The organism is Bradyrhizobium sp. CCBAU 53415, assembly GCF_028128735.1.
Lineage (GTDB): Bacteria > Pseudomonadota > Alphaproteobacteria > Rhizobiales > Xanthobacteraceae > Bradyrhizobium.
Window position 1 is genome coordinate 455,001 of the sequence record NZ_LBJF01000026.1, and the last position, 55,710, is coordinate 510,710.

The 55,710-nt window shown below is 65.3% G+C and carries 51 protein-coding genes, 1 rRNA gene, 1 pseudogene and 1 riboswitch (2 of these 54 running past the window's edge); of the genes and pseudogenes, 25 read left to right on the top strand and 28 right to left on the bottom strand.

The genetic code is table 11. The features are described 5' to 3' along the window. Positions 1 to 1,488: ribosomal RNA gene (locus XH87_RS26240) — 16S ribosomal RNA — on the bottom strand; it reaches 1 nt to the left of the window's first position. Positions 1,489 to 1,498: 10 nt separating this feature from the next. Here XH87_RS26240 and XH87_RS26245 point away from each other — a divergent pair. From XH87_RS26245 to XH87_RS26260, 4 genes are all read left to right on the top strand, one after another. After that, on the top strand, positions 1,499 to 1,792 hold the full coding sequence (locus XH87_RS26245) for a hypothetical protein (RefSeq protein WP_157460990.1): 294 nt from the start codon (positions 1,499 to 1,501) through the stop codon (positions 1,790 to 1,792). 692 nt (positions 1,793 to 2,484) lie between these two features. Continuing rightward, entirely contained in the window at positions 2,485 to 4,548 is a 2,064-nt protein-coding gene (locus tag XH87_RS26250) for a M23 family metallopeptidase (RefSeq protein WP_271589463.1), read from the top strand. 171 nt (positions 4,549 to 4,719) lie between these two features. Then, entirely contained in the window at positions 4,720 to 6,339 is a 1,620-nt protein-coding gene (locus XH87_RS26255; RefSeq protein WP_271589464.1) for a hypothetical protein, read from the top strand. An 86-nt stretch (positions 6,340 to 6,425) separates the two neighbouring features. Next, positions 6,426 to 6,692, top strand: coding sequence for a hypothetical protein (locus XH87_RS26260; RefSeq protein WP_035707193.1), 267 nt, complete (start codon positions 6,426 to 6,428; stop codon positions 6,690 to 6,692). A gap of 139 nt (positions 6,693 to 6,831) precedes the next feature. Here XH87_RS26260 and clpB read toward each other — a convergent pair whose 3' ends face one another. After that, positions 6,832 to 9,471, bottom strand: a complete 2,640-nt coding sequence (clpB, locus tag XH87_RS26265) for an ATP-dependent chaperone ClpB (protein ID WP_158669590.1) — start codon at positions 9,469 to 9,471, stop codon at positions 6,832 to 6,834. Between the two features lie 240 nt (positions 9,472 to 9,711). Here clpB and XH87_RS26270 point away from each other — a divergent pair, with 240 nt between their 5' ends. Further along, a complete protein-coding gene (locus XH87_RS26270) occupies positions 9,712 to 10,500 on the top strand; it encodes an MOSC domain-containing protein (protein ID WP_271589465.1) in 789 nt (262 codons plus the stop codon). Positions 10,501 to 10,651: 151 nt separating this feature from the next. Here the strand turns inward: XH87_RS26270 and XH87_RS26275 are convergent, their stop codons facing one another. Next, the gene (locus tag XH87_RS26275) at positions 10,652 to 11,302 is read right to left on the bottom strand and encodes a TIGR02594 family protein (protein WP_271589466.1); all 651 of its coding nucleotides are present in this window, start codon (positions 11,300 to 11,302) and stop codon (positions 10,652 to 10,654) included. A gap of 214 nt (positions 11,303 to 11,516) precedes the next feature. On the opposite strand from XH87_RS26275, the gene XH87_RS26280 reads away from it, so the two are divergent. Then, the gene (locus XH87_RS26280) at positions 11,517 to 12,380 is read left to right on the top strand and encodes an alpha/beta fold hydrolase (RefSeq protein ID WP_271589467.1); all 864 of its coding nucleotides are present in this window, start codon (positions 11,517 to 11,519) and stop codon (positions 12,378 to 12,380) included. 101 nt (positions 12,381 to 12,481) lie between these two features. On the opposite strand, the gene metW is transcribed toward XH87_RS26280, so the two are convergent. Both metW and metX read right to left on the bottom strand, forming a co-directional pair. Beyond that, positions 12,482 to 13,144, bottom strand: coding sequence for a methionine biosynthesis protein MetW (gene metW, locus XH87_RS26285; RefSeq protein ID WP_035707206.1), 663 nt, complete (start codon positions 13,142 to 13,144; stop codon positions 12,482 to 12,484). 2 nt (positions 13,145 to 13,146) lie between these two features. Then, complete coding sequence (gene metX, locus XH87_RS26290) at positions 13,147 to 14,349, bottom strand: homoserine O-acetyltransferase MetX (protein ID WP_271589468.1); 1,203 nt, start codon at positions 14,347 to 14,349, stop codon at positions 13,147 to 13,149. A gap of 94 nt (positions 14,350 to 14,443) precedes the next feature. Then, a riboswitch (SAM riboswitch) is annotated at positions 14,444 to 14,523 on the bottom strand. Positions 14,524 to 14,677: 154 nt separating this feature from the next. On the opposite strand from metX, the gene XH87_RS26295 reads away from it, so the two are divergent. The 3 genes from XH87_RS26295 to XH87_RS26305 are packed head-to-tail and all read left to right on the top strand — an operon-like array spanning position 14,678 to position 17,592. Next, the gene (locus tag XH87_RS26295) at positions 14,678 to 15,526 is read left to right on the top strand and encodes a chorismate mutase (protein ID WP_271589469.1); all 849 of its coding nucleotides are present in this window, start codon (positions 14,678 to 14,680) and stop codon (positions 15,524 to 15,526) included. A 36-nt stretch (positions 15,527 to 15,562) separates the two neighbouring features. Further along, the gene (gene hisC / locus XH87_RS26300; protein ID WP_035707232.1) at positions 15,563 to 16,660 is read left to right on the top strand and encodes a histidinol-phosphate transaminase; all 1,098 of its coding nucleotides are present in this window, start codon (positions 15,563 to 15,565) and stop codon (positions 16,658 to 16,660) included. After that, positions 16,657 to 17,592: a prephenate/arogenate dehydrogenase family protein gene (locus XH87_RS26305; RefSeq protein WP_271589470.1), complete on the top strand. Its 936-nt coding sequence runs from the start codon at positions 16,657 to 16,659 to the stop codon at positions 17,590 to 17,592. Before hisC ends, XH87_RS26305 begins: the two co-directional genes overlap by 4 nt. An 86-nt stretch (positions 17,593 to 17,678) precedes the next feature. On the opposite strand, the gene XH87_RS26310 is transcribed toward XH87_RS26305, so the two are convergent. Further along, entirely contained in the window at positions 17,679 to 18,863 is a 1,185-nt protein-coding gene (locus XH87_RS26310; RefSeq protein ID WP_271589471.1) for a DUF2125 domain-containing protein, read from the bottom strand. A gap of 110 nt (positions 18,864 to 18,973) precedes the next feature. Between XH87_RS26310 and XH87_RS26315 the strand changes: the two genes are divergently transcribed. Next, positions 18,974 to 19,585, top strand: coding sequence for a gamma-glutamylcyclotransferase (locus tag XH87_RS26315; RefSeq protein WP_035707234.1), 612 nt, complete (start codon positions 18,974 to 18,976; stop codon positions 19,583 to 19,585). Here the strand turns inward: XH87_RS26315 and XH87_RS26320 are convergent. The 4 genes from XH87_RS26320 to ftsE form a co-directional block, all read right to left on the bottom strand. Then, complete coding sequence (locus XH87_RS26320; RefSeq protein WP_271589472.1) at positions 19,582 to 20,355, bottom strand: lysophospholipid acyltransferase family protein; 774 nt, start codon at positions 20,353 to 20,355, stop codon at positions 19,582 to 19,584. The genes XH87_RS26315 and XH87_RS26320 overlap by 4 nt on opposite strands. 22 nt (positions 20,356 to 20,377) lie before the next feature. Then, positions 20,378 to 21,082 (bottom strand): YdcF family protein, encoded by a 705-nt coding sequence (locus XH87_RS26325; protein ID WP_035707223.1) that lies wholly within the window; start codon positions 21,080 to 21,082, stop codon positions 20,378 to 20,380. Positions 21,083 to 21,202: 120 nt separating this feature from the next. Further along, entirely contained in the window at positions 21,203 to 22,171 is a 969-nt protein-coding gene (locus XH87_RS26330; RefSeq protein ID WP_271589473.1) for a cell division protein FtsX, read from the bottom strand. After that, positions 22,164 to 22,823, bottom strand: coding sequence for a cell division ATP-binding protein FtsE (gene ftsE, locus XH87_RS26335; RefSeq protein WP_158669248.1), 660 nt, complete (start codon positions 22,821 to 22,823; stop codon positions 22,164 to 22,166). The genes XH87_RS26330 and ftsE overlap by 8 nt, the downstream gene beginning before the upstream one ends. Before the next feature lie 194 nt (positions 22,824 to 23,017). Here ftsE and XH87_RS26340 point away from each other — a divergent pair, with 194 nt between their 5' ends. Beyond that, a complete protein-coding gene (locus tag XH87_RS26340) occupies positions 23,018 to 23,896 on the top strand; it encodes an MJ0042-type zinc finger domain-containing protein (RefSeq protein ID WP_271589474.1) in 879 nt (292 codons plus the stop codon). Positions 23,897 to 23,928: 32 nt separating this feature from the next. Continuing rightward, on the top strand, positions 23,929 to 24,303 hold the full coding sequence (locus XH87_RS26345) for a response regulator (protein WP_035707240.1): 375 nt from the start codon (positions 23,929 to 23,931) through the stop codon (positions 24,301 to 24,303). 453 nt (positions 24,304 to 24,756) lie between these two features. Here the strand turns inward: XH87_RS26345 and XH87_RS26350 are convergent, their stop codons facing one another. Then, on the bottom strand, positions 24,757 to 27,423 hold the full coding sequence (locus tag XH87_RS26350; protein ID WP_271589475.1) for a TIGR02302 family protein: 2,667 nt from the start codon (positions 27,421 to 27,423) through the stop codon (positions 24,757 to 24,759). A gap of 169 nt (positions 27,424 to 27,592) precedes the next feature. Between XH87_RS26350 and XH87_RS26355 the strand changes: the two genes are divergently transcribed. After that, positions 27,593 to 27,976 carry a carboxymuconolactone decarboxylase family protein gene (locus XH87_RS26355; RefSeq protein WP_035711533.1) on the top strand — a complete coding sequence of 128 codons (384 nt, stop codon included), beginning with the start codon at positions 27,593 to 27,595 and terminating at the stop codon, positions 27,974 to 27,976. A gap of 145 nt (positions 27,977 to 28,121) precedes the next feature. Next, positions 28,122 to 29,021 (top strand): NAD(P)-dependent oxidoreductase, encoded by a 900-nt coding sequence (locus XH87_RS26360; RefSeq protein ID WP_271589476.1) that lies wholly within the window; start codon positions 28,122 to 28,124, stop codon positions 29,019 to 29,021. Between the two features lie 204 nt (positions 29,022 to 29,225). Here the strand turns inward: XH87_RS26360 and lysA are convergent, their stop codons facing one another. From lysA to argH, 3 genes are all read right to left on the bottom strand, one after another. Next, positions 29,226 to 30,491 (bottom strand): diaminopimelate decarboxylase, encoded by a 1,266-nt coding sequence (lysA, locus tag XH87_RS26365; protein WP_271589477.1) that lies wholly within the window; start codon positions 30,489 to 30,491, stop codon positions 29,226 to 29,228. 23 nt (positions 30,492 to 30,514) lie between these two features. Then, positions 30,515 to 30,814, bottom strand: a complete 300-nt coding sequence (gene lptM / locus XH87_RS26370) for an LPS translocon maturation chaperone LptM (protein WP_035711540.1) — start codon at positions 30,812 to 30,814, stop codon at positions 30,515 to 30,517. A 93-nt stretch (positions 30,815 to 30,907) separates the two neighbouring features. After that, positions 30,908 to 32,305: an argininosuccinate lyase gene (argH, locus tag XH87_RS26375; protein WP_271589478.1), complete on the bottom strand. Its 1,398-nt coding sequence runs from the start codon at positions 32,303 to 32,305 to the stop codon at positions 30,908 to 30,910. 104 nt (positions 32,306 to 32,409) lie between these two features. Between argH and tlpA the strand changes: the two genes are divergently transcribed. Continuing rightward, a complete protein-coding gene (gene tlpA, locus XH87_RS26380; RefSeq protein WP_035711555.1) occupies positions 32,410 to 33,075 on the top strand; it encodes a thiol:disulfide interchange protein TlpA in 666 nt (221 codons plus the stop codon). Positions 33,076 to 33,081: 6 nt separating this feature from the next. Here tlpA and XH87_RS26385 read toward each other — a convergent pair whose 3' ends face one another. The 6 genes from XH87_RS26385 to XH87_RS26410 form a co-directional block, all read right to left on the bottom strand. Further along, on the bottom strand, positions 33,082 to 33,276 hold the full coding sequence (locus XH87_RS26385) for a putative motility protein (RefSeq protein WP_027562813.1): 195 nt from the start codon (positions 33,274 to 33,276) through the stop codon (positions 33,082 to 33,084). A 171-nt stretch (positions 33,277 to 33,447) separates the two neighbouring features. Then, a complete protein-coding gene (locus XH87_RS26390; RefSeq protein WP_158670448.1) occupies positions 33,448 to 34,329 on the bottom strand; it encodes a 3-hydroxybutyryl-CoA dehydrogenase in 882 nt (293 codons plus the stop codon). Between the two features lie 195 nt (positions 34,330 to 34,524). Beyond that, a complete protein-coding gene (locus tag XH87_RS26395) occupies positions 34,525 to 35,469 on the bottom strand; it encodes an electron transfer flavoprotein subunit alpha/FixB family protein (protein WP_271589479.1) in 945 nt (314 codons plus the stop codon). Continuing rightward, on the bottom strand, positions 35,469 to 36,218 hold the full coding sequence (locus XH87_RS26400) for an electron transfer flavoprotein subunit beta/FixA family protein (RefSeq protein WP_271589480.1): 750 nt from the start codon (positions 36,216 to 36,218) through the stop codon (positions 35,469 to 35,471). The genes XH87_RS26395 and XH87_RS26400 overlap by 1 nt, the downstream gene beginning before the upstream one ends. Before the next feature lie 126 nt (positions 36,219 to 36,344). Next, positions 36,345 to 36,917, bottom strand: a complete 573-nt coding sequence (locus XH87_RS26405; RefSeq protein ID WP_271589481.1) for a cob(I)yrinic acid a,c-diamide adenosyltransferase — start codon at positions 36,915 to 36,917, stop codon at positions 36,345 to 36,347. 89 nt (positions 36,918 to 37,006) lie between these two features. After that, a complete protein-coding gene (locus XH87_RS26410) occupies positions 37,007 to 37,201 on the bottom strand; it encodes a twin transmembrane helix small protein (RefSeq protein ID WP_035711572.1) in 195 nt (64 codons plus the stop codon). A gap of 297 nt (positions 37,202 to 37,498) precedes the next feature. On the opposite strand from XH87_RS26410, the gene XH87_RS26415 reads away from it, so the two are divergent. Continuing rightward, entirely contained in the window at positions 37,499 to 38,392 is an 894-nt protein-coding gene (locus XH87_RS26415) for a YihY/virulence factor BrkB family protein (RefSeq protein ID WP_035711574.1), read from the top strand. On the opposite strand, the gene XH87_RS26420 is transcribed toward XH87_RS26415, so the two are convergent. After that, positions 38,319 to 39,587, bottom strand: coding sequence for an ATP-binding protein (locus XH87_RS26420; protein WP_158669097.1), 1,269 nt, complete (start codon positions 39,585 to 39,587; stop codon positions 38,319 to 38,321). The two genes, XH87_RS26415 and XH87_RS26420, sit on opposite strands and share 74 nt — an antisense overlap. 69 nt (positions 39,588 to 39,656) lie before the next feature. Further along, positions 39,657 to 40,559, bottom strand: coding sequence for a tRNA glutamyl-Q(34) synthetase GluQRS (gene gluQRS, locus XH87_RS26425; RefSeq protein ID WP_271589482.1), 903 nt, complete (start codon positions 40,557 to 40,559; stop codon positions 39,657 to 39,659). A 115-nt stretch (positions 40,560 to 40,674) separates the two neighbouring features. On the opposite strand from gluQRS, the gene XH87_RS26430 reads away from it, so the two are divergent. Beyond that, complete coding sequence (locus tag XH87_RS26430) at positions 40,675 to 41,328, top strand: DNA-3-methyladenine glycosylase family protein (protein WP_158669096.1); 654 nt, start codon at positions 40,675 to 40,677, stop codon at positions 41,326 to 41,328. A 63-nt stretch (positions 41,329 to 41,391) separates the two neighbouring features. On the opposite strand, the gene XH87_RS26435 is transcribed toward XH87_RS26430, so the two are convergent. Further along, a complete protein-coding gene (locus tag XH87_RS26435) occupies positions 41,392 to 42,279 on the bottom strand; it encodes a LysR family transcriptional regulator (RefSeq protein WP_035711590.1) in 888 nt (295 codons plus the stop codon). 178 nt (positions 42,280 to 42,457) lie between these two features. On the opposite strand from XH87_RS26435, the gene XH87_RS26440 reads away from it, so the two are divergent. The 7 genes and pseudogenes from XH87_RS26440 to XH87_RS26470 all read left to right on the top strand — a co-directional run bounded on the left by XH87_RS26440 (position 42,458) and on the right by XH87_RS26470 (position 51,165). Beyond that, complete coding sequence (locus XH87_RS26440) at positions 42,458 to 43,432, top strand: NAD(P)H-dependent flavin oxidoreductase (protein WP_271589483.1); 975 nt, start codon at positions 42,458 to 42,460, stop codon at positions 43,430 to 43,432. Between the two features lie 32 nt (positions 43,433 to 43,464). Next, positions 43,465 to 44,649, top strand: coding sequence for an ABC transporter substrate-binding protein (locus XH87_RS26445; RefSeq protein WP_271589484.1), 1,185 nt, complete (start codon positions 43,465 to 43,467; stop codon positions 44,647 to 44,649). A gap of 15 nt (positions 44,650 to 44,664) precedes the next feature. Continuing rightward, positions 44,665 to 46,185 (top strand): annotated as a pseudogene (locus tag XH87_RS26450) (acyl-CoA synthetase); the annotation flags it as partial. A 100-nt stretch (positions 46,186 to 46,285) separates the two neighbouring features. Further along, complete coding sequence (locus tag XH87_RS26455; RefSeq protein ID WP_271589486.1) at positions 46,286 to 47,371, top strand: DUF2855 family protein; 1,086 nt, start codon at positions 46,286 to 46,288, stop codon at positions 47,369 to 47,371. 157 nt (positions 47,372 to 47,528) lie between these two features. Further along, positions 47,529 to 49,304, top strand: a complete 1,776-nt coding sequence (locus XH87_RS26460; RefSeq protein WP_271589487.1) for a flavin-containing monooxygenase — start codon at positions 47,529 to 47,531, stop codon at positions 49,302 to 49,304. A 121-nt stretch (positions 49,305 to 49,425) separates the two neighbouring features. Then, positions 49,426 to 50,403, top strand: a complete 978-nt coding sequence (locus XH87_RS26465; RefSeq protein WP_271589488.1) for a peptidyl-alpha-hydroxyglycine alpha-amidating lyase family protein — start codon at positions 49,426 to 49,428, stop codon at positions 50,401 to 50,403. A gap of 204 nt (positions 50,404 to 50,607) precedes the next feature. Next, the gene (locus tag XH87_RS26470) at positions 50,608 to 51,165 is read left to right on the top strand and encodes an HNH endonuclease (RefSeq protein ID WP_035711596.1); all 558 of its coding nucleotides are present in this window, start codon (positions 50,608 to 50,610) and stop codon (positions 51,163 to 51,165) included. Between the two features lie 23 nt (positions 51,166 to 51,188). Here XH87_RS26470 and XH87_RS26475 read toward each other — a convergent pair whose 3' ends face one another. Beyond that, positions 51,189 to 52,070 (bottom strand): DMT family transporter, encoded by an 882-nt coding sequence (locus tag XH87_RS26475; RefSeq protein ID WP_271589489.1) that lies wholly within the window; start codon positions 52,068 to 52,070, stop codon positions 51,189 to 51,191. Between the two features lie 174 nt (positions 52,071 to 52,244). On the opposite strand from XH87_RS26475, the gene XH87_RS26480 reads away from it, so the two are divergent. Next, on the top strand, positions 52,245 to 52,466 hold the full coding sequence (locus XH87_RS26480; protein ID WP_035711602.1) for a dodecin: 222 nt from the start codon (positions 52,245 to 52,247) through the stop codon (positions 52,464 to 52,466). Between the two features lie 75 nt (positions 52,467 to 52,541). On the opposite strand, the gene XH87_RS26485 is transcribed toward XH87_RS26480, so the two are convergent. The 4 genes in view from XH87_RS26485 to XH87_RS26500 are tightly spaced (each overlapping or abutting the next) and all read right to left on the bottom strand, a layout consistent with a single transcriptional unit that may run on beyond the window. Next, positions 52,542 to 53,510 (bottom strand): ABC transporter ATP-binding protein, encoded by a 969-nt coding sequence (locus XH87_RS26485; protein WP_271589490.1) that lies wholly within the window; start codon positions 53,508 to 53,510, stop codon positions 52,542 to 52,544. Continuing rightward, positions 53,507 to 54,502, bottom strand: coding sequence for an ABC transporter ATP-binding protein (locus XH87_RS26490; RefSeq protein WP_271589491.1), 996 nt, complete (start codon positions 54,500 to 54,502; stop codon positions 53,507 to 53,509). Before XH87_RS26490 ends, XH87_RS26485 begins: the two co-directional genes overlap by 4 nt. Continuing rightward, positions 54,502 to 55,419, bottom strand: a complete 918-nt coding sequence (locus XH87_RS26495; protein WP_035711609.1) for an ABC transporter permease — start codon at positions 55,417 to 55,419, stop codon at positions 54,502 to 54,504. Before XH87_RS26495 ends, XH87_RS26490 begins: the two co-directional genes overlap by 1 nt. Next, a protein-coding gene (locus XH87_RS26500) for an ABC transporter permease (protein WP_035711611.1) crosses the window boundary here: on the bottom strand, positions 55,385 to 55,710 show its final stretch. It continues 634 nt past the right edge of the window; the window shows 326 of its 960 coding nt (coding positions 635-960); the start codon falls outside the window, past its right edge; its stop codon occupies positions 55,385 to 55,387. The genes XH87_RS26495 and XH87_RS26500 overlap by 35 nt, the downstream gene beginning before the upstream one ends.

Sequence of the window (55,710 nt, forward strand, 5' to 3'; positions counted from 1 at the left end):
AAGGAGGTGATCCAGCCGCAGGTTCCCCTACGGCTACCTTGTTACGACTTCACCCCAGTCGCTGACCCTACCGTGGCCGGCTGCCTCCCTTGCGGGTTAGCGCACCGTCTTCAGGTAAAACCAACTCCCATGGTGTGACGGGCGGTGTGTACAAGGCCCGGGAACGTATTCACCGTGGCGTGCTGATCCACGATTACTAGCGATTCCAACTTCATGGGCTCGAGTTGCAGAGCCCAATCCGAACTGAGACGGCTTTTTGAGATTTGCGAAGGGTCGCCCCTTAGCATCCCATTGTCACCGCCATTGTAGCACGTGTGTAGCCCAGCCCGTAAGGGCCATGAGGACTTGACGTCATCCCCACCTTCCTCGCGGCTTATCACCGGCAGTCTCCTTAGAGTGCTCAACTAAATGGTAGCAACTAAGGACGGGGGTTGCGCTCGTTGCGGGACTTAACCCAACATCTCACGACACGAGCTGACGACAGCCATGCAGCACCTGTGTTCCAGGCTCCGAAGAGAGGGTCACATCTCTGCGACCGGTCCTGGACATGTCAAGGGCTGGTAAGGTTCTGCGCGTTGCGTCGAATTAAACCACATGCTCCACCGCTTGTGCGGGCCCCCGTCAATTCCTTTGAGTTTTAATCTTGCGACCGTACTCCCCAGGCGGAATGCTTAAAGCGTTAGCTGCGCCACTAGTGAGTAAACCCACTAACGGCTGGCATTCATCGTTTACGGCGTGGACTACCAGGGTATCTAATCCTGTTTGCTCCCCACGCTTTCGTGCCTCAGCGTCAGTATCGGGCCAGTGAGCCGCCTTCGCCACTGGTGTTCTTGCGAATATCTACGAATTTCACCTCTACACTCGCAGTTCCACTCACCTCTCCCGAACTCAAGATCTTCAGTATCAAAGGCAGTTCTGGAGTTGAGCTCCAGGATTTCACCCCTGACTTAAAGACCCGCCTACGCACCCTTTACGCCCAGTGATTCCGAGCAACGCTAGCCCCCTTCGTATTACCGCGGCTGCTGGCACGAAGTTAGCCGGGGCTTATTCTTGCGGTACCGTCATTATCTTCCCGCACAAAAGAGCTTTACAACCCTAGGGCCTTCATCACTCACGCGGCATGGCTGGATCAGGGTTGCCCCCATTGTCCAATATTCCCCACTGCTGCCTCCCGTAGGAGTTTGGGCCGTGTCTCAGTCCCAATGTGGCTGATCATCCTCTCAGACCAGCTACTGATCGTCGCCTTGGTGAGCCATTACCTCACCAACTAGCTAATCAGACGCGGGCCGATCTTTCGGCGATAAATCTTTCCCCGTAAGGGCTTATCCGGTATTAGCACAAGTTTCCCTGTGTTGTTCCGAACCAAAAGGTACGTTCCCACGCGTTACTCACCCGTCTGCCGCTGACGTATTGCTACGCCCGCTCGACTTGCATGTGTTAAGCCTGCCGCCAGCGTTCGCTCTGAGCCAGGATCAAACTCTCAAGTTGGACTTGAACTTTGAACCGGCTGATCACAACGTTTGACGAGGTCCCACCATTGTCGACCGAAATCGACTTGCTGCCCGCGATTCACATCGCTGGCAACGATGGTGTTTCCTTTAAAACGTGTACCGCCGAAGTCTTTCGTCCGGTCTCGATCAGAAAAGCCGAAGCTTTTCAGAAGCGAGACCCGCAAGGACTCCGCCGTCCACGTTTCTCTTTCTTCATCTTCACTTGTCAAACAGCCCGGGACCGTGGAGGCCCCAACCTTCCGGAGTGGAAGGGTTCCGACACCCTTACCGACGATGAATGACTCCAACCGACTGGTGTCGATTGTTGTGTCACTCAACAAGGTGAGGAGCATCAGTGGCGCGTTCGCTCGCCTTGGTCAGTGACCCGGCGGCGCCGCGCTCAGTGGTTGGGGTTATAGGCCCCGCCTTCCGGGCTGTCAACGCCCATCGTCAACAAATCGTCGCACAGTGGATTGTCGTAGAAATTCACACGATTCCAGCGAGTTAGCGAGGCGCTGAATGCGCAGACGGAGGCGACCCGGCAAAAAATCTGAAAAAAAGTTTGGCCCCAGGCGGGCTCCGGAAGGGGCCCGGAGGGGCTCCGGAGACGGCCTGCGGCGCCCTCCCGGGAAGGCCCCTAGCGTCAGGCCGTTCAGGAAACTTTTTCCATACTAGGCGCCGTACTTGAGCCACATTCCCGCGGCGTTCTGGTACAGACAAGCTTGAATCGCAGGGATGCCAGTGGGGGCTGCCGGCGGTTTTCATGGGGTCAGAGGAAGGCGATCTTGCAGATGACGCAGCCTTCCCCGGACATTCGAGAGACATCGAGAGAGCTTTTTCCGCCCTTCTGTTCGTAATTTCGGCCGGCCCGTCGTGGGGCTCCCTGAGCGCGGACAACTGTGCGGCTTGCCTTTTCCCGGTAATCCCCCTTCAAGAGGGCGGCTTGGGAGTGGGTTCGGAGCGGACCTCTTGGGTCGTTGATTGGGGGACTTGAGTGAACCACAGGACGTCACGCGGCGCTTACGGGCGTGAGACCGGGATCATCGATCTCGGCCACGAGCCGCCGCTGTCCGTCGATGGGTCCGAAGCCGCCGTCATCGACCGCCGCCGCGTCTCGGTGCAATGGTTCAGCGGGACAATTCTGACCGGACTCTGCGGCGCGGCCCTGATCGGCGGCGCCGTTTTCGCATCGCTCGACGGCGAGATGACCTTCGCCAAGGTGCCGGAGCGGGTCGAAGGCGCGTTGCGCGGCGCATTCGGCGCCGCCGATCGCGTCGCCACGCTGCACAAGAGCGACCGCCTGCCGCCGCCAAGCGAATCCACGGCCTCGCGCAACGTCATGCGCGTCTCGATGGTCGCCCGCGTCGGCAACCGTGACGTGATGCGGGTGCGCCCCTTCGTCCGGATCGCCGGCAACCTGTCGATGACGACGAGCGACCTCTCGGCGAAGATCCCGCCGTTCAACGCTCAGCGCCTGCTCACCGATGTCGGCTCCGATCCGAAGACGGCGTCCGACGATCCCAACAATCCCGAGGCGGTCGAGCCCGACGCGGAAGTGTCCTTCGTCACCAAGGACCTGTCGCCGGTGCTGCCGAAGGCCAAGATTTCCGCGGTGGTGGCGCTCGACGACATCCTCATGCGGGTCCGCGATGCCGCCAATTGGCGCGGCAATGGTGGCGTGCGCTACGCCTCGCTCGCCAATGCCACCGCCGACATCTCCGGCGCGACCGGCCCCTCCGACATCAGAACCGCCTACGCTGCCGAGGCCTCGCCGTCCGACCCCTATGCCGGCTTCGAGACGCGCGTGGTGCCGGAAAACGTGACGCTGCTGCCCAAGACCAAGGAGCAGATCACCGGCGGCAATCCAAACGGCGAACGCGTCCACATGGTCAAGAAGGGCGACAGCGTCGCCTCGGTGCTGCGCGATCTCGGCGCGACCACCGACGAGATCAAGGCGATCACCGCAACGCTCGGCCCGCGCGGCCGCGACGGCGGCCTCAAGGAGGGCGAAAAGCTCCGCATCCTGATGGCGCCCGCGAACCCCGGCGCCCGCCTCCAGCCCTACCGCGTCGTCGTCGCCAACGAGACCATGGTCGAGGCGATCGCGGCGCTGTCCGACCTCGGCAAATACGTCGCGGTCGACGTCTCGAGCATGAACACCGTCGCCGATGCCGCGGCCAACGCCAGCAGCGAGGACGATGACGACGATGACGGCACTGGCGTGCGGCTCTACCAGAGCATCTACGAGACCGCGATGCGCAACAAGGTGCCGATGCCGGTCATCGAGGACATGATCAAGATCTACTCCTACGACGTCGATTTCCAGCGCAAGGTACAGCCCGGCGATTCCTTCGACGTGTTCTACGCCGGCGAAGACGAGGGCACGACGTCGATCGAAAAGCACGACGTGCTGTTCGCCTCCCTCACCGTCGGTGGCGAGACCAAGAAATACTACCGCTACCAGAGCCCCGACGACGGCGTCGTCGATTACTACGACGAGACCGGCAAGAGCGCGAAGAAGTTCCTGGTCAGAAAGCCGGTCAACAACGCCATCATGCGCTCCGGCTTCGGCGGCCGCCGCCATCCGATCCTGGGCTACGTGAAGATGCACACCGGCGTCGACTGGGCCACCGCCTACGGCACGCCGATCTTCGCCTCCGGCAACGGCGTGATCGAGAAGGCCGGACCCGAGGGCGGCTACGGCAAGTACATCCGCATCAAACATTCCAATGGCTACGAGACCGCCTACGGCCACATGTCCGCCTTCGCCAAGGGCATGGAGCCCGGCAAGAAGGTACGACAGGGCCAGGTCATCGGCTTCGTCGGCTCGTCGGGCCTGTCGACCGGCCCGCACGTCCATTACGAGATCCTGGTCAACGGCCGCTTCGTCGACCCGATGCGCGTGAAGCTGCCGCGCGGCCGTTCGCTCGAGGGCCCGCTGCTCGCAAGCTTCGAGAAGGAGCGCGATCGGCTCGAGGCCATGATGAGCGGCCGCGGCAGCGCCATCGCCCGCATGTCGGACGCCACCGGCGGCCCGCTGCAGGTCACCAACCGGTAAGTCACGAACCGGTAAGGCCCGCAACCGGCCGACATCGGCCGAACATTTTCAAACAGAATTTCAAACGCGGACGCTGCACAGCGAGGCCGCTTGACGGCGTCACAACGTCAAGTTTCGTTTGCCAAAGCCGCGTGAGGAGCGAATACTTTCCAAAAAACGGGAGGTCTCGCCATGAACAACAGGCTCGCCTGCGCAGCCCTGGCCGCTGCGCTTTTCGCCACCACGAGCGCATCGGCCGACAATTGGGAGGTCACGAAGCTCGTCGCAGGCTCGGCATTCCATGGCGTGCACGGGCTCGGCATCGACAAGGCCGGCCATCTGTTCGCCGGCAGCGTCGCCGGCGCGGCGCTCTATGAGGTCGACATCTCAGGCGGTACCGCCAAGGTTGCAATCCCGTCTCCTGTGGGCATGGCCGACGACATCGCGTTCGCGCCTGACGGCACTATGGCCTGGACCGGATTTCTGACCGGCGACCTCTATTCGCGCAAGGGCGACGGCCCGATCAGGAAGCTTGCTTCCGGCCTTCCGGGCATCAACTCGCTCGCCTTCCGCAAGGACGGCAGGCTCTACGCCACCACCGTCTTCCTCGGCGATGCGCTCTACGAGATCGACGTCGCGGGCGTCAAACCGCCGCGCCAGATCATGGAGAAGATGGGCGGCCTCAACGGCTTCGAGTTTGGTCCCGACGACAAGCTCTACGGCCCGCTCTGGTTCAAGGGCCAGGTCGCAAAGGTCGACGTCGACAAGGCCGAGCTCACCGTCGTCGCCGACGGCTTCAAGGTGCCGGCCGCGGTGAACTTCGACTCCAAGGGCAATCTCTTCGTGGTCGACACCGCGCTCGGCCAGCTCGTCCGGGTCGATCCGAAGTCGGGCGCCAAGACCATGGTCGCGCAATTGAAGCCGTCGCTGGATAATCTGGCCATCGACGACAAGGACCGCATCTACGTCTCCAACATGGCCGACAACGGCATCCAGGAGGTCGATCCGGCGACCGGCCAGGCCAGGCAGATCATCATCGGCAAGCTCGCGCTGCCCGGGGGCATCGGCGTCACCTCGGAGAACGGCAAGGACACGATCCACGTCGCCGACGTGTTCGCCTATCGCACGGTGGACGGCGCGACCGGCGAGGTCACCGAGAAGGCGCGCATGCACGCCGCCGGCACCATGCTCGAATATCCAATGAGCGCAACGGCGAGGGGCAACGACGTGGTGCTGTCCAGCTGGTTCACCGGCACCGTGCAGGTGATCGACGCCAAGACCGGCGCGACACGCGAGATGCTGCACGGCTTCAAGGCGCCGCACGATGCGATCGTGCTCGCCGACGGCAGCATCCTGGTGGCCGAGCTCGGCACCAAGTCGCTGGTCAAGGTGAGTGGCGAGCACGGCAAGGACCGCACCACGCTGATCGGCAACCTCGAGGGCCCGGTGGGACTCGTCCGTGGGGCCGGCGGCGAGGTGTATGTCGCCGAAGCCTTCGCCGGCATCGTTTCCAGGATCGACAGCAATGGCGGAAGGACCGTGATCGCCAAGGAGCTGATGATGCCCGAAGGCATCGCGCGCACCAGCGACGGCCAGCTGATCGTGGCGGAGGTCGGGGCCAAGCGGCTGATCGCGATCGCCCTCGAGAGCGGCAAGATCACCGAGATCGCCGCCAATCTCCCGATCGGCCTGACCGGCGCACCCGGCGGCCTGCCGACACATATCCCCACCGGCGTCGCGGTCGGTGCCACGGGCGCGATCTACTTCAGCTCGGATGTGGAGAACGCGATCTACAAGGTGGTGAAAAAGTAGGAGTGCTTGCACGGTCTGCCCCGCGGAACCGGCGCGCCGGTTCCCAGTTAGACGCAAACGGAAGCCGACCAGCAGGAGGATCGCCCATGACGCGCCTCTCACGCGACGATGTCGTCAAGGCCGTGGACCGCGCCGACGACGTCACCATTGCGCAGATCATCGGAACCGGCGCCACCGCCGAGGAGCTCGCCGAAGCCCAGGCCTGGCTCGCCAATGACGAGCCCATGATCAACGATTTGCGGCCGCTGGCGCAGGGACGGGTGCGCGAGCTCGTGGAGATATTGTCCGAGCTGGAAGAGGACGACGAAGAGGTTGGACCGGCCGAGCCCGGCTCCGCGTCCGCCGTCGACTAAAGCGCGATGCGATGAGGATGATGGTCATCGCGCTTAGGATATTGTTCGAGACTGCAAGCCGATCCTCTCCAAACAAAGTTCGCCCCGGAGAAGTGAAACCTCTCCGGGGCGGTTTGTTGCTTTCAGACGGCAGTGCCGCTCAGTTCAGCTTGCGCTTCGACGCCGGCGCTTCGAACTGGGTGATCTCGGCGGTCTGCGGCGCCTTGCCGTTGAAGGTCAGCACGTTGCCTTCGGACGAGATCGCGACGCTGTCGCCGTCCCTGACGTCGCCGGCGAGAATCATCTCGGCGAGCGGATCCTGGAGGTAGCGCTGGATCACCCGCTTCAGCGGCCTTGCGCCATAGGCGGGATCCCAGCCCTTGGCGGCGAGCCAGTCGCGTCCCGCGGCATCGAGCGTCAGCACGATCTTGCGATCGGTCAGCAGCTTCTGCAGCCGCGCGAACTGGATCTCGACGATCCGGCCCATCTCGCTCCGCTGCAGGCGGTGGAACAGGATGATCTCGTCGACGCGGTTGAGGAATTCGGGGCGGAAATGCGCCCGCACCATTCCCATCACCTGCTCGCGCACGGCCGAGGTGTCCTCGCCCTCCGGCTGGTTCACCAGGAATTCCGAACCGAGGTTCGAGGTCATGATGATCAGCGTGTTGCGGAAGTCGACGGTGCGGCCCTGGCCATCGGTCAGGCGGCCGTCGTCGAGCACCTGCAACAGGACGTTGAAGACGTCGGGATGCGCCTTCTCGATCTCGTCGAACAGCACGACCTGGTAGGGCCGGCGCCGCACCGCTTCGGTGAGCGCACCGCCCTCGTCATAGCCGACATAACCCGGAGGCGCGCCGATCAGCCGCGAGACCGAGTGCTTCTCCATGTACTCGGACATGTCGAGGCGGACCATCGCAGTCTCGTCGTTGAACAGGTACTCCGCGAGAGCCTTGGTCAGCTCGGTCTTGCCGACGCCGGTGGGCCCCAGGAACATGAACGAGCCGGTGGGGCGATTCGGGTCCTGCAGGCCCGCGCGCGAGCGGCGCACGGCGGTCGCGACCGCACGCACGGCCTCAGCCTGGCCGACGACGCGCTTGCCGAGCTGCTCCTCCATCTTCAGGAGCTTTTCCTTCTCGCCTTCCAGCATCTTGTCGACGGGCACGCCGGTCCAGCGCGAGACCACCTGCGCGATGTGATTGGCGGTGACCGCCTCCTCCATCATCTCGCCGGAGCCTTCACGCGCCTCGATATCCGCCAGCTGCTTCTCCAGCTCCGGGATCCGGCCATAGGCCAGCTCGCCGGCCTTCTGGAATTCGCCGCGCCGCTGCGCGTTGGCGAGCTCGACACGCAGGCCGTCGAGCTCGGCCTTGAGCTTCTGGGCATCGGAGAGCTTGTTCTTCTCCGCGCTCCAGCGCGCCGTCAGCCCAGCAGACTTCTCCTCGAGCTCGGCAAGGTCCTTCTCCAGGGTCTGAAGCCGGGTCCTGGAGCCGGGATCGCTTTCCTTCTTCAGCGCCTCCTGCTCGATCTTGAGCCGGATGATCTCGCGGTCGAGCGAATCCAGCTCTTCCGGCTTGGAATCGACCTGCATCTTCAGCCGCGCCGCGGCCTCGTCCATGAGGTCGATCGCCTTGTCGGGCAGGAAGCGGTCGGTGATATAGCGGTTGGACAGCGTCGTGGCGGCCACGAGCGCGGAATCGGTGATCCGCACGCCATGGTGCTGCTCGTACTTGTCCTTCAGGCCGCGCAGGATCGAGATGGTGTCCTCGACCGAGGGCTCGCTGACGAAGATCGGCTGGAAGCGCCGCGCCAGCGCGGCGTCCTTCTCGACGTGCTTCTGGTACTCGTCGAGCGTGGTCGCACCGATGCAGTGCAGCTCGCCGCGGGCGAGCGCCGGCTTCAGCAGGTTGGAGGCGTCCATCGCACCGTCGCCCTTGCCGGCGCCGATCAGCGTGTGCATCTCGTCGATGAACAGGATGAAGGTGCCTTCGCTCCCGGTCACTTCCTGGAGCACGGCCTTCAGCCGCTCCTCGAACTCGCCACGGTATTTTGCGCCGGCAATCAGTGCGCCGAGGTCGAGCGAGAGCAGCTTCTTGTCCTTGAGGCTCTCCGGCACGTCGCCGTTGACGATGCGCAGCGCCAACCCTTCTGCGATGGCGGTCTTGCCGACACCGGGCTCGCCGATCAGGACGGGGTTGTTCTTGGTCCGGCGCGAGAGCACCTGGATGGTGCGACGGATCTCCTCGTCGCGGCCGATGACCGGATCGAGCTTGCCGTCGCGCGCGGCCTGAGTCAGGTCGCGGGCATATTTCTTCAGCGCGTCATAGGCGTTCTCGGCGGTCGCGGAGTCGGCGGTCCGCCCCTTGCGCAGCGCCTCGATCGCCGCGTTGAGGTTTTGCGGGGTGACGCCGCCCTTGCTCAGGATCGTGCCGGCCTCGCTGCTCTTCTCCAGGGTGAGGCCGAGCAGCAGCCGCTCGACGGTGACGAAGCTGTCGCCGGCCTTCTCGCCGGCCTTTTCGGCCGCGTCGAAGGTCCGGGCGAGTTCGGGCGCCAGATAGATCTGGCCGGCGCCACCGCCGGACACCTTCGGCACCTTGCCGAGTGCATCCTCGGTCGCCTTCAGGATTGCACGCGAATTGCCGCCAGCGCGGTCGATCAGGCCGGCAGCGAGCCCCTCATTGTCATCCAAGAGGACTTTCAGGAGGTGCAGGGTGGAAAACTGCTGGTGCCCCTCGCGCATCGCGAGCGACTGCGCGGACTGGATGAAGCCCCTGGAGCGTTCGGTATACTTCTCGATATTCATCTTTTCTGTCCCTCGGCCTGCCCTTGGGGCCCTCTAAGGCACCCCAATACGGCATCTTCATTGGGTTTCCGCTTACCGCATTGACGTTTCTCAAGCGGGAACGGTCGTCTTTTGCCGACATTGCCGCCGGCCTGAGGCAGATGTGGGAAGCGGGTTGCGGATGCGAAAGAGGCGAATTCACAAATTCGTGCGCTCGTGGACGGGCTTGGCGCTGGCGGGCCGAATCCCTTAAGTAGCGGCATGACAGCCAGCCACACTGCCGAGATCACCGGCCTCTATCGCTACCCGATCAAGGGCCTGACGCCGGAACGGCTGTCGCGCGCTCCTTTGCGGGTCGGTCGGACCCTGCCAGCCGACCGCCGCTACGCCATCGAGAACGGCCCGAGCGGGTTCGACCCTGAGGCGCCCGAGTGGAAGCCGAAAATCCAGTTTCTGATGCTCGCGCGCAACGAGCGGCTGGCCGAGCTCGACAGCCGGTTCGACGACGCCACCAATCTGCTGACCATCCGCAAGGACGGCCAAATCGTCGCCAGCGGCGATCTCGAGACCACCGCCGGGCGCGCCGCCATTGAGGCCTACTTCAGCGAGAACTTTCAGCCGGAGCTCAAGGGCCCGCCCAAGGTGCTGTCCGGCCGCGACCACAGCTTCTCCGATGTCGCCCGCAAGGTCGTCTCCATCATCAATCTCGGCAGCGTCCACGCCATCGAGACCATGCTCGGCGGCGTCGCCGTGCATCCGCTGCGCTTCCGCGCCAATCTCTACGTCAAGGGCTGGCCGGCCTGGTCAGAGCTCGAGCTCGTCGGCCAGACGCTCGCGATCGGGCAGGCCCGGCTGAAGGTGATCAAGCGCATCGTCCGCTGCCCGGCCACCAATGTCGATCCGGAAACCGCCAAGCGCGATCTCGAAATCCCGCCCACGCTCTCGCGCCATCTCGGCCACATGGATTGCGGCATCTATGCCGAAATCATCGCCGACGGCGAGATCGGCGTCGGCGATGTGGTGGCGGTGGAAGAGCCGAGATTGGTGTGACGGCACTTCGGCTCGACGCACTCCGTCATTGCGAGGAGCCCGCGACAAAATTGCGAGGCAATTTTGCGCTGGCGACGGCGCAATCCAGACTATTCCCGCAGAAGGATTCTGGATTGCTTCGCTTCGCTCGCAATGCCGGCAGCGACGAACCTCAATTCGGCATCACATACGCATAGATCCGGCCGCGCGAGACCGGCGCTTCGCGGACGCGGTTGCCGTTATTGCCGGAGATCATGATCGGATTGCCCTGGGGGTCGATGCCGGTGATGATACCGACATGGCCGCCGCGGCGGCCGCGCGACATCACTGCGATTGCGCCGACCTGCGGGCCGGACACACGCGTGCCGTAACGCGCGAACGAGCTCGCCATGTCGGATCCGGTGCCGCGATGGCCGGTGTGCTCAAGCACCATGTTCATGAAGCGCGCGCACCACAGGCTGCCACGCCCGGTCGGATTGCCGCCGAGATAGCGGCGCGCCTCGGACACGAGGCCTGAGCTCGATCCGCCACTGAAGCCGCCGCTCATGCCAGCACCGCCGGCGTTGGCATTCGGATCATAGCTCGCCTGGGCATTGGCGAAGCCGCTCGCCTGCAACTGCGCCGCGCTGCGCTCGAAGCGCGAGCTGCGTGCATGATGGCGGTGGTGATGATGTCTGGCGTGGTGCACATAAGCGTGCCGCTCTGCGCTATGACGATGATGCGGCCGTGCCGAGGCCGGAGAAACCAGCGCGGCGACCGCCGCGAAGAAGAACGCCAGCGCGACAACACAACGCGACAGGCGGAACGCAAACAACTCAACCATTCTTCATCCTTCGTTACACCCCCACTTCCCGTCGGCACGTGCCGTGACCGACATCCGTCGGGCCGTAAAGCTTCCGGATGTGGCGAGAAAAAGACACCGCGTCGGCGAATAGCTGCGATGATCTTGTGTCGGTGCTGGTCCGATGCTGCCGCATTGCGGACAACAGCGTTAACTGCAATCCTGCAAAGGCGGTTTGAAGAGAGGGAAACGGTTAATGCCCCACGCCACGACCAGGGACGACGTCCGCATCTATTTCGAAGAGGCGGGTCAGGGAACGCCGATACTTTTTCTGCACGAGTTCGCGGCCGACTACACCAATTGGGAGCCGCAGATGCGCTACTTCTCGCGCGGCCATCGCTGCATCACCTATTCGGCGCGCGGCTACACGCCATCGGACGTGCCCGAGGGGGAGGTCTATACCTTCACGCATTTCTACACCGATGCGCTCGCGGTGCTCGATCATCTCGGGATCGATCGCGCCCATCTCGTGGGGCTGTCGATGGGTGCCTACTCCTCGCTTCAGATCGGACTCAACGCGCCGCAGCGCGCATTGTCGATGACGCTCGCCGGCGTCGGCTCCGGCTCGGAGATCGAAAGTCTGGACTCCTGGCGCCAGCAATGCCGCGCCAATGCCGAACAGTTCGAGACATCAGGCTCCGCCGAGGTCGCAAAGGTCACGCGCGAGGCGCCGAGCCGGATTCCCTTCCTGGTGAAAGACCCGCGCGGCCACGCCGATTTCTATGCCGCGCTGGCGCGGCACGACGCCAGGGGTTCGGCGCGCACGATGCGCGGCTTCCAGGGCGGACGTCCCTCGATCTACACGATGACGGACGCGATCGTGAAGGTGGCAACGCCCGCGCTGATCATCTGCGGCGACGAGGATGATCCCTGCATCGGGCCCAGCCTGTTCCTGAAGAAGCACCTGCCGGCCGCGGGCCTCGCGATGTTTCCGAAGTCGGGCCACGTGCTCAATCTCGAGGAGCCCGCGCTGTTCAACGAGACGGTGGAGCGCTTCGTCACGCTGGCGGATGCCGGACGCTGGCCGGTGCGCGATCCGCGGTCGCTGGTGGCGCATTAGTCTGCCTGTCATTCCGGGCGCTCGAAGAGCGAACCCGGAATCTCGAGATTCGCGCACCATAGTTCGGCACTTCGTGCCGCCCCGGAATGACGCCTACGGCGTCATTTCCCGCCGCCCCTGCTCAGCAGAAACACCGCCTGCTCGCCGAACATGTTCCACACCCACCAGGGCAGGTTCAGCGGCACCGGGCGGCCGTAGAGATCGAGCGCGACCGAGCGCTCCATCTTGACGTTGATCTCGTCGCAGAGCTGCACGAAATCCTTGATCGTGCAGAAATGGATGTTGGCGGTGTCGTACCAGGTCGCCGGCAGGTTCTCGGTGCGCGGCATGTGGCCGCCGATCAGGAGCTGGAGCCGCATCTTCCAGAACCCGAAATTCGGAAACGACACGATGGCCCGGCGGCCGATACGCAGAAGATTTTCCAGCACCACGCGCGGCTGCCGCGTCGCCTGCAGCGTCTGCGACAGGATCACGTAGTCGAAGGCGTCGTCCGGATAGTTGACGAGATCGGTGTCGGCATCGCCCTGCACCACCGCAAGCCCCTTGGCGACGCAGCGGTTGACGCCCTCGCGCGACAGCTCGATGCCGCGGCCATCTATGCCGCGGGTCTCCAGCAGCTGAAGCAGATCACCCTCGCCGCAGCCGACGTCGAGCACTTTCGAGCCCGGCTTGACCATCTCGGCCACCAGCAGATGATCGGCGCGAAACTGGCCCGACCTGCCGGTCGCCACGCCATTCAAGGGCAGCACTTCCTGGACAGACATCGCTAGCGGTCCTCGAGGGTGAGCCCGCGGGCCTTGCCTGCCGATTGCAGGAAGGCGCGGGAGATGTCGAAGAATTCGGGCACGTCCAGCAGGAAGGCGTCGTGGCCGCGATCGGTCTCGATCTCGGCGAACGACACCCGCGCGCTGGAGGCGTTCAGCGCGTGCACCAGCGCGCGCGATTCCGAGGTCGGGAACAGCCAGTCGCTGGTGAAGGAGACCACGCAGAAGCGGGTCTGGATCCCCGCAAACGCCTTCGCCAGCACGCCGCCATGGTCGGCGGCGATGTCGAAATAGTCCATCGCGCGCGTCAGATAGAGATAGGAATTGGCGTCGAAGCGCTCGACGAAGGACGAGCCCTGGTAGCGCAGATAGCTCTCGACCTGGAAGTCCGCATCGAACGAGAAGGTCGGCAGATCGCGGTCCTGCATGCGCCGGCCGAACTTGCGATGCAGCGCCGCGTCCGAGAGATAGGTGATGTGCGCCGCCATCCGCGCCACCGCGAGCCCTCGATGCGGATGGATGCCGTGATCGGCATAGCCGCCACCGCGCCAGTCGGGGTCGGCCATCACGGCCTGGCGGCCGAGCTCGTGGAAGGCGATGTTCTGCGCCGAGTGCCGCGTCGCGCAGGCGATCGCCAGCGCGGAGAATACGCGCTCGGGATAGGCCGCGGTCCATTGCAGCACCTGCATGCCGCCCATCGAGCCGCCGACGACGGCAAACAGCGCGTCGATGCCGAGCCGGTCGATCAGCATGGCCTGCGCGCGCACCATGTCGGGGATGGTGATGACAGGAAAATCCAGGCCCCAGACCTTGCCGGTGACGGGATTGATCGACGCCGGCCCGGTCGAGCCCATGCAGCCGCCGATCACGTTGGAGCAGATGATGAAGTAGTGCTTGGGATCAATGGGGCGGCCGGGGCCGACCAGCGTCTCCCACCAGCCCGGCTTGCCGGTGACGGGATGCACATTGGCGACGTGCTGGTCGCCGGTCAGCGCATGGCAGATCAGAACGGCGTTGGAACGATCGGCGTTGAGCTCGCCATAAGTCTGGTAGGCGATCTGGAACGGGGAGAGATCGACGCCGCAATCGAGCCGCAGCGGCTGCTCGGTGCCGAAATGCGCGACCTGCGAGCTCGGATGATCCACCTCGTGCGACCGTTCGTCGGCGCTGATCGCAGGACTCGGTATCGACTTGACGCTACCCATCTCTGACATCGACCTCGTTTGCGACTGGTTGCTAGACCGCGCCGCTGACATCAGGCCATGAAAAACCCGGCCTGAACGATAGGTTCGGCCGGGATCGGAAGCGTCCCCGGCCTGTTTAGCGAGTTTTTTAACGTGGCTGCAAGCCGGCCGGCTCAAATGACCACGGAACGGGCAAAAAGCTACCGTCTTGGGCGGTTTTCGTCAAGTCGCGGCCGGATCGACCAGATTCGCCTCTGTCTCATCGACCAAGAAGGCCGTCATTTCTCTTTGCTTTCGCCGCCCCGACTGCCTAATCAGGACATCCCCCTCGAAACCACCGCAGCCAGATATGTCCCAACGTCCGCCCGCGCCACCATCATTGCAGGAATTGCGCAAGGAGATCGACGCGATCGACGAGGGCATGCATCGCCTCCTGATGCAGCGCGGCGACATCATCGACCGCCTGATCCAGGTGAAGCAGACCCAGGAGGTCGGCTCGGCGTTCCGCCCGGCGCGCGAGGCCGCCATGATGCGCGACCTCGTGCAGCGCCATCGCGGCATCCTGCCACTCGATACGGTCGAGAGCATCTGGCGCGTCATCATCTCGACGTTCACCTATGTGCAGGCGCCGTTCTCCGTGCATGCCGACATCTCCGTGAGCGAGCCGGCGATGCGTGATTCCGCGCGCTTTCATTTTGGTTTTACGGTGCCTTACGTCGCGCATTTCAGCGCGCAGGCCGCAGTCGAAGCGGTGGCGAAATCCAAGGGCGACCTGGCGCTGGTCTCGGCGACCTCCAGCCGCACGCCGTGGTGGCTGGAGCTGGAAGCAAACGGCGCGCCCAAGATCATCGCGCGGCTGCCCTTCGTCGAGCGCGCCGATCATCCGGCTGCACTGCCGGTGTTCGCGATCTCGCGCGTCGCCGACAGCGCCCTGGTGACGGAGGTCGAGACCTTCAGCGTGCGCGTCTCCGGGTGGAACGCGGAGGTCGCACGCGCCCTGTCGCCGCTCGCCGAGATCGTGGCGGTGCCGGATACCGCCTTCGATGGCGCGGCGCTGCTGGTCTCGGTCACCAGCGCGACCAGCATCGACAAAATCAGGGCTGCCCTGATCGAGGCGGGGGCCTCGGTGCGCTCCACGGCCCTCGTCGGCAGCCATGCAACGCGCTATACGGTGCCCCCGACCGGGCCGAAATCGTAAATCGCGCGCCTCGCCCCGCCACTTTCGGAGTTGAAGATGTCCCGCCCCGTGCCGAATCCCGGCATTCTCGAGATTGCGCCCTACACCCCCGGCAAGAGCCCGGTGCCGGAGCCGGGCCGCAAGGTATTCAAGCTCTCGGCCAACGAGACGCCGTTCGGGCCCTCGCCCAAGGCGATCGAGGCATTCAAGCGCGTGGCGGATCATCTGGAGGACTATCCGGAAGGCACATCGCGCGTGCTGCGCGAGGCGATCGGCCGCGCCTTCGGGCTCGACCCCAACCGCATCATCTGCGGCGCCGGCTCGGACGAGATCCTCAATCTGCTCGCGCACACCTATCTCAGCCACGGCGACGAGGCGATCTCCACCACGCACGGCTTCCTGGTCTATCCGATCGCGACCATGGCGGTCGGCGCCAGGAACGTCATCGCGCAAGAGACCAACCTCACCTGCGACGTCGACGCCATCCTCAAGGCGGTGACGCCGAAGACGAAGCTGGTCTGGCTCGCAAACCCCAACAACCCGACCGGCACCTACATCCCGTTCGACGAGGTCAAGCGCCTGCGGGCCGGCCTGCCCTCGCACGTGCTGCTGGTGCTCGATGCCGCCTATTCCGACTACGTCTCGCGCAACGATTACGAGATGGGGATCGAGCTCGTCGCCACCACCGAGAACACGGTGGTGACGCACACCTTCTCCAAGATCCACGGCCTCGCCGCGCTGCGCATCGGCTGGATGTTCGGTCCCGAGCACATCATCGATGCCGTCAACCGCATCCGCGGCCCCTTCAACGTGTCGACGCCGGCGATGTACGCTGCGGTCGCCGCGATCGAGGACACCGCGCATCAGGCGATGTCGAAGCAGTTCACCGAGACCTGGCGCAACTGGCTCACCGAGGAAATCGGCAAGCTCGGGCTGAAGGTGACGCCGAGCGTCGCCAATTTCGTGCTGATCCACTTCCCGACCGAGAAGGGCAAGACCGCCGATGACGCCGACGCCTTCCTCACCAGGCGCGGCCTCGTGCTGCGCGGCCTGAAGAACTACGGCCTGCCGCATTCGCTGCGCATGACCATCGGCACCGAGGAGGCCAATCGCCTTGTGGTCGACGCCTTGCGCGACTTCATGGCCGGCAAATGAGCGCGCAGGCGCACTTCCAGCGCGTCGCGCTGATCGGCTTCGGCCTGATCGGCGGCTCGATCGCGCGCGCTGCGAAGCTCCAGGGCCTGGCCGGCGAGATCGTCACCACCGCGCGCTCGGAGAAGACGCGCGCGCGCGTCGCCGAACTCGGCATCGTCGATGAGGTGGTGGCGACCAATGCCGAAGCGGTGAAGGATGCCGATCTCGTCATCCTCTGCATTCCCGTCGGCGCCTGCGGACTGGTAGCGCAGGAGATTGCCGCGCATCTGAAGCCGGGCGCGATCATCTCCGACGTCGGCTCGGTCAAGGGCGCCGTGGTCAGGGACATGGCGCCGCATCTGCCGAAATCGGTTCATTTCGTGCCGGCGCACCCCGTGGCGGGCACCGAGCATTCGGGGCCGGATTCGGGTTTCGCCGAGCTCTTCATCAACCGCTGGTGCATCCTGACCCCGCCCGAAGGCGTCGACGCCGCGGCGACCGATCGCCTGCGCGCATTCTGGGCGGCGATGGGCGCCAAGGTCGAGGTCATGACGCCGGATCATCATGATCTCGTGCTCGCGATCACCAGCCACCTGCCGCATCTGATCGCCTACACCATCGTCGGCACCGCCGACGAGCTGGCGCAGGTGACGGAATCCGAGGTGATCAAGTTCTCCGCCGGCGGTTTCCGCGATTTCACCCGCATCGCAGCCTCCGATCCGACGATGTGGCGCGACGTGTTCCTCGCCAACAAGGAGGCCGTGCTGGAGATGCTCGGCACCTTCACCGAGGACCTCGCCAAGCTCACCCGCGCGATCCGCCGCGGCGACGGCGAGGCGCTGTTCGATCACTTCACCCGCACCCGCGCCATTCGCCGCGGCATCGTCGAGATCGGCCAGGATTCGGCGGCGCCGGATTTCGGCCGGCCCCATGCGGCGCTGAAGAAGCCGTAGCGGACAGTCCCGTAGCCTGGATGAGCGCAGCGACATCCGGGACGGTCCCCGCATATCGCTTCGCTCATGCGGGCTACGGGATCCAACTAATACAGCGGCGGGATCTGGCCGACCTTGACCGGGCCGAGCAGCACGGCGCCGTCGACGAACTTCAGCGGGAAGCTTCTCGCCTTCTTGCCCTCGAGCGTGCTCTCGGTGCCGATCGAATTGATGCCGGCGGCAACGCCCGCATTGGCGTTCTGCTTGATGACCTTGCCGAGGCCCGGAACGGCGCGGTCGAGCGCGCCGAACAGATTGTTGAGATCCTGCGACTTCACGCCCGGCGCGACGCGGTCGAGTGTTGCCTGCGGCACGCCCTCCTCCAGCATCTTCTCGATGCCGAGTGCCGGGATCACGCGCTCGAGACCCGTTACCGTCATCTGCAACTCGCCGTCGAGCCGGCCATTGGCCGAGAGACCGAGCGTGCCGGCCGCAACCGCGATCATCTCGCCCTGCTGGATCCGCGACTGCACGATCTCGATATGGCCGCCGGCGGCCTGGATCTCGCGGAAGCGCTGCGGCCAGGGTTTTGGCGTGAGGTCGGAGAGGCCGGTGACCTTCGCGCGCGTGTCCGCCTCGAACGGCTCGGCGAGCAGGGGATGAACGCCCTGGATGCTGCCCTGCGCGACATGGACCACGGTCTCGATCACGGGGTGATCGGGCAGCGATCCCTCGGCGAGGCGGCCGTGCAGCTCGATCTGCTTGGCGCGCGCGAGCGGCACCTGCACGCTGCCGTCGACACGGTTGAGGGCGGGGTCGTCGAACACGATGGAGGCGCGATCCGGCACGGCCGGCAGACCGGCCACGCTGGCGCGGCCCTTGCTCCAGTTCACCACGAAGGTATTTTGCGTGACCCCGTCGGTCAGCGTCGCTGGCGCGGAGAACTCGGCGATGACGCGCTTGGGATCATAGACCTGGGCGACGACCAGAATGTTGTCGAGCTTCGCCGTAAACGGCGTCTTGCTCGCGTTCTGCGACACCAAGGCGACGCTGGCGCCGGAACACTGGACCTCGAAGCGGAATGGGAAGCCCGCGATCGAGCGCTTGGCGCAATCATAGATGCGGCCGGCTTTCGCCTCCTGCGCCCGCCAGGCGTCTGCGGCGATTTCGGCCTGCGACGCCGCGTAGAACCAGAAACCGCTCCACGCGACCGCGAGGATCAGGACGAGAACGGGTGCGATGAAAAGGCCCCAACGGGAGCGGCGGCCTGCGGCAACGGTCATATTGGACATGCGGCGACCCTTTGATCCCGGATTTTGGCAAATGTAAGCGGGGACGGCCTGCGACGAAAGGCGGAGAATTCGCTTCGCTTCGGACCATGGTTCTGGTAGCCGTGCCCGAAATGTCCGAAATCACCGTCCCCTCCGTCTCCACTGCCAAGGGCGACCTCTGGGTGTTCGGCTACGGCTCGCTGATGTGGCGGCCGGGCTTCGACTTCGAGGAACGCGTCCCGGCGCGACTGGTCGGCGAGCATCGCGCGCTCTGCGTCTATTCCTTCGTCCATCGCGGCACGCCGGAGAAGCCCGGCCTGGTGCTCGGCCTCGATCGCGGCGGTGCCTGCCGCGGCATCGCTTTTCGCGTCGCGGAGAATAACCGTGCGGACGTCGTCGCCTACTTGCGCGCACGCGAGCAGGTCACGTCGGTCTATCGCGAGGTGATGCGCTCGGTGTGGCTGGAGAACGATGCGCGCCAGCGCGTCTCCGCCCTCGCTTATGTCGTCGACCGCGGCCATGCGCAATATGCCGGCCGGCTGTCGCTCGCCGAGCAGCACCGCCATGTCGTCCAGGGCCACGGCCAGTCCGGCGCCAACCGCGATTACGTGACCGCAACTGTGAAAGCGATCGAGGCCGAAGGCTTTCGCGACACACAGCTGCATCAGCTCGTATTGATGCTGCATGGTGATGCGCATTCGCTGCACGCCGCGGCTCCGAACGAAAACCGCGAAAGTCGCTAGCCGCCGGTCGGCGCGTAGCTCGGCGCCGAGCCGATCAATTGCTCCTGCTCCTTGCGGCCGGCTTCGACGAGGCGGCCGGTCGCGTCTTCGATCGCGGCTTGCACGCGGGAGAGAAACTCGTCCTTCGGCAGTCCCGGCGGCAACGGTTCGAGAAACTCCACCACCAGCGTGCCGGGATAGCGCATGAAGGTGCGGCGCGGCCAGAACAGGCCGGAATTGAGCGCGACGGGCAGGCACGGCACGCCACAGGACGAGTAGATCTGCGCAAAGCCGGTCTTGTAGTCGGGCGGCGCGCCGGGAGCACGGCGCGTGCCTTCCGGAAAGATCACGAGCTGGCCGCCGCTTCGTACCGCCTCGCGCGCCCGCCGCGTCATGTCCAGCAGCGCCTTCACACCGGCATTGCGGTCGATTGCGATCATCCCGGTCTTGACCAGGAACTGGCCGAACACCGGGATCTGCATGAGCTGGCGCTTGAGGATGAAGATCGGCCGGTTGAAGAAGCCCGGCAGCACGAACGTCTCCCAGAACGACTGGTGCTTTGCCACGATCAGCAGCGGTCCTTCCGGGATCTTCTCGACGCCGCGGAATTCCACCTTGATGTTGCAGACGACGCGCATCAGGAACAGCGTTGCCCTGGCCCACCATTCCGCCACCGTCAGCATGGCGCGCGGCGGCAATGCGAAGGTCGGCAGCGCCACGATCGCCAGACAGACCAGCACGGCGTAGAACAGCACGTTGAACACGAGCGAGCGCAGAAAAATTGGGAACATCGACGGTCCGATCAATTGCCGGTCAATTGGCCTGGGCGGTGGCGGGCCGCTTCGGCTGTTGACCTGCAGGCTGCTCCGACACTTCGGGCCAAAGGTCAATCCCGAAATCCTCCAGCCGCACCCTGAGCTCGGCCGCGATGTACTTGACATATTCCGACAGGAGTAGCCGCAGCGTCGAGCCCGAGGTCCACCACGGCTCCTCGCGCCATTTGTCGCCGACCACCGCGAACGGGATCAGCGTCGTCCGTGGCATCGCATGCGAGAATTCCACCAGCGCGCGCGGCATGTGGTAGTTGGAGGTGACCACGATGAGCGAGCTGAACCGCCGTCCCTCGGCCCAGCGTCGCGCCTCCGCCGCGTTGCCGCGGGTCGAGAGCGCGGTGCGGTCGAGGTCGACGCAACAGGTCATGAAGGACTGGTTCTCCGGCAAGGTCCGGGAGATGTCGCTCGCCCTCGAGGTCGGATGCACGCCGGAGATCAGGAGCCGCCTGCCATAGCCGGCAGCGAGCAACTCCATCGCGTCCGACACCCGCGAGGAACCGCCGGTCAGCACCACGATTCCGTCCGCCCTGCGGTCGGGCACCATTTCGGCGCCGCGCAATTGCGACAGGAAGGCTACGAAGCCCGCCGCCGCGCCGACGAAGGCAAGCGCGATCGTCGACACGATTGTCGCGCGCAGCCAGCCGTGCGGCAGTTTCGGCGATCGATCGTCGGTCGGCGAGGTCATGCGATGTCAGTGATCCGTTCCCTGAAGCGATTTTAAGACGTTTTGAGGCGAAGTGGAGTCCTGCGAATGGCTGCTCGGTCACCTTCTCCCCCTTGTAACGGGAGAAGGGAGGAAAAGAACTCAATCAACGTCATTCAATGTCGCGAACAGCGTCTGGCGTGAGGCCACCGCGGTGATGCCGCCGATCAGCACGGCCTGGACCGCGAGCACGATGTAGCCGGATGGCCGCAGCGAGAAGGTGCCGAGCAGCGCGGCGAACTGGTCGCCGACGGGCGTGCCGGAAAACCAGCCTGCGATCGACTCGGAGAAGCCGAACACCAGCATGGCGGCGCCGCCGCCGATCACGCCGCCCTCCAGGCCTAGCCTGAGGAAATGACGCAGGAAGTGATTGGCGATGTAGCGATCGCCGGCGCCGACGAAATGCAGGACCTCGACGATCGGACGGTTCGCCGCCATGGCGCCGCGGGTCGCGAACGAAACCGAGATGATGGTTGCGATGATGACGAGCGCGAGAATGCCGAGGCCTGCCAGCACGATCGCGTTCGTCATCGAGCGCATGCGCTCGATCCAGGCGCGGTGATCGTCCACGCTGGCGCCCGGCGCGACCTGCGTCACCCGCGCGCGCAAGGCGCCGAGATCGAGCGGCGTGCCCGGCTGCACGCGCGCGATGATCATGCGCGGCACCGGCAAATCGTCCATCGACAGGCCGGTGCCGAGCCAGGGCTCGAGCAGCTTGCCGCTCTCCTCCTTGCTGAACGGCTTGACCTCGACGATGCCGTCCTGCGTGCGCATCGCCTCCGTCACCGCTGCGGTGTCGCGCTCGAGATCACGGCCGGCCTGCGGACGAACCTGGATGGTGATTTCGCTCGCGACATCCGACTGCCATTCGGCGGCGGAGGCACTCACCAACAGCACCGTGCCCGTGGCCATCGAGGCGAGGAAGCTCATGATGGCGACGACGGCGACCAGCGCTCTGCCGTGGATCGAGGCGCGCGGCACGATCGGCGACATGTTGCGCGCCTTGGCCGGAAGCTGCGGACGCTCCTGTCCGAGGTCGACCAGCACGCCGCGCTCGTCGGTCCTACTCATAGACGTGCAGCCGTCCCTGGTGCAGCACCAGCCGCCGTGCTTCGTACTGGTCCATCAGGCCGATGTCGTGGGTGGCGATGATGACGGCGGTGCCTGATTTGTTGAGCTCGATGAAGAGCCGCAGCAGGCGGCGACCGAGCGTCGGGTCGACGCTGCCGGTCGGCTCGTCCGCGAGCAGCAGCTGCGGCCGCGAGATCACGGCGCGCGCGATCGCAGCGCGCTGCTTCTCTCCGCCCGACAGGATCGGCGGCAGCGCGTCCATGCGGTCACCGAGCCCGACCCAGCGCAGGAGGTCGATCACCTCCTTGCGGTAGCTCGACTCGTTGCGGCCCATGACGCGGAACGGCAGCGCGACGTTCTCATAGGTCGTCATGTGGTCGAGCAACCGGAAATCCTGGAGGACGATGCCGATTCGCTTGCGCAGGTCCGCGATCTCGTCCTTGCCGAGCTGCGAAATGTCGTGGCCGAACAGATTGACGAGGCCCCGCGTCGGCCGATGCGACAGAAACAGCAGGCGCAGCAGGGAGGTCTTGCCGGCGCCGGACGGTCCGGTGAGAAACTGGAAGGAATGCGCCGGGATCTGGAAGCTGAGATCGCGCAGGATCTCCGGCCCCAGGCCGTAACGCAATCCGACATTTTCGAACCGAACCAAGCTCAGCTCCGTTCGAGAGGGGGCGCGGGTCGCACTGCGGCGCTCCGCCATGCGCGATCAATGGGTTTTGCCGCCGTTATGGTTTCCGGTTCGTTAACGGTCGCCCTGTAGCATAAGGGGCGCCCGGTTCTACGCGACCGCGGCATCGCCAAGATCAGTCCAAGACCTTCGTTCATGCATATCAAGGCTCGTCCATGCATATCGTCTGCCCCCATTGTATGACATCCTACGCCATCAAGCTCGCGAGCCTCGGGGCGAATGGACGGGCGGTCCGCTGCTCCCGCTGCAAGGAGACCTGGATCGCCCATGCCGAGGATGCCATCGAGGAGGCGTCCGTTCCGGCCATGGCCACGACCAGCCAGGCCGTGGACCAGTCCGACCTCGCCGAGCAATGGAACTCCTATGCGAGGGACGACGGCGCCGTTGACGCGCCCGTCGTCGACAGCCCGTCGATCGCCAGCGACTGGCCCGAGGAAGAGGCCAAGGAAACCGAGGATGAGTGGTCAGCGGCGGCCCGGCAGGTCGAGGAGGAGGCGGCCGGCGCGCAGCACCAGTCCTGGTTCCGCGGCCTGTTCCGGCGCCGCGGCGCGCGGGTGAGTCGCCCGGTCGCCGCCACGGCTCCACGCAAATCCCATTTCGGCCTGCCGACCGCCTGCGCCGCGATGGGCGCGCTGGTACTGGCACTCGTGATCTGGCGCGGCGACGTGGTGCGGCTCCTGCCCCAGACGGCGGCGTTCTACAAAATGGCCGGGCTCGAAGTGAACCTGCGGGGCCTCGCCTTCAAGGACGTCAAGCTCTCCAGCGAGACCGTGGACGGTAAGCAGGTGCTGGTGATCGAGGGCGTGATCGTCGGCGAGGGCAAGAAGCCGCTCGACATCCCGCGGCTGCGCTTTGCCGTGCGCGACGCCCAGGGCGCGGAAATCTATGCGTGGAATTCGGTGCTGGAACAGACGGTGCTGCGGCCCGGCGAGCGCGCCTTCTTCCGCTCGCGTCTTGCCTCGCCGCCGCCGGAGGGCCGCAACATCGACGTTCGTTTCTTCAACCGGCGCGATATTGCCGGCGGCAGCGTATAATTGCAGGGGAGGTTGATCCCAAGGTTGGTCTGATGCCGAAAATCCTGATTGCCGACGACGAGGACTCGATGCGCACGCTCGTGGCGCGCGCCATCGCCATGGACGGCCACGAGACCGTCACCGCCCAGGACGGCGCCGAGGCGCTGGAGATCCTGGCTCGCGAGGACGGCGCCTTCGACCTGTTGCTCACCGACATCCAGATGCCGGTCATGGACGGCATCGCGCTGGCGCTTTCGGCCGCGCGCGATTTCCCTGATCTCACCATTTTGCTGATGACCGGCTTCGCCGACCAGCGCGAGCGCGCCTCGAACCTGAATGCGCTGGTGCATGATGTCGTGACCAAGCCTTTCTCGGTCGCGGATATCCGCACGGCGGTCGCCGATGCGCTGGCAGCGAAGAAAGGGTAGCAGCGGCGGCCGAACATTCCCCTGTCATGCCCCGGCTCGACCAGGCTTGACCGGGGCATCCAGTACGCCGCGGCGGAGAGATTATCGGCCGGTGCGAAACTCGCGATGACAATGTTGAGGCAGTGCGCGCCGAAGCGATGGTCTCGTGCCCCGGACGCAGCGCAGCGCTACTTCAGCGGTGCGCTGCAGAGCCGGGGCCCACATTGCAGCGATCGCGGTGGCCTTCTGGGTCCCGGCTCTGCGCAGCAGCGTAAGGACGCTGCAGCGCGTCCGGGACACGAGAAGGATGCGCGCTATCGCCACACGCTCCGTCATTGCGAGGAGCCCTTGCGACGAAGCAATCCAGAATGCCTCGTCAGAGAAATTCTGGATTGCTTCGCGGAGCCTGTCATCGGGCCGCGCTTCGCGCGGACCCGTTGGCTCGCAATGCGAAGGACGTAGCGGGCTAGCGCCTCAAAACTCCTTCAGCAGCCGCTCGAGATAGTCGAGCTCGATCTGCGGGCGCGAGGGATCGCCGAGACGACGGCGGAGCTCTTCGAGAATGCGGCGGACACGCTGGGTATCGATCTCGCCGGGAATCTTGACCGTGTAATCGTCGCCATATTCGCGCCCATGCAGCGGACGGCCGAGCGGATCGGTCTGGTTGCCGCCGCTCTGCTGACGGCCGGCGCGTTGGCCGGGGCCGTCGCCCTGCCCGTCACCATCGCCCTGCTGCATCGCCTCGGCCATCTTCTGCGCACCCTTGCGCATCGCGTCGAGCGCCTTGCCCTGCGAGTCCACGGCGCCGTCGGCATTGCCCTCGCCGAGCTTTGATCCCGCATCGCCCATGGCACCGTCGGCAGCATCCAGACTGCCGTCGTCATCGCCCTGGTCGCCGTCCTGATCGCCGTTCTGGCCGGGCTGGCCTTGATCGCCTTGCTGGCCCTTCTGTCCCTGTTGGCCCTTCTGCCCCTTCTCTCCCTTCTGCGTGAGGCCGCGCTTGGCAAGCTCGTCCTGCAGTTTCTTCAGGCGATCGCGCAGCCCCTGCTGGTCCTGCTGCAGCTCCGACATGGACTGATCGCCCTGCTGCTTGCCGCGCGAGCGGTCGCGCCGGGAATCCTGGCCTTGCTTGAAGGTCTTGTCGCGCAATTGCTGCTGCTTGCGGATCATGTCGCCGAGTTCGTTGAGCGCCTGCTCCATGTCGCTCTCGCCGGACTGCCCCGGCTGCGCCATCTGCAGGCCTTCCAGCATCTGCTGGAGCTGGTCGAGCAACTGTTTGGCGGCATCCTTGTCGCCGGAGCGTGACAGGCGCTCCATCCGATCGATCATGTTCTGCAGATCCTGCTGGCGCAGGATCTTGGTGTTCGGGTCGAGTGGCCGCGCCAGCTGCTGCGGATCATTGTTGTTGCGGAACTGCTCGGCGAGCTGGCGCATGAAATCGTTCAGCGCCTGACGCAGATCCTGCGTGAGCTTCTTGATCTCCTCGTCGCTCGCGCCGCGCTCCAGCGCCTGCTTCAGCGCGTCCTGGGCCGCGCGCAGCGCCTTCTCGACGTCGGAGATCTTGCCGTCCTCGATCGTCACCGCAAGCGCCCACAGGCTTGCCACGACCTCGCGCAGGGCATCATCGGTGCGCGCGGCCTCGAGCTGCCGGGCAACGCTGTGCAGGCCGAGATATAGTCCGGTCTCCGGCGTGAACATTTCGGGCGCGATCATCAGCGCGTCGAGCGCGGCATACACGTCGGAATTCTTGTTCGCGTCAAGCGCGAGAATGCGGCGCTGCTCGATCAGTGCACGTGCCAGCGGCTTGGTGAAGAGCCGTTCGGGCAGGCGCATGTTGAACGGTTCGCTTGCGGCCTCGTTGCCGGCCTCGTCCTTGGCCGTGAGGGTCAGCGTGACCTCGGCGCCGGCATAGGGATCCTCGCTGAGATCCTTCACCGACTGTCCGACGCCGTTGCGGGTCCGCGCATTCGGCAGCGCGAGCGGGAATTGCGGCGGCTGGAACAGCGGACGCGGAGCCGTCCTGGTGTCGCCATCGGCGGCAGCAGCCTTATCGCCGGCAGCAGCCTTGGCCCCGTCCCTGGCGCCGTCCCGGGCATCGATCGAACGCGGGGCGAATTTCGCCTCGGCGCCAGTGACGCCGTAATCGTCCTCGATCTTGTAGGAGAGCTGGAGCGCGCCGCGCGCCTGGCGCTCCGGGTCCTTGGCCAGTGCGATCGTGGGCGCACGGTCCGGCGTTGCTGCAAAAGCCCATTGCGGCTGGCCGGAGGGCGCGCGGACGTGCGCCGTGCCGTCGCCGGAGATGGCAAAATGCTTTTCGTTGGTTCCCTTGGGGCCGGCTTCAGTGGGGGCGACCTCCTTGAGGCCGCCGGAGACGGCGACATCCAGGCTGCCGCCGGAGGAGCGCACGATCAGGGTCGAGCCGACGGGAACGGCCAGCGGGCCGCCGGCGGGCAACGCCGCGGCCTCCTTGTTGGCGGCCGACAGGATGACCGGCGGCTTGCCGGTGTAGAGCGGCGGCGTGATCCAGGCATCGACGCGAACATTGGTCGGCGCCAACACCCCGTTCCAGTCGAACGCGGCGCCAAGCCGCATCGCGCGCTCGTCACCGGCGGCGAAGAAGGTCGCGACCAGCATCACCATGACCAGCGCGCGCAGCGCCCAGGGGTCGTGAAGCGCGAGCCGCGGATGCGGCAGACCGGCGCGGATGCGCTTGATGGAAGCGAGCGTACGCTCGCGCTGCGCCTGCCACAGCGCCTGCGCGACCGGGTCCTGCGAGGTCAGCGTGTCAGTGAGCGTGGTGGCCGGGCGGTGACGGATGCCGGAGCCACGGTCGAGCCGGGCGAGCGCCTCCTCGCGGCTCGGCCAGCGGAAGCGAATCAACGGGAACAGGGCAATGACCGCCGTCGCGGCGAAGAGAACGAGGCCGATGGCCCGGGCGACGAACGGCAGCGCCAGCCAGAGGCCGGCCCAGGACACCACCAGGAACAAGCCGAGGACGGTCAGAAGGCGCGCCGCATTGGGCCAGGCACGCTCCCACGCGATGGCATAAGTGGCCCGATCCAGGGCCTGCGCCAGCTTCAGCCGCGACAGAGCGTCACTGTTGCGGATCGGGTCTGACGGGTCGGGGGTGACGCCGTTCAATCAGCTCTCCAGGTTGCCCGGTAGAGGAGACCCTATCACAACGGCAGCACTGAGGCATCCGTTCCTGTACGGGAGCGCCCCCTTTTCCCGCATAACACGAGGACGTGACTGGCCCGGTGCAACCCCGTAATTTTCGCGCGCCATCCCTGTGGGAAACGAAGGATACGCCATGGACAAGAAGATGCACGACAAGGGCCTGGAAGTCCGCAAAGCGGTGCTGGGCGAGGCCTATGTCGACAACGCCCTGAAGAATGTCGACGATTTCAACCGTCCGTTCCAGGAGATGCTCAACGAATATTGCTGGGGCACGGTGTGGGGCCGCGAGGAGCTGCCGCGCAAGACCCGCAGCATGCTCAACATCGCCATGATCGCGATCCTCAACCGCCAGCACGAGTTTCGCGCGCACCTGAAGGGTGCGCTGACCAATGGCGTGACACGCGACGAGATCCGCGAGATCCTGATGCAGGTCGCGATCTACGGCGGCATGCCCGCCGCGGTCGACAGTTTCCGCATCGCGCGCGAGGTGTTCGCGGAGATCGACGGGAAGGCGTGAGACTAACAAACAAGATCCACAACAGGCATCCAACGTACTGCTCCGTCATTGCGAGCGCAGCGAAGCAATCCAGAATCTTTCGGCGCAAACAGCCTGGATTGCTTCGTCGCTGCGCTCCTCGCAAAGACGACGGGAGGAAACAACAATGGACATCGGATTCATCGGGCTCGGAAACATGGGCTTCCCGATGGCGCGGCGGCTGATCGAGGCGGGGCACAAGCTCGTCGTGTTCGACACGCGCAAGGAGGTCACAGGCAAGCTGGTGGCGCTCGGCGCAACGGAAGCGACATCGCCGAAGGACGTCGCCGATCAGGTCGAGACCGTGATGGCGAGCCTACCCTCGCTGCAGGCTTCGCTCGACGTCGCAACCGGAGCGAACGGCGTGATCGAGGGCAGCCGCGCAAAACGCTTCGTCGATCTCTCCACCGTCGGCTCGACGGTGGCCGTGAAGATTCACGGCCTCCTCGCCAAACGCAACATCGTGCAGATCGACTGCCCCGTCTCCGGCGGCGTCGGCGGCGCCGAGAAGGGCACGCTGGCGGTGATGGTGTCGGGGCCGCAGGCGGAGTTCGAGCTGCTCAGGCCCGTGCTCGACGTCATCGGAAAGGTGTTCTTCATCGGCGAGAAGCCCGGCGCGGCGCAGACCATGAAGCTCGCCAACAATTTCCTGTCGGCGACCGCGATCGTCGCGACGTCGGAGGCCGTGGTGATGGGCGTGAAAGCCGGGCTCGATCCCGCCGTGATGATCGACGTCATCAATGCCGGCTCCGGCATGAACACCGCGAGCCGCGACAAGTTTCCGCGCTCGGTGCTGCCGCGCAGCTTCGATTTCGGCTTCGCCACGGGGCTGATGGTGAAGGACGTGCGGCTGGCGCTGGAGGAGATGAAGCAGCTCGGCCTGTCGATGGAGGTCGCGGATGCGGTCGGACGATTGTGGGAAACGGTGATCAGCGCGGAAGGCGCCGAGTCCGATTTCACCGCGGCGATCAAGCCGATCGAGAGGAAGGCGGGAGTTGTGGTCGGCGGCGGAGTAACGGGGAAGTAGCCGTCCCAATCTCCACTGTCGTCCCGGACAAGCGCAGCGTAGCGAAGCGCAGATCCGGGACCTACCACAGGGCGGTGTTTAGCGAGGACCGTAGTTACAGCTTGGCCAAACAACTACGCTCCGGGATTATGGATTCCTGCGTCCGCATGCGAAAGCAGGGATGACACTGAAATTGTTGAAGCGCTTGTGCCGCCCCTCAACGCTTCACAGCCACGGCGCCGGCTTGTCCATCGCGATGAGCTGCTCGACCTTCACGCGCGGGCGCACCACGGCGTACTGGTCGTCCTTCACCAGCACCTCCGGCACCAGCGGCCGCGTGTTGTAGGTGCCGGCCTGCACCGCGCCGTAGGCGCCTGCGGTCATGATGGCGAGGAGATCTCCGGGCTTTGGCGTCGGCAGCGTGCGGTCGAGCGCGAGATAGTCGCCGGTCTCGCAGACCGGGCCGACGACGTCGGCCATGATCGTCGCCGCGTCCTTGGCCGGCCGCTTCACCGGCAGGATGTCGTGATGCGCCTCATACAGCGTCGGGCGGATCAAATCGTTCATGGCGGCGTCGATGATGACGAAGTTCTTGCCGTCGCCATGCTTCACATAGATCACCTTGGCGACCAGGATGCCGGCATTGCCGACGATCATGCGGCCCGGCTCGAACATCAGCGTGCAGCCGAGATTGTGGCTGACGCGCTTGACCATGGCGGCATAGGCGTCGGGCGCCGGCGGCGCCTCGCCGTCCATGTCATAGGGAATGCCGAGACCGCCGCCGAAATCGACGTGGCTGATGTTGTGGCCATCGGCGCGCAGCGTCTGCACGAATTCGGAGAGGATGCGGAACGCGGTCTCCATGTTGGAGAGGTCGGTGATCTGGCTGCCGATATGCACGTCGGCGCCGGTCACCTCGATGCCGGGGAGCCTGGCGGCGCGGGCGTAGACCTCGCGCGCATGCGCGATCGGGATGCCGAACTTGTTCTCGGACTTGCCGGTCGAGATCTTGGCATGGGTGCCGGCATCGACGTCCGGATTGACGCGGAGCGAGATCCGCGCGGTCTTGCCCATCTCGGTTGCAAGGCGGGAGAGCAATTCGAGCTCGGGCTCGGATTCGACGTTGAGGCAGAGGATGTCGGCGGCCAGCGCGGCGCGCAGCTCCTCTTCCGTCTTGCCGACGCCGGAGAACACGATCTTGCTGGCCGGGAAACCGGCGGCCAACGCACGCTTCAATTCACCGCCGGAGACGACGTCGGCGCCGGCGCCCAGCCTGGCCAGCGTGCGCAGCACCGACTGGTTGGAGTTCGCCTTCATGGCGTAGCAGACCAGCGCCTTCTCGCCCGCGAAGGCATCGGCGAAGACGCGGTAGTGCCGCTCCAGCGTCGCGGTCGAATAGCAATAGAACGGCGTGCCGACGGCGGCGGCCAGCTCGGACAGGTTCACCGCTTCGGCGTGCAGCACGCCGTTGCGATAGTCGAAATGGTTCATGGCGCAGGCTCGGTTGTCCCGGCTTAATTTTTGCCGGGAGGTTCGTCCAGGAGCGGGTCGAGAATGAACGGTTTCTTCCTGCCCTTGGCCGCCGCGGGCGCGGGCGCGGCATCCGCACCGTGGGTGGGGTTGAACACGCTCGGCGTCCTCTGAGCTTCGGTCTCGGTGTCAACAGGTGCGGCACCGCCGGCCGTGGACGCGTTGGAGGCGGTCGGCGGCAAGTCCAGCGGACCCTTGCGGCCACAGCCGGCGAGCGCCAGCGCCGTCAGGCTCAAGACAATGATGGCCCATCCCGAGCCGGCCGGGCGAAACTTTGACGTCACGACGAAATCCCCACTACGCGGGGCGCACAATACAGAGATTGGCGCGCTCTGGCGAGAGCCGGATGACCATGAAACATCAGCGATATTTTGCCCTCAGCCCGATTTTCGCTCTTTTTCCAGCCGCTTCGCCCAGGCCTTGGCCTGGGACGCGACGTTCTTCGGCGCGGTGCCGCCGAAGCTGGTGCGGCTCTTCACCGACGATTCGACCGAGAGCACGCCGAGCACGTCCTTGGTGATTTTTGGCTCGATCGCCTGCATCTCGTTCAACGGCAGTTCGTGCAGCGCGACGCCCCCCTCGGCCGCCTTGGCGACGATGCGGCCGGTGACGTGATGGGCCTCGCGGAACGGCATTTTCAAGGTCCGCACCAGCCAGTCGGCGAGATCGGTCGCAGTGGCGTAACCCTCGCCCGCGGCCGCCTTCATCTTCGCTTCATCCGCCACGAGGTCGCGGACCATGCCGGTCATGGCGCGGATCGCCAGCGACAGCGCTGCGAAGCCCTCCATGGCACCCTGCTTGTCCTCCTGCATGTCCTTTTGATAGGCGAGCGGCAGGCCCTTCATCACGATCAAGAGACCGTTGAGCGCGCCGATGACGCGGCCGGTCTTGGCGCGCACCAGTTCGGCAGCGTCCGGATTACGCTTCTGCGGCATGATCGAGGAGCCGGTGGTGAACTTGTCGCTGAGGCGGATCAGGCCGACCAGCGGCGAGGTCCAGATCACGATCTCCTCGGCGAAGCGCGACATGTGCACGGCGCAGATCGAGGCCGCCGACAGCGTCTCCAGCACGAAGTCGCGATCGGAGACCGCGTCGAGCGAGTTCGCCATCGGACGATCGAACAGGAGCGCCTTGGCGGTGGCGTGGCGGTCGATCGGGAACGAGGTGCCGGCGAGCGCGGCAGCGCCGAGCGGGGATTCATTGAGCCGCCTGCGCGCATCCTGGAAGCGGCCGCGGTCGCGCGCGGCCATCTCGACATAGGCGAGCAGATGATGGCCGAAGGTGACGGGCTGCGCGGTCTGCAGATGCGTGAAGCCGGGCATCACGGTGCCGGAATGCTCCAGCGCGCGCTCGACCAGCGCCTGCTGGAACGCGGCGAGCGCAGCATCGGTCTCGTCGATGACGTCGCGGACGAACAGGCGGAAATCGGTCGCGACCTGGTCGTTGCGCGAGCGCGCGGTGTGCAGGCGGCCGGCGGCGGGGCCGATCAGCTCCGACAGGCGGCTCTCGACATTCATATGGATGTCCTCGAGCGCGCGCTTGAACGTGAAGCCGCCGTTGCCGATCTCTGACAAAATCGTGTCTAGACCCTTGCCGATATTTTTCGCATCAGAACTCGTGATGATGCCTTGGCTGGCGAGCATCGCGGCGTGGGCCTTGGACGCGGCAATGTCCTGGGCGAAGAGGTGACGATCGACGTCGATGGAGACGTTGATCTCTTCCATGATCTCGTCGGGACGTTCCGAGAACCGGCCGCCCCACATCTTGTTGCTCATGATCCCCTGCTCACGCCTTGCTGTCGCCAACCACGTTTGCTGGCTGCCGCCAGCCGTATTAAGAGGCCCCTGATAGCCATATCTGCGACCGGATGACAAACGATATGCTCGACAAGAAGCCCTCCGCCACGCGCCGCATCCCCCTTGTCATCGCCACCGTGGCGATCGGGGGGCTGGCCGGCTTTGCCGCCCTGTACGGGCTGGGCTTGAGCCGGACTCCCGGCGGCGATCCGGTGTGCCGGACAGCGGTGGCGACGGCGCAGAAGATCGCTCCGCTCGCCCATGGCGAGGTGGCCGCGCTGACCATGGCGAGCGCCCCGCTGAAGCTGCCCGATCTCGCCTTCGAGGACGCCGACGGCAAGCCGAAAAAGCTGTCCGACTTCCGCGGCAAGACGCTTCTGGTGAACCTCTGGGCCACCTGGTGCGTGCCCTGCCGCAAGGAAATGCCGGCGCTGGACGAGTTGCAGGGCAAGCTGGCGGGCCCGAATTTCGAAGTGGTGGCGATCAATATCGACACCCGCGACCCAGAGAAGCCCAAAACCTTCCTGAAAGAGGCCAACCTGACCCGCCTCGGCTATTTCAACGATCAGAAAGCCAAGGTTTTTCAGGATCTTAAGGCCATAGGCCGGGCGCTTGGCATGCCGACCTCGGTGCTGGTCGACCCCCAAGGCTGCGAGATCGCGACGATCGCGGGGCCGGCGGAATGGGCGAGCGAGGATGCGCTCAAGCTGATCCGGGCAGCAACGGGCAAGGCCGCCGCAGCGCTTTAGATATGTTCAGGCGGTGACGTTGAGATTGCCGCCGACGCCGGGGCCGACATTGGCGAGCGAGGGCTGGCCGGCGCCGAGCAGCGTCAGGACGGTGGATTTCTCCATATCCATGTTCTGCTTGGTCAGCGTCGCCGCAATATTCGACTGCAGCGCGCCTTGCTGAGCGGCCAGCATGGTGCTGACCATTGCCATCATGTCCATTACGCGAAGCCTCGTACCGGGCGTAACCTAGGCGCGAGAGGTTAATGGGACATGAAATATCGCAGATGTCGTAGGGTGGGGTAGCCGAAGGCGTAACCCACCGCTGTTCGCATCCGCGGAGACAGAAGTGGTGGGTTACGCTGCGCTAACCCACCCTACGGCACCCCGGCCTTACCGCGTCGGAACCGGCTTGGCGCCGCGATAGTCGTAGAAGCCGCGCTGGGTCTTGCGGCCGAGCCAGCCGGCCTCGACGTATTTCACCAGCAGCGGGCACGGACGGTACTTGGAGTCGGCCAGCCCCTCGTGCAGCACCTGCATGATGGAGAGGCAGGTATCGAGACCGATGAAATCGGCAAGCTCGAGCGGGCCCATCGGATGGTGGGCCCCGAGCTTCATCGCGGCGTCGATCGCCTCGACATTGCCGACGCCTTCATACAGCGTGTAGATCGCTTCGTTGATCATCGGCAGCAGGATGCGATTGACGATGAAGGCCGGGAAATCCTCGGATACCGCGACCTGCTTGCCGAGCCTGGCGACGAACTCCTTGGACGCCTCGAAGGTCGCATCGTCGGTGGCGATGCCGCGGATCAGCTCGACCAGCTCCATCAGCGGCACCGGGTTCATGAAGTGAATGCCGATGAAGCGCTCCGGGCGGTCGGTGGCGGCGGCCAGCCGCGTGATCGAGATCGAGGACGTGTCGGAGGCAACGATCGCCTCCGGCTTCAAGACTGCGCAGAGCTCGTGGAAGATCTTGCGCTTGACCTCTTCCTTCTCGACCGCGGTCTCGATCACGAGGTCGCAATCGGCGAGGTCGTCGAGTTTTTCGGCCGGCGTGATGCGCGCCATCGCCTTGACCTTGTCGTCCTCGGTGACGGCCTTCTTGGAGACCTGGCGCGCCAGATTGCCGTTGATGGTGGCCATGCCCGACTTGAGGCGATCGGCCGAAACGTCGTTGAGCATCACGTCGAAGCCGGCGAGCGCCGCGACATGTGCGATGCCATTGCCCATCTGACCCGCGCCGATCACGCCGACCTTCTTGATCACTGCCGCCATAATGTCATCCACCGGAACGGCGCGCGACGAGCGCGCCCTGCCTTATCCCCTTGAGCCGGGAGGTCCGATTTAATCAGAACCTTGGCTCGAAACCTAGATTGGATCGCTTCGAAGGCGCGCCCGACGCCAAAGAAAACGCCTCGGAAATGCAACACCGGCCGGAGTTTATACCTCCGGCCGGTGTTTTGGATGCCTTTACTTGCCGAGCTTGCCCAATTCGGCCGTCAGCTCCGGAACCGCCTGGTAGAGATCGGCGACCAGGCCATAATCGGCAACCTGGAAGATCGGCGCGTCCTCGTCCTTGTTGATCGCAACGATCACCTTGGAGTCCTTCATGCCGGCCAGATGCTGGATGGCGCCGGAAATGCCGACCGCGACATAGAGCTCGGGTGCCACGACCTTGCCGGTCTGCCCGACCTGCCAGTCGTTCGGCGCATAGCCGGCATCGACCGCCGCGCGCGAGGCACCGACGCCGGCGCCGAGCTTGTCGGCGAGCGGCTCGATGTACTTCGCGAAGTTCTCGCGGCTCTGCATGGCGCGGCCACCGGAGACGATGATCTTGGCCGAGGTCAGTTCGGGACGGTCGCTCTTGGCAACCTCCTCGCCGACGAAGGTCGACAGGCCCGGATCAGCCGCAGCCTGAACGGTCTCGACCGGCGCGCTGCCACCTTCGCCCGCCGCGGCGAAGGTCGAGGTCCGCACCGTGATAACCTTCTTGGCATCCTTGGACTTCACGGTCTGGATCGCGTTGCCGGCATAGATCGGACGCTCATAGGTGTCGGGCGCGACCACCTTGATGATCTCCGAGACCTGCATGACGTCGAGCAGGGCGGCGACACGCGGCATCACGTTCTTGAAGCGCGAAGTCGCGGGCGCGACGATCGCGTCATAGCCGGACGCCAGCGAGACGATCAGCGCGGCCAGCGGCTCGGCGAGATCATGCGCGTAAGTCTCGCCGTCGGCGAGCAGCACCTTCTTGACGCCGGCGAGCTTGGCGGCGGCATCCGCCGCGGCCTTGGCGTTCTGGCCGGCGACCAGCACCTCGACATCCGCGCCGAGTGCGGCCGCCGCGGTCAGGGCCTTGTTGGTCGCGTCCTTGAGCGACGCGTTGTCGTGTTCGGCAATCAGAAGCGTCGTCATCAGAGCACCCCGGCTTCGTTCTTGAGTTTCGACACCAGCTCGGCGACGTCCTTGACCTTGACGCCCGCCTTGCGGCCCGCCGGCTCCGTCGTCTTGAGAACCTCGAGACGCGCGGCGACGTCGACGCCATAATCGGCGACGGTTTTCTCCGCGATCGGCTTCTTCTTGGCCTTCATGATGTTGGGCAGCGAGGCGTAACGCGGCTCGTTGAGACGGAGATCGGTGGTGACGATCGCCGGTCCCTTCAGCTTCACGGTCTGAAGGCCGCCATCGACTTCGCGGGTGACCTTGAAGTCAGACCCTTCGACCTCGAGCTTCGAGGCAAACGTCGCCTGCGACCAGCCCAGCAGCGCAGCCAGCATCTGGCCGGTCTGATTGGAATCGTCGTCGATCGCCTGCTTGCCGAGGATGATCAGGCCGGGCTGCTCTTCTTCCGCAACCTTCTTCAGGATCTTGGCGACCGCGAGCGGCTCGACGGTGCCTTCGGCCTTCACCAGGATGCCGCGGTCGGCGCCCATAGCGAGGCCAGTGCGGATCGTCTCCGATGCCTGCGCAGGTCCAATGGAGACCACCACGACCTCGGTGGCCTTGCCGCCTTCCTTCAGGCGCAGCGCTTCCTCGACCGCGATTTCGTCGAACGGGTTCATCGACATCTTGACGTTGGCGAGTTCAACGCCCGATCCATCGCCCTTGACGCGGACCTTGACGTTGTAATCGACCACCCGCTTTACCGGCACTAAGACCTTCATCGATCCTCTTTCACTCAATTTGGGAGGGGGGTTATCAACTGGCGCGGAACCTAAAGGCCTGATCTGCCCCGGTCAACGCGCGAACAGGTCTAATTTTGACCTCCTGAAATGCGGGAGCTCGATGGGTCACCGGTTCTGGCCGGGAACCCAGAGCACGTCGCCGGCGCCATTGCCGTTGGTGGCCCGGCTGGCCACGAAGAGGAAGTCGGACAGGCGGTTCATATATTGGATGCCAGCCGTGTTGACCGGCTCGCCGGGCCGGGCCGCCAGTTCCACGATCACGCGTTCCGCCCTGCGGCATATCGTGCGCGCCACATGCAGACTGGCAGCGGCCGGGCTGCCGCCGGGAAGCACGAAGGAGGTCAGCGGCGCGAGCTGGTCGTTGAGCGTGTCGATGTCGCGCTCGAGCCGCTCGACCTGGCTCGTCACCACCCGCAGCCGCTCGGCTTTCCCCTCCCGCTCGGGCACTGCGAGATCGGCGCCGAGGTCGAACAGATCATTCTGGATGCGGCCGAGCATCGCATCGAGTTCGGGCATGTCCGAGGTGTGGAGCCTGACCACGCCGATGGCGGCATTGGTCTCGTCAACTGTGCCATAGGCCTCGATGCGCAGATCATATTTCGGACGCCGCTCGCCGGTTCCGAGCGCCGTCGTGCCGTCGTCACCGGTCTTCGTGTAGATGCGATTGAGTACGACCATGGAGAGGCCTCTTAATTTTGGGGCATGATCCTGTCGGAAAACCGCTTCACACTTTGCGCTAACGCGGCCCTTCGGGTCCGGATCATGTCCTAGCGCCCCATCGCCCAGACCGCGAGCATCGCGATGATGATCGCCACGAACTGAAGCAGCACGCGCCAGCGCATCAGCTTCTGCGAGGTGTTGGGCGAGCCGCCGCGCATCATGTTGACGAGCCCGAGCAGCAGCACCAGCGCCACGGCGCCGGCGGCCGCCGGCAGGATGAAAGTACTCAGGAGAGATGCCATCTGAGGGTAGATAACACCGTGCGCGGCGGTTCGCTATGGCGTTCCCGATCTGGCTTTTATGCCAATAATATCAGAAGCTAGCCGGATGAATGTCGATCTGCGATCATTGCCGGCGTTCTTCGCCTCTCCCCGCTTGCGGGGAGAGGCCGACGTGCGGAACGCGCGGCGGGTGAGGGGGACTCTCCGCGAGAATGGTGACAGTGGGATTCGCGGAGACTCGCCCTCACCCGGAATCCGCGCTGCGCGCGCATTCCGGCCTCTCCCCGCAAGCGGGGAGAGGCGAAGCTGGGGCAAACCGTGAAAGCGATCCGCTACATCTACGTCGTCGTGATGGATGCGTTCTACACGTTCCTCGCCGACGACGGCTGGGCGATCGCAAGCCACATTGCGCTGTCGACGCTGATGGCGCTGTTTCCGTTCCTGATCGTCCTGACCTCGCTTGCCGGCTTCGTCGGCTCCAAGGAACTCGCCGACCAGGCCGCCAGCCTGATGCTCCAGGTCTGGCCCAAGCAGGTCGCCGATTCGATCTCGGGCGAGGTCCACGACGTGCTGACCACGACCCGCACCGGCGTGCTGACGATCGGCGCGGTACTGTCGGTCTATTTCGCCTCCAACGGCGTCGAGGCGCTGCGGGTCGCGCTCAACCGCGCCTATGCGGTGGTGGAGATGCGGCGCTGGTACTGGCTGCGGCTGGAATCGATTGCCTACACGCTGATTGCCGCCTTCACTGCCCTCGCGATGGCATTCCTGATCGTGCTCGGTCCGCTGATCATCGAGGCCGCGCGGCAACACATTCCCCTGTTCGTCGAATCGAACGAAAGCATTCTCACCTGGCTGCGCTACGGCATCACCATCGGCGCGCTGGTGGTGGCGCTGTTCATCCTGCACGCCTGGCTGCCGGCGGGACGGCGTAGCTTCCTCCAGATCATGCCGGGCATCATCTTCACGGTGGTGGCCTCGCTGGTCTCCGGCGTCGTGTTCGGACAGTATCTGGCGCGCTTCGCCAACAACTACGTGACCATGTATGCCGGGCTCGCATCGGTGATCATCGCGCTGGTGTTCCTGTATTTCATCGCCGCGATCTTCGTTTACGGCGGCGAACTCAACGCCGCGATCATCAAGTCGCGGCTTCCTCACGGCGTGTCGCTTCAAGCAGCGCAGTCGCTAAAGCCCGCGGAGACACAGGCTTGACCAGGAAGGCGTCGGCGCCGGCCGCGCGCGAGGCTGCCTCGTCCTCGCCGCGGCCGGACACGCCGATGATCGGAATACGAGCCAGCGGCGTCGGCAGCGTGCGGATCCGCCTGATGGCCTCGATGCCGTCGATGCCCGGCAGCACCATGTCCATCAGCACCGCGTCGAAAGCACCCTGCTCCAGCCGGCCGATCGCGTCCTCGCCGCGACCGATGAACTCGGCATGATGGCCAAGCTCGGTCAGGATCGTGTTGAGCACGACGCGGCCGAACGGATTGTCCTCGACGCTGAGCACGCGAAGAGCGGCCACCGCCTCGGCCCCGCCGCCATCCTTCGCCTTGCTGCTCTTGTCCGATCCCGTGGCGTCCAGCGACACCGTCAACGTAAAGGTGGCGCCACCACCGCGGCGCGGAGCGACGGTGATGTCGCCGCCCATCGCACGCGCCAATTGCTTGACCGAGGAGAGCCCCAGGCCGGCCCCGCCGAAGCGTGAGGCAATGGTGACATTGGCCTGGGTGAACGGGCGAAACAGCCGCTTGATCTCGGCCATGGTCAGGCCGATGCCGCTGTCGGACACCGCGAAGGCAACGCCGATCCTGCCCTTGCCCTTCGCTTTGCCTTTGGCGGGACGCCACGGCTCGACCGCGAGCGCCACGCCGCCCTGGTCGGTGAATTTCACGGCATTGTCGATCAGGTTCTCGAGCGCGGCGCGCAGGCGAACCGGATCACCAACCACGAGCCCAGGAAGCTTTTCGGAGATCTCGACCTCGGCCTGGAGACCCTTGGCCGCGGCGCGGCCGGCCAGCGAATCCCCGGCGCTGCGGGCGAGCGTCCGCAGATCGAACAGGTCCTGTCGCAGCGCGCTGCCGCCCTTTCCCGTTCCCTTGCCGGTTCTGGCGGCATCCACGAACAGCGTGGCAAGGCTCGCCAGATGCTCGGCACCGGCCTTGATGGTGTCGGCCCAGCGCCGCTCCCGTTCGCCGAGGTCGGACGTCGCGAGCAGGTCACTGATCGCCAGAATGCCGGTCAGGGGGGTGCGGACCTCATGGGCAAAGGCGGCCAGCGCCGCCTGAACCACGTCCGGCGCGACCGCTTTGGTGCTGCGCTCACGCACCTTTCCGGCCGCCCCGGACCGCTTCCGAGGCAGCCGCCTGGACGTCCGCGTGGTGCGCACTGGACGCGTTTTCGCCGCCATGAATCCCCTTCGAAGTAACTCTCTTCGAACCCCGCGCGGGCCGAGCATGGCACGGAGGAACACCCGGAGTCACGGCGACGTTTTGCTAACCCCCAGAGAAACTTGATCTAATCCCACCAGCTGGCGGATGTGGGCAGGCGTGATGCCGGCCGCGCGCAAGGCGCGCAGACCGGTCGAGCGGCTCGATTTCGACAGCTTCCGGCCCGCCTCATCGCGAATCAGCCGGTGATGGCGATAGGCGGGCTCGGGCAGGCCGAGCAGGACCTGGAGCAGGCGGTGCACCGAGGTGGCGTGAAACAGGTCCTGGCCCCGCACGATCTCGCTGACGCCCTGGAGCGCGTCGTCGACGACCACCGACAGATGGTAGCTGGTCGGCGTCTCCTTGCGGGCCAGGATCACGTCGCCCCACGCTTCCGGCCGCGCCGGGACGATGCCGCGCTCGCCATCGGGCCCCTCGCCCCGTTCATTCCAGCTCAGGCCAGCGACGCGCCGGCAGGCCGCCGCCATGTCGAGCCGCAATGCGTAAGGCACGCCCGATGCGATGAGATGATCGTGCTCGGCGGCTGAGAGCGACTTCGCGTTGCCGGGATAGAGCGGCGCACCGTCGGGATCGCGCGGCCACGGACCGTCAGCCTCACGCACGGAGACACTCTTTGCGATCTCGGCGCGGCTTTCGAAGGCGGGATAGACGAGCCCAAGCGCCGACAGCTTGTCCAGCGCGGCGCGGTAGTCGGCGAGGTGCTCCGACTGCCGCCGCACCGGCGTCTCCCAGGCCATCCCGAGCCAGGCGAGATCCTCGTAGATCGCAGCCTCGAATTCCGGCCGACACCGCGTCGCGTCGATGTCCTCGATCCGCAGCAACAGAAGCCCGCCGGTCTCTCGCGCCCGCTCGAAATTGAGCAGCGCCGAATAGGCGTGGCCGAGATGGAGAGGGCCGTTCGGGCTGGGGGCAAATCGGAAAACGGGTGGCATCGCTTTCATGGACCTCGTCATTGCCGGGCTTGACCCGGCAATCAATCCTCCACGACTCTGTTACGATAGGAGATGGATGCGCGGGTCAAGCCCGCGCATGACAAGTTGAGCGACCATGACCATCCACCTCGAAACCCAATCCGATCTCGAAGATGCCGTCCAGGCGCTGATCAAGCGCGATCCGCGTCTTAAGCCCGTGCTCGAGATCGCGGGCATGCCGGCGCTGCGGCGGCGCGAGCCGGGCTTTGCGGGCCTTGCCCACATCGTCTGCGGCCAGCAGCTCTCGACCGCGAGTGCCGCGGCGATCTGGGAACGGCTGTCGGCCGCGTTCGATCCATTCGACCATGACGCCGTGCGCCGCGCCCGCACCGACCGGCTGGGGCGGCTCGGCCTCTCCGCCGCCAAGATCAAGACGCTGAAGCATCTGGCGCGCGAAATCGCCGCCGAGCGGCTGAACCTCGACGTGCTCGCGGAGGAAGATGCCGATGCCGCGCATCACACGCTGATCGCGCTGCCCGGTATCGGCCCCTGGACCGCCGACGTCTACCTGCTGTTCTGCCTCGGCCACGGCGACGCCTGGCCGGCCGGCGACCTCGCCGTGCAGGAGGGCATCCGCATCGGGCTCGGTCTGAAGGCACGGCCGACGGAGAAGCAGATGGCGCCGCTCGCCGAACCCTGGCGCCCGCTGCGCGGCGCGGCCGCGCATCTGTGGTGGAGCTACTATCGTGCCGTGAAGAAACGCGAGGGCGTGCTCGCGGGATCGGGCTAAAGCGCGATGCGATTAGGGCATGATCTTTTCGGAAAACCGCTACACACTTTTCCGGATCATGCTCTAACCCCGCAGCCTCGCGCGGTCGGCCCGGGCACATTCGGCGACGAAGTCTACCACGGCGCGCACCGCCGGAAGCTCGACGAGATCGGGATGGGCCAACAGCCATAGGTCCGCCACGCTGGCGAGCTTCTGCGGAGCGACGCGCACGAGATCGGAATAGGATTCGGCGACGAAGCACGAGAGCGCGGAGATTCCGATCCCGGCACGGGCCGCCGCCAGCATGTCCCCCTGGGACGAGCAGCGCATCACCACCCTCGCCTGCCGCGTGACGACGTCGCTCCAGCGCGCAAGCTGCGCATTGGATGCCTGGTCGGCAAAACCGATGACGCTGTGCTCCTTCCAATCACCACGCCGTTCAGGCAAGGGCCGCCCGGCGACATAGTCGCGTGAGGCATAGAATCCCGTGCCGAGACGACCGATCTTGCGACCGACCAGGTTTTCCTCGCCGCTGTCGAAGGGCCGCAGCACCACGTCCGCCTCACGCCGGCGCACGCTCGCCGGAAACGGATGGGTGATGATCTCCAGCTGAATATGATCGTGCGCACGCAGGAAGGCGGGCAAGCGCGGCATCAGCCAATGTGAGGCCAGCGTCGCGCCGATCGACAGCTTGACGATGCCGCGCGCCTTGTGTCCTCCCGCCGCGACCGCGGTCTCAGCCCGTAGCGCCGCGGCCGCCATTGCCTCGGCGTGCTCGCGCAACGTCCTTCCATCCGCGGTCAGCGCCAGGCCGTCGGCGGCGCGCGCCACCAATCGGGTGCCGAGCTGAGCTTCCAGCGCCGCGATCTTGCGGCTGACGGTGGGATGGCTGGTGTGCAGCCGGCGAGCGGCGGCGGTGAAGCTGCCGGTATCGGCGACCGCGACGAAGGTCTTGCAAAGGTCCCAGTCCATCGGACTCTCTGTTCATATCTGAATGACGATCCGTTCATTATTGAACGGCCGGAGCGCGCCGTCCAACCCTATAGTGGGATCAAATCCGCGACACGGGCGGCAATCCACCCGCGCGACGATCAACAGGGAAACGCCTCGTCATCCGCCCGCCGGCGGGGCGGCGTTTCAGGAGGACATGATGGCACTGCCCACTCTCTTGAAGGATTCGCTCGAGCTGCCCGTGGTCGGCTCGCCGCTCTTCATCGTTTCCGGACCGGAGCTGGTGATCGCCCAGTGCAAGGCAGGCGTTGTCGGCTCGTTTCCCGCGCTCAATGCCCGTCCGGTCGAGATGCTGGACGAGTGGCTGAGCCGCATCGAGGACGAACTCGGCGAATACAAATCGCGCAATCCCGGCAAGAAGGTCGCGCCCTACGCCGTCAACCAGATCTGCCATGCCTCCAATGACCGGCTGATGAAGGACATGGAGACCTGCGTAAAGCACAAGGCGCCCATCATCATCACCTCGCTGCGGCCGCCGGCCGAGATCGCCGAGGCCGCGCACTCCTATGGCGGGCTGGTGTTCCACGACGTCATCAACGTCAAGCATGCGCGCAAAGCCGCCGAGCAGGGGGTCGACGGCCTGATCCTGGTCTGCGCCGGTGCGGGCGGACATGCCGGCACGCTGTCGCCCTTCGCACTGGTGCGCGAGGTCAAGCAATGGTTCGACGGCGCGATCCTGCTGTCGGGCGCGATCAGCGACGGCTTCGGCATCGCCTCCGCGCTGACGCTGGGCGCCGACCTCGCCTATATCGGCACGCGCTTCATCGCGACGCAGGAGGCCAATGCCGACGCAGCCTACAAGTCGGCGCTGACGCAGCACGCCGCGCACGACATCGTCTACACCAACCTGTTCACCGGCGTGCACGGCAACTATCTCGGCCCCTCCATCGCCGCCGCCGGGTTGGACCCGGACAATCTCCCGGCCGCGGACAAATCGAAGATGAACTTCGGCTCCGGCGGCAACATGAAATCGAAAGCGTGGCGCGACATCTGGGGATCGGGCCAGGGCATCGGCCAGATCACCGATGTCCCTCCCGTCGCGGAGCTCGTCGATCGGATGAAGAGTGAATTCGATCAGGCCCGGCAGGATTTCCTGATGCGCGTGAGCGCCTGACGTTTCGGACTGGCAAAAAACGGGAGGATACGATGAAGCTCGCAGCCGCAATGATCGGCCTGTCCCTGCTGGCATTCGCCAGCGGGAGCGCCCATGCCGAAGGAACGGGCGAGATCCGCATCGGACAGACCCTGCCCTATAGCGGGCCGGCTTCCGGCTTCGGCGCGATCGGACGAGCGCAGGAAGCCTTCTTCGAGAAGATCAACGCCGATGGCGGCATCAACGGCCGCAAGGTCAAGTTCATCACGCTGGACGATGCCTACTCGCCGCCGAAGACGGTCGAGCAGACCCGCAAGCTGGTGGAGCAGGAGGAGGTGCTGATGATGTTCGGCTCGCTCGGCACCGCCACCAACAGCGCCGTGCAGCGCTACCTCAACGGCAAGAAGGTGCCCCAGCTCTTCGTGCTTTCCGGCGCGACGAAATGGGCCGATCCGCAGAAATATCCGTGGACGATGCCCGGCATGGCCGCCTACGAATCCGAGGGCGTGGTCTATGCCAAGCATGTGCTGCGGACCAAGCCCGGCGCCAAGATCGCCATCCTGTCCCAGAACGACGATTTCGGCCGCGACTATGTCGCCGGCTTCAAGCGCGCGCTCGGCGACAAGGCCGCGAGCATGATCGTGGCGGAGCAGACCTATGAGACCAGCGCGCCGACGATCAGCTCGCAGCTCTCGACCCTGAAGGCGTCGGGCGCGGACGTGCTGTTCGGCGTCGTGCTCGGCAAGTTCACCTCGCAGATGATCAAGGGCGTGGCCGAGATCGGCTGGAAGCCCGAGCTGTTCTTCGTGCCGACGTCAGCCTCGTCGATCTCGTTCCTGGAGCCGGCGGGGCTCGACAACGCCGTCGGCCTGATCTCGTCGAGCAATCAGAAGGACACGATGGACCCGCAATGGGCCAGCGATCCCGGGGTGAAGGAGTACTTCGCCTTTATGAAGCAGTACATGCCGAATGCGGACCTCTCCAACTCCAACTATGCGGCCGGCTACCACTACGCGACGCTGCTGATGACCGTGCTGAGGGCGTGCAACGGTGATTTCAGCCGCGAGAACATCATGCGCCAGGCGGCCTCGCTGAAGGAGGTGAAGCTGCCGCTGCTGCTGCCGGGCATCGCAGTCTCCACCGGGCCAGACGACTATCTGCCGTTCCAGCAGCTTCGGCTCCGGCGCTTCAACGGCAAGAGCTGGGTGGGATTCGGCGACGTGCTGGACGATCGCTGACTCGAGCGGGAACAAGGACAGACCATGATCATCAGCGGCGAACGCCGGATCGGCCATGACGAGATCCAGGCGCGCATCAAACGCGCCGCGAGCGGGCTTCGCGCCCTCGGCCTTGCCGAAGGCGCGCCGGTCGCCATGATGCTGCGCAACGACTTCGTCCTGTTCGAGGTGGTTGCGGCCTCGGCCGCACTGGGCAGCCCGGTGGTGCCGATCAACTGGCACCTCAAGGCCGAGGAGGTCCGTTACATCCTGATCGACAGCGGCGCCAGGATCCTGATCTGCCATGCCGATCTACTTCCGCAGATTCGCGCCGGCATTCCGGAGGATGTCCGCCTGCTCGTCGTCGCGACCCCGCCCGAGCTCGCCGCGACCTTCGCAATTTCCCCTGGGCTGACCGAAGTCCCGGCGGGACTGACCGATTGGGGCAGCTGGCGCGATGGCCATCCGGAAATGCAGGAGCCGCCGCGCCGGGCCGCAGCGATGATCTACACTTCGGGGACCACCGGCATGCCGAAAGGCGTGCGGCGCATGCCGATGCAGCCGGAACAGGCTGCATCCGAGCGCGTCGGCGCGATCGCCTACGGCATCAAGCCGCGCGAGGACCAGGTCGTGCTGATCAACGGACCGATGTATCATTCGGCGCCGCATTCCTACGGCATGATGGCCTTTCGCAACGGCTGCACCATCGTTCTCCAGGCGCGGTTCGACGCCGAGGAACTGCTGGCGCTGATCGAACGCCACCGTGTGACGCATATCCACATGGTGCCGACCATGTTCGTGCGCCTGCTCCGCCTGCCCGAGACGGTGAGGCAGCGTTACGACCTGTCGTCGCTGCGCTTCGTCGTGCACGGCGCGGCGCCCTGCCCGCCCGAGGTGAAGCGGGCCATGATCGAGTGGTGGGGACCGGTCATCAACGAATATTTCGGCTCGACCGAGACCGGCATCCCGGTGTGGCACTCGGCCGAGGAGGCGCTGAGGAAGCCCGGCACGGTCGGCCGCGCCATCGAAGGCGGCATCGTCAAGATCTTCCGCGAGGACGGCAGCCTCTGCGGCGCCGATGAGATCGGCGAGATCTACATGCGCCAGACGGCGGTGCCCGATTTCGACTACCACGGCAAGGCGCAGGCGCGCGCCGAGGCCGGGCGCGACGGTCTCGTCAGCGTCGGCGACGTCGGCTATCTCGACGAGGACGGCTATCTGTTCCTGTGCGACCGCAAGCGCGACATGGTGATCTCGGGCGGCGTCAACATCTATCCTGCCGAGATCGAGAACGTGCTGATCACCATGCCCGGCGTCCGCGATTGCGCCGTGTTCGGCATCCCGGACGCGGAATATGGCGAGCGGTTGTGCGCCTGCATCGAGCCCGATTTCGCCGAGCAGCTCTCCGCCGCCGCGGTGCAGGCCTTCCTGCGCGAGCGATTGGCCAACTTCAAGGTGCCGAAGGAGATCCAGTTCCTGGATGCGCTGCCCCGCGAGGCAACCGGGAAGATCTTCAAGCGCAAGCTCCGCGATCCCTATTGGACGACCCACAGCTAGAAGACCGCGGACGAACAGCGTTTAAAACTATGTTGAGGTTGCAAAGGGGGCGCGCATAGCCGATGAGATGCCGGCGCGGATCAGAGCCGGGATCGACATCATGACGGCCACCGATTTCATCGTTGCACGGGACTATCTCGAAACCTGCAAGACGATCGCGACTGCGCTTCCCGCGCCAGACGCGCTGCCGCAGGATGCACTGCTCGTCCGAGTCGAGCGCTTTGCATTCACCGCCAACAACATCACCTATGCGGTGATGGGCGACGAGCTGAAATACTGGCAGATCTTTCCTGCGCCCGAGGGATTCGGCAACATTCCGGTGTGGGGCTTTGGCGAGGTGATCGCCTCGAAGCATCCGAATGTGCCGGTCGGCGAGCGCTTGTTCGGCTATTTCCCGATGGCGACGCATCTGGTCATCGAGGCGACAGACGTCAGCAAGCGCGGCCTGCGCGACGGCGCCGCGCATCGGCAGGGCGTGGCGCCGGTCTACAATGCCTATGCGCGCGTCAGTGGCGACCCCGCTTATGCCGGGCGGCAGGGCGACTATCAGGCGCTGCTGCGGCCGCTGTTCATGCTGTCGTTCCTGGTCGACGACTTCCTGGCCGAGAACGACGACTTCGGCGCGCGCGCCGTGCTGCTCTCCAGCGCCTCCAGCAAGACGGCGTTCGGGCTCGCCCATCTGCTGCACACGCGTGGCCGCAAGGTGATCGGCCTGACCTCGGCCGGCAATTCCGGCTTCGTCGGCTCGCTGCCCTGCTACAACGAGGTCGTGACCTATGATCGCGTCGGCACACTGCCGACGGACGCGCCGGTCGCGTTCGTGGACATGGCCGGCAGCAGCGCGCTGCGGTCCGAGCTGCACCGCCATTTCCGCGACCAAATGACATGTTCGGTGCGTGTCGGTCTGACGCACCGCGCCACCGATGCTGACGAAGGTACGCTGCCCGGCGCAAAGCCACGCTGGTTCTTCGCGCCCGATCACATCCGCAAGCGGGCCAAGGATTGGGGTCCTGGCGGCATCGAGCAGCGCTTCAGTGCTGCATGGTCCGGCTTCGCAGCGACGTCGGAGCGGTGCCTGACCGTGATCGAGAGCCGCGGGCCCGAGGCGGTGCGGCAGGTCTACCTCGACACGCTTCAGGGTCGCATTCCACCGGAGCAGGGCCATATGCTCTCGCTGCTCGGGTAAGTCACTTTCGACGACCCGAGAACCGGTATAGCGTTTGGCCTCTATAGTTGGAGCATGATCTCTCCGGAAAGCCGCTGCAGACTTTGCGCTAGCGCGGCCCTTCGGGTCGGGATCATGCTCGCGAGGAAACGCCGCGAAGACGGCCACGAGGTCGCGCATGCTGGACAGGACGAAGGATATTTCCGTCGCCGCACAAGCCTGGCTCGATGATTTCGAGCACATGCTCGGCAAACCCGATGCAGCCGCGCTCGCCGGCCTGTTCGTTGCCGAATGCTTCTGGCGCGATGTTTTGGCTCTGAGCTGGAACCTGCAAACCACCGCCGACCGCGATGCGGTCGCGCAAGCCTTGACGGAGCTCGCGCCCAAGGCCGCGCCGGTCAATTTCAAGATCGCGCCCGACCGCGCGCCGCCGCGCTGGGTGACGCGCGCCGGCACGAGCAATATCGAAGCGATCTTTGGTTTCGAGACCGCGATCGGCCGCGGCAGCGGCATCGTGCGGCTCGTCCCTGACACTGGCGATGGCGACCGTCTGAAGGCGTGGACGCTCCTGACCGCACTCGACGAGCTCAAGGGTTTCGAGGAGCGGCTCGGCACCTCGCGCCCGCGTGGCCAGGCCTATTCGCGCGATTTCCGCGGGCCGAACTGGCTCGATCTGCGCAACGCCTCGCGCGACTATGCGAATCGCGATCCGGCCGTGCTGGTGGTCGGCGGCGGCCAGGCCGGGCTCGCGATCGCAGCGCGGCTGAAGCAGTTGCAGGTCGACACGCTGATCGTCGATCGCGAGGCACGCATCGGCGACAATTGGCGCAAGCGCTATCACGCGCTGACGCTACACAATCAGGTGCAGGTCAATCACCTGCCCTACATGCCGTTTCCGCCGAGCTGGCCGACCTATATCCCCAAGGACAAGCTCGCCAACTGGTTCGAGGCCTACGTCGATGCGATGGAGCTGAACTTCTGGACCGGCACCGAGTTCGAGAGCGGCGCCTATGACGATGCGACAGGACGCTGGACGGTGACGCTGCGGCGCTCCGACGGCAGCAAGCGGATCATGCATCCGCATCACGTGGTAATGGCAACCGGCGTCAGCGGCATCGCCAACATTCCCTCCATCCCAACTCTCGACAATTTCAGGGGTACGCTGCTGCATTCCAGCCGCTACGAGGACGGCGAGACCTGGACCGGCAAGCGCGCGATCGTCATCGGCACCGGCAACAGCGGACACGACATTGCGCAGGATCTTCATTCCAGCGGCGCCGAGGTGACGCTGGTGCAGCGCTCGCCCACCCTCGTCACCAATATCGAGCCGTCGGCACAACTCGCTTATGCGACCTATAACGAAGGCACGCTCGAGGACAACGACCTGATCGCGGCCTCGATGCCGACGCCGCTCGCGAAGAAGACGCATGTGATGCTGACGGAGCAGTCGAAGGCGCTCGACAAGGAGCTGCTCGACGGCCTCACCCGCATCGGCTTCAAGCTCGATTTCGGCGAGGCCGGCACCGGCTGGCAATTCAAGTACCTCAGCCGCGGCGGCGGTTACTATTTCAATGTCGGCTGCTCCAACCTGATCGTCGAGGGCAAGATCAAGCTCAGACAGTTCTCCGACATCGAGAGCTTCGTCACGAACGGCGCGCGGATGAAGGACGGCTCGACCATTGCAGCCGACCTCATCGTGCTCTCGACCGGCTACAAGCCGCAGGAATATCTGGTGCGTCAGCTGTTCGGCGATGCCGTCGCCGACCGGGTCGGTCCGATCTGGGGCTTCGGCGACGGCTTTGAGCTCCGCAACATGTATACGCGCACGAAGCAGCCCGGGCTCTGGTTCATCGCCGGCAGCCTCGCGCAATGCCGGATCAACTCGAAATATCTCGCGCTCCAGATCAAGGCGGTCGAGGAAGGGATTTTGGGGCGGGGGATGCGCGCCGCTTGAACCTCATCGTCATTGCGATCCAGACTGCCTCCGCAGAAAGATTCTGGATTGCTTCGCTGCGCTCGCAATGACAGCGTGGAGCGAGCGTCGCACCCTGATAGGGATTTGAAGGAGACTACAGATGCCGGCCATCCTCGGCAGCGGCGAGCACCGCTACCGCGTCGTCGACAACTTCGCCAAGCTGCCCGACGGCTGGCAGCTGACCGACGTCGCCTCGGTCGCGGTCGACAGCAAGGACCGGATCTACGTCTTCAACCGCGGCGCCCATCCGATGGTGGTGCTGGACCGCGAGGGCAATTTCCTGCGCAGCTGGGGCGAAGGACTGTTCTCCCGTGCGCATGGCCTGCACATCGATGCGGACGACAACCTCTATTGCACAGATGACGGCGACCACACGGTGCGCAAATGCAGCACCGACGGCAAGGTGCTGCTCACGATCGGCATCCCGGCAAAGCCGGCGCCGTTCATGAGCGGCGAGCCGTTCCATCGCTGCACCCACACCGCGCTGTCGCCGAAGGGCGAGATCTACGTCTCCGACGGCTATGGCAATGCGCGCGTGCACAAGTTCACGCCCGACGGCAAGCTGATCAAAAGCTGGGGCGAGCCAGGCACCGATCCCGGTCAGTTCAACATCGTGCACAACATCGCGACCGACGCCGATGGCTGGGTCTATGTCGCCGACCGCGAGAACCACCGCGTCCAGGTGTTCAACGGCGAGGGCCAATACGAGACGCAGTGGAACAATCTGCACCGGCCCTGTGCGCTGTGCTGCTGCGACGGCGGAAAGAGCCCGACCTTTGTGATTGGCGAACTCGGCCCCGGACTCGCCATCAACCGCAATGTGCCCAATCTCGGCCCGCGACTGTCGATCGTGGACGCCAAGGGAAATCGCATCGCGCGGCTTGGCGGCGCGGAGGGCCCAGGCGTTGCCAGCGGCAAATTCCTCGCGCCGCATGGCATCGCGCTGGACTCGAAGGGCGACATCTATGTCGGCGAGGTCGGCGTCACCAATTGGGAGACCAGCTTTCCGGACGAGGAGATGCCGGCCGCGGTGCGCGCGACGCGGTGCCTGCAGAAGCTGGAGCGGGTACGGGAGTAGCTGCCCCGGCAAGGCCGCGACGCGCTGGGGCGGCTGGTTCCGAGCGCCCCAGGGATCGCGGCTTTTTGAGCACTTTTGCCACCCCGCCGCCGCATTGCTTGCTCTTGAATAAGTTGCTCAACGGGCTTCACAATCCCGTCACGCTGCATGTAGTATGTCAGGACATGCTGCTTCGCAGCGTATATTGGAGGCCGGGAGCGTTACTTGAACGCACATGTCTCGCAAGGCAGTTGGCCGGTTTTGGTGCTGAATGCGGACTTCCGGCCGCTGAGTTACTACCCACTGTCGTTGTGGTCGTGGCAGGACGCGATCAAGGCGGTGTTCCTCGACCGCGTCAACATCGTCGCGCATTATGATCAGGCGGTTCGAAGTCCCACGCAGCAAATGCAGCTGCCGAGCGTCGTCTCGCTCAAATCCTTCGTCAAGCCGACCACCCATCCTGCCTTTACCCGCTTCAACGTCTTCCTGCGCGATCGCTTCGCCTGCCAATATTGCGGCTCGCCCGAAGACCTCACCTTCGATCACATCATCCCCCGCAGCAAGGGCGGCCAGACCACCTGGGAGAACGTGGTCGCGGCGTGCTCGCCGTGTAACCTGCGCAAGGGCAATCTCACCCCGGCGCAGGCCAGGATGTTTCCGCGCCAGAACGCGTTCGCACCCACCGTGCACCAGCTGCACCGCAACGGTCGGCTCTTCCCGCCGAACTACCTGCACGACAGCTGGCTCGACTATCTGTACTGGGATACGGAGCTGGATCCGTAGGGGCGAGCCTGCGTGCGCTGCTGCTACCCCCGCTGCAAGGCGAGCGTCACGCCGCCGAGCGTGAGCGCCATCGCCGTCCATTCGCGATAGCCCAGCGGCTCCCCCAGAATGATGGCGGCGGAGATCACGCCGATCACGGGAACGATCAACATGCCGGTCGAGGCCGAGGTCGGTGGCAGACGGCGCAGCGTCTCGAACCAGGTGACGTAGCAGATGCCCATCGGCACCAGCGTCATATAGACGAAGCAGCCGAGCCCCAGCGGAGTAATCGCGGTGATATCAGGATGCTCGAACGAGACGCCGAGGATCAGCATCGCGGCGCAGCCGAGCCCGACCTGCCAGGCGACGACGACCAGCGGCGGCATCGGCAGCGGCTTGCGGTTGAGCACGTTGCCGAGCGCGAACAGGATGGCGCAGAGCAGCGCCAGCACAATGCCCAGCAGCTTGTCGGCGCCGAACGCAAGGCCGTTGCCGCTCAGGAGCAGCGTGACGCCGGCAACACCAAGGACCAGCCCGAAAATATCCCTTGTGGCCGGCCGCGTGTGCAGCACCGGCCAGGCAAACAGCATCGCCCAGATCGGCATGGTATAGGCGAGCAGAGCGCCCTCGCTCACCGTCACATATTTCATGGCGACGGTGCCGAGTCCCATCCAGGCAAAGACGTTGGTGAAGGTCGCAAACAGCAGCCGCGGGACGGCCTCGCGCGGCACGGCGAACGACTCCTTGCGGCTCAGCGCCAGGGTGCCGAGAATGAGCGAAGCGCAGACCCCGGCAAGGCCACGCGCGAACAGGGGCGGCCATTGCTGGAGCAACAGCTTCATCAGCGGCCAGTTCAGCGCCCAGCCGAACGCCGTCACGCAAAGGCAGAGAGAGCCGATCGTCCTGTCGCGTCGCGCCGAATCCATGGCTAGCGCTTAGCAGGCAAGCGCGGCCGGCTCCACCTCGGCTGGCGCATGCGGGCCATCACGGAGCAAGGAACCCGAAGCGGCCGTGCCCGTTCAGAGTCAACGGCATGCGCGCTCGCATGCACGTTCCACCGAACGCGTTCGCCGGCCGCAAATCGAAACAGGGGAAGACCCATGCCCGCAACCGAGAGTGATCACGTCTACAAGATCCTGGACCTCGTCGGATCGTCGGAGACGTCGATCGAGGACGCGATCAAGAATGCGATCAGCCGTGCCGCCAAGACCGTTCGCGAGATGAAGTGGTTCGAGGTGGTGCAGACGCGCGGCCACATCGAGAACGGCGCCGTGCGCCATTATCAGGTGACGCTGCGCGTCGGCTTTACGCTGGAGGGATGACGCGGCGGGCGCATCGCGGCGATCCGGCACCGGCGCGCGAAAGGCCGGCCCGTTCGCGCGTCACGTTGCGCCGCATCAGGCCAGATGGCACGCCACGAAATGGCCGCCCGCCCCCTCCTTCAGCACCGGCGCACTCTCGGCGCAGCGCGGCTGAGCGATCGGGCAACGGGTGTGGAAGTGACAACCCGACGGCGGCTTCATCGGGCTCGGCACGTCGCCCTTGAGGCGGATGCGCTCGCGCTTGAGCTTGGGATCGGGCACCGGCACCGCCGACAGCAGCGCCCTGGTGTAGGGATGCTGCGGGTTGCGGTAGAGGTCGCTGGCTTTCGCCAGCTCGACGATGCGGCCGAGATACATCACCGCGACGCGATCCGAGATGTGCTCGACCACGGAGAGGTCGTGCGCGACGAAGAGATAGGTCAGGTTCAGCTCGGCCTGGAGGTCTTCCAGCAGGTTGATCACCTGGGCCTGGATCGACACGTCGAGCGCGGAGACCGGCTCGTCGCAGACGATCAGCTTCGGCTCGACCGCGAGCGCGCGCGCGATCACGATGCGCTGGCGCTGGCCGCCGGAGAATTCGTGCGGATAGCGCCGCATGTGCTCGGCCTTGAGCCCGACCTTGACCAGGAGGCCCGCAACGCGCTCCTCGCGCTCCTTGGCGGAGGTCGCGAGATTGTGGATGGTGAAGGCCTCGCCGAGGATAGCGCCGACCGTCATGCGCGGATTGAGCGAGGCGAACGGGTCCTGGAACACCAGCTGCATGTTCCGCCGCATCGCGCGCAGATCGTTGCCGCCGAGCTTGCGCACGTCCTGGCCGTCGAAGGTGACCTCGCCGTCGGTCGGCTCGATCAGGCGCAGCACGCAGCGTCCCGTCGTCGACTTGCCGCAGCCGGATTCGCCGACGAGACCGAGCGTCTCGCCGCGATTGACCGAGAACGACACCCCGTCGACCGCATAGACGGTGCCGACCTGGCGCGACAGCAGGCCACCGAGCACGGGGAAATGTTTCTTCAGGCCGCTGACGCGGAGCAAGGGTTCGCTCATGACGCGGCTCCCAGATTCGCATCGCCGAGATGACAGGCCATGCGGTGACCGGGCGCGATCTCGCGCAGCAGCGGCTCCTTCTCGGTGCAGACATTCATGGCGAACTTGCAGCGCGGCGCGAAGCGGCAGCCGACCGGCGGATTGATCAGGATCGGCACCGAGCCGCCGATCGCCTCCAGCCGCGTCTTGTGCTCGCTGTCGAGGTCGATGCGCGGGATCGAGCGGATCAGGCCTTGCGTATAGGGATGGCGGGGATTGCCGAAGAGCTCGTCGACGGGCGCCTCCTCCACCACCTTGCCGGCGTACATCACGACGACGCGTTGCGCCGTCTCGGCGACCACGCCCATGGCATGGGTGATCAACATCACCGCCATGCCGAAGCGTTCCTTCATGTCCTGCAAGAGGTCGAGTATCTGCGCCTGGATGGTGACGTCGAGCGCGGTGGTCGGCTCGTCGGCGATGATCAGCTTCGGCTTGCAGGCGAGCGCCATCGCGATCATCACGCGCTGGCGCATGCCGCCGGAGAACTGATGCGGATAGTTGTGCACGCGACCTTCGGCGTTCGGGATCTGCACCAGCTTCAGCATCTCGATGGTGCGTTCCAGGGCCTGTTTCCTCGTCACCGCCTCATGGCGGCGCAGGCTCTCGGCGATCTGCTCGCCGATGGTGAGCACCGGGTTGAGCGAGGTCATCGGCTCCTGAAAGATGAAGCCGATCTCCTTGGCCCTGATCTCGTCCAGCTGATTGCTGGTCAGCGGCACCAGATCGCGTCCCTCGAAGATGATCTGGCCCGCCGCGATCCGGCCCGGCGGCATTGCGATCAGCTTCAGGATCGACATCGCGGTGACGGTCTTGCCGCAGCCGGACTCGCCGACGACGCACAGCGTCTCGCCCTTGTTGATGGAGATGTCGACGCCGTCGACGGCCTGGAGGATGCCGTCGTCGGTGGAAAAGTGGGTTTTCAGGCCCTTGATCTCGAGCAGCGGCGCCATCAGATCACCCGTCGCGCATCGAGCGCGTCACGCAGGCCGTCGCCGATGAAGTTGATGGCGACAACCGCGATGAAGATCGCGCCGCCCGGAAACAGCGCCCAGTGCGGGCCGATGTCGAGAAAATCCTTGGCGTCATAGAGCAGGCGGCCCCAGGTCGGGGTATCCGGCGGAAAGCCGAGGCCGAGGAAGGACAGCGTCGATTCCGCGATGATCGCGGCGGCGACGTCGATGGTGCCGGCGATGATCACCGGGCCGACCGCATTGGGCAGGATGTGCCGCACCACCTGCCGCACCGGACTGGCGCCGAGCGCGCGCGCGGCTTCGACGAACTCCTTTTCGCGGATCGACAGGAACTGCGCGCGCACGAGGCGCGCGACCGGCATCCAGCGGAGCCCCCCGATCACCAGCACGATCAGGATGAAGATGCCGCCCTCGGGGCCGAACACCTGCTTCAGCCCGTCGCGGAAGAGATAGATCAGCAGCAGCAACAGCGGCAGTTGCGGCAGCGACAGGAACAGGTCGGTGAGCCACATCAGGCCGTGCCCGAGCGCGCCGCGCGACATGCCGGCGAGCGCGCCGATCAGCGTGCCGATGAACACCGAGACCAGCATGGCGGCGAGACCGACAGCGAGCGAGATGCGGCCGCCATAGATCATCCGCGCCAGAATGTCCTGGCCGAGATCGTCGGTCCCGAAAGGATGGGCGAGCGAGGGCCCTTGCAGGCCCGCGACGATGTCGATGTCGTTGATCTTGATGCGCCAGACGAAGGGGCCAACGACCACCGCCAGAATCAGAATGAGGAGCAGGAAGGCGCTGACGACGGCGAGCCGGTGGCGGCTGTAACGCCGCCACGTCTCGCGCCACGGCGAGTAGGCGCGCCGCTCAGCGGAAGGAGATGCGAGGGTCAAGCCAGCCATAGAGCACGTCCGCGATGAGATTGAACAGCACGACCAGGCACGCGAAGACGAAGGTCACGGCCATCACCACCGGCGTGTCGTTGGACAGGATGGAGGAGATCAGGAGCGAGCCGATGCCGGGAATGCGGAAGATCTGCTCGGTGACGATGGCGCCGCCGAACACCGCCGGCATCTGCAACGCAATCAGCGTCACGACCGGGATCATGGCGTTACGCATCACGTGCTTGACGATGACCGTGGCCTGGCCAAGCCCCTTGGCACGCGCCGTCGTGACGTAGTCGAGCCGGATGA

What these genes read in the sequence shown, in the direction of transcription:
- XH87_RS26345 (WP_035707240.1), top strand. Translation starts at nt 23,929, where the DNA reads ATGCCGAAAATCCTGATTGCCGACGACGAGGACTCGATGCGCACGCTC.
- XH87_RS26460 (WP_271589487.1), top strand. Translation starts at nt 47,529, where the DNA reads ATGCTGGACAGGACGAAGGATATTTCCGTCGCCGCACAAGCCTGGCTC.
- XH87_RS26360 (WP_271589476.1), top strand. Translation starts at nt 28,122, where the DNA reads ATGGACATCGGATTCATCGGGCTCGGAAACATGGGCTTCCCGATGGCG.
- XH87_RS26295 (WP_271589469.1), top strand. Translation starts at nt 14,678, where the DNA reads ATGTCCCAACGTCCGCCCGCGCCACCATCATTGCAGGAATTGCGCAAG.
- XH87_RS26275 (WP_271589466.1), bottom strand. Translation starts at nt 11,302, where the DNA reads ATGGTTGAGTTGTTTGCGTTCCGCCTGTCGCGTTGTGTTGTCGCGCTG.
- XH87_RS26255 (WP_271589464.1), top strand. Translation starts at nt 4,720, where the DNA reads ATGAACAACAGGCTCGCCTGCGCAGCCCTGGCCGCTGCGCTTTTCGCC.
- XH87_RS26410 (WP_035711572.1), bottom strand. Translation starts at nt 37,201, where the DNA reads ATGGCATCTCTCCTGAGTACTTTCATCCTGCCGGCGGCCGCCGGCGCC.
- hisC (WP_035707232.1), top strand. Translation starts at nt 15,563, where the DNA reads ATGTCCCGCCCCGTGCCGAATCCCGGCATTCTCGAGATTGCGCCCTAC.
- XH87_RS26435 (WP_035711590.1), bottom strand. Translation starts at nt 42,279, where the DNA reads ATGGACTGGGACCTTTGCAAGACCTTCGTCGCGGTCGCCGATACCGGC.
- tlpA (WP_035711555.1), top strand. Translation starts at nt 32,410, where the DNA reads ATGCTCGACAAGAAGCCCTCCGCCACGCGCCGCATCCCCCTTGTCATC.
- lysA (WP_271589477.1), bottom strand. Translation starts at nt 30,491, where the DNA reads ATGAACCATTTCGACTATCGCAACGGCGTGCTGCACGCCGAAGCGGTG.
- XH87_RS26330 (WP_271589473.1), bottom strand. Translation starts at nt 22,171, where the DNA reads ATGAGTAGGACCGACGAGCGCGGCGTGCTGGTCGACCTCGGACAGGAG.
- XH87_RS26465 (WP_271589488.1), top strand. Translation starts at nt 49,426, where the DNA reads ATGCCGGCCATCCTCGGCAGCGGCGAGCACCGCTACCGCGTCGTCGAC.
- XH87_RS26355 (WP_035711533.1), top strand. Translation starts at nt 27,593, where the DNA reads ATGGACAAGAAGATGCACGACAAGGGCCTGGAAGTCCGCAAAGCGGTG.
- XH87_RS26270 (WP_271589465.1), top strand. Translation starts at nt 9,712, where the DNA reads ATGACAGCCAGCCACACTGCCGAGATCACCGGCCTCTATCGCTACCCG.
- XH87_RS26480 (WP_035711602.1), top strand. Translation starts at nt 52,245, where the DNA reads ATGCCCGCAACCGAGAGTGATCACGTCTACAAGATCCTGGACCTCGTC.
- XH87_RS26305 (WP_271589470.1), top strand. Translation starts at nt 16,657, where the DNA reads ATGAGCGCGCAGGCGCACTTCCAGCGCGTCGCGCTGATCGGCTTCGGC.
- XH87_RS26440 (WP_271589483.1), top strand. Translation starts at nt 42,458, where the DNA reads ATGGCACTGCCCACTCTCTTGAAGGATTCGCTCGAGCTGCCCGTGGTC.
- argH (WP_271589478.1), bottom strand. Translation starts at nt 32,305, where the DNA reads ATGAGCAACAAGATGTGGGGCGGCCGGTTCTCGGAACGTCCCGACGAG.
- XH87_RS26420 (WP_158669097.1), bottom strand. Translation starts at nt 39,587, where the DNA reads ATGGCGGCGAAAACGCGTCCAGTGCGCACCACGCGGACGTCCAGGCGG.
- XH87_RS26405 (WP_271589481.1), bottom strand. Translation starts at nt 36,917, where the DNA reads ATGGTCGTACTCAATCGCATCTACACGAAGACCGGTGACGACGGCACG.
- XH87_RS26485 (WP_271589490.1), bottom strand. Translation starts at nt 53,510, where the DNA reads ATGAGCGAACCCTTGCTCCGCGTCAGCGGCCTGAAGAAACATTTCCCC.
- XH87_RS26280 (WP_271589467.1), top strand. Translation starts at nt 11,517, where the DNA reads ATGCCCCACGCCACGACCAGGGACGACGTCCGCATCTATTTCGAAGAG.
- XH87_RS26445 (WP_271589484.1), top strand. Translation starts at nt 43,465, where the DNA reads ATGAAGCTCGCAGCCGCAATGATCGGCCTGTCCCTGCTGGCATTCGCC.
- XH87_RS26430 (WP_158669096.1), top strand. Translation starts at nt 40,675, where the DNA reads ATGACCATCCACCTCGAAACCCAATCCGATCTCGAAGATGCCGTCCAG.
- XH87_RS26260 (WP_035707193.1), top strand. Translation starts at nt 6,426, where the DNA reads ATGACGCGCCTCTCACGCGACGATGTCGTCAAGGCCGTGGACCGCGCC.
- XH87_RS26320 (WP_271589472.1), bottom strand. Translation starts at nt 20,355, where the DNA reads ATGTTCCCAATTTTTCTGCGCTCGCTCGTGTTCAACGTGCTGTTCTAC.
- XH87_RS26475 (WP_271589489.1), bottom strand. Translation starts at nt 52,070, where the DNA reads ATGGATTCGGCGCGACGCGACAGGACGATCGGCTCTCTCTGCCTTTGC.
- XH87_RS26325 (WP_035707223.1), bottom strand. Translation starts at nt 21,082, where the DNA reads ATGACCTCGCCGACCGACGATCGATCGCCGAAACTGCCGCACGGCTGG.
- clpB (WP_158669590.1), bottom strand. Translation starts at nt 9,471, where the DNA reads ATGAATATCGAGAAGTATACCGAACGCTCCAGGGGCTTCATCCAGTCC.
- XH87_RS26385 (WP_027562813.1), bottom strand. Translation starts at nt 33,276, where the DNA reads ATGGACATGATGGCAATGGTCAGCACCATGCTGGCCGCTCAGCAAGGC.
- XH87_RS26495 (WP_035711609.1), bottom strand. Translation starts at nt 55,419, where the DNA reads ATGGCTGGCTTGACCCTCGCATCTCCTTCCGCTGAGCGGCGCGCCTAC.
- XH87_RS26490 (WP_271589491.1), bottom strand. Translation starts at nt 54,502, where the DNA reads ATGGCGCCGCTGCTCGAGATCAAGGGCCTGAAAACCCACTTTTCCACC.
- XH87_RS26455 (WP_271589486.1), top strand. Translation starts at nt 46,286, where the DNA reads ATGACGGCCACCGATTTCATCGTTGCACGGGACTATCTCGAAACCTGC.
- XH87_RS26395 (WP_271589479.1), bottom strand. Translation starts at nt 35,469, where the DNA reads ATGACGACGCTTCTGATTGCCGAACACGACAACGCGTCGCTCAAGGAC.
- XH87_RS26310 (WP_271589471.1), bottom strand. Translation starts at nt 18,863, where the DNA reads ATGTCCAATATGACCGTTGCCGCAGGCCGCCGCTCCCGTTGGGGCCTT.
- XH87_RS26340 (WP_271589474.1), top strand. Translation starts at nt 23,018, where the DNA reads ATGCATATCGTCTGCCCCCATTGTATGACATCCTACGCCATCAAGCTC.
- XH87_RS26400 (WP_271589480.1), bottom strand. Translation starts at nt 36,218, where the DNA reads ATGAAGGTCTTAGTGCCGGTAAAGCGGGTGGTCGATTACAACGTCAAG.
- XH87_RS26315 (WP_035707234.1), top strand. Translation starts at nt 18,974, where the DNA reads ATGTCCGAAATCACCGTCCCCTCCGTCTCCACTGCCAAGGGCGACCTC.
- metW (WP_035707206.1), bottom strand. Translation starts at nt 13,144, where the DNA reads ATGTCTGTCCAGGAAGTGCTGCCCTTGAATGGCGTGGCGACCGGCAGG.
- gluQRS (WP_271589482.1), bottom strand. Translation starts at nt 40,559, where the DNA reads ATGCCACCCGTTTTCCGATTTGCCCCCAGCCCGAACGGCCCTCTCCAT.
- XH87_RS26390 (WP_158670448.1), bottom strand. Translation starts at nt 34,329, where the DNA reads ATGGCGGCAGTGATCAAGAAGGTCGGCGTGATCGGCGCGGGTCAGATG.
- metX (WP_271589468.1), bottom strand. Translation starts at nt 14,349, where the DNA reads ATGGGTAGCGTCAAGTCGATACCGAGTCCTGCGATCAGCGCCGACGAA.